Genomic DNA, 57,671 nt, shown 5'->3' on the forward strand with positions numbered 1-57,671 from the left:
GCAGGTACTCATTGCTCTCCTTAATCATCTTTTCCGATTTTTCCAGCATGCGTACCCAACCGCTGAATTCTTGGCCCAGCGTCAGCGGAGTCGCGTCCTGCAAATGCGTGCGACCGATTTTGATGATATCCATATAGGCTTCGCTTTTTTCTTTCAGCGTTGCTTGTAACAGCTTAATTGCAGGCAGTACTTGCTCCTCGATAGCGACCAGTCCAGCCATGTGCATTGCTGTCGGGAATGTATCATTGGAGCTCTGTGATTTGTTCACATCATCGTTGGCATGGATGCGAGCCGAGCTGCCCTTCTCTTGCAGCAATTGGTTAGCGCGATGAGCAATGACTTCGTTGACGTTCATATTGGATTGGGTGCCACTACCCGTTTGCCAGACAACCAGTGGGAAATGCTCATCCCATTTTCCCTGGATCACTTCATCTGCTGCCGCCACAATCGCTTCTGCCTTTTCATTATCGAGCTTGCCCAGCTTTTGATTCGCCAGTGCTGCACTTTTTTTCAGGATGGCAAACATGCGAATCAGTGGAAGTGGCATTTTTTCTTCGCCGATTTCAAAGTTTTGGAAGCTGCGTTGTGTTTGGGCGCCCCACAGCTTATCCGCCGGAACCTTGATTTCTCCAATCGTGTCCTTTTCAATTCTGAATTCCATCTCGCATCCTCCTCGTTATCAAGCGTTTACTTATGTAAAAAAGGATAAAGCAGTTCTTCTTAACTAAAATGATAATGATTTTCATTCTTGTTATCAAGGGATGAAGTGTTTTTTCGGGAACGATGAAAAAAATATTGTCCTCCAACGGTTGGGGTCGGGGGAAGACATGTGACAGTGCTTTCATACAGCTTATGTGTAGTAGGAGCTTTTACAACGTTTTGTAAGTAATTCAGGGAGAGTTCACTAAAAAGTTAACAAAAAGCCGCGTAGAAGAAGCGCATTTCCAGTCCAAGCGCCTCTGGAGCCCGACCCAGCGTAGGAAAAAATGGCGGGGAATTTCAGCTTCACTTATGGAATCCTTCTTCGAAATATCTACGTTTGAAGCGCTCCCGCCATTTTTTCCGAAGCGGACAGTCTTCACCCTCAGCAGGGCGGAGGCCGAAGCGTAGACTGGAAATGCGCTTCTTCCCTCACGACAGCAACTAAAAAAGACGAAAGCCAAATCCTGATGGCCTCCGTCTTCTATTATTCCTTTTTATCTGCTTTCTACTTCTACAGAAACAACATGATCTACCGCTTTCAGCAAACTGTAAATATCGGTCGTGTACGTATTTTCCGAAGCTGTAATCATCATTTCCAGCTTTTGCAGACTATTGTCCAAGTCTTTGACCTTCACCCGCTTCACTTGCAGTTCGAGGTGCTTAATCTGCTTGAACACCAAATCCAAATCGCCCCCGCCTTCGACTACGATCTTGATTGACAAATCTCTTTGTCTGAGTGATTCTGGACCAATCAAGCGAAGAATAATCGGGAACAAATTAATCGCCAAAATAATGAGGATCGTCGCGGTCACTGCCTCAAAATAAAATCCTGCTCCTACTGCAATCCCAAGTCCAGAAGCCGCCCAGACCATCGATGCTGTGGTCAAGCCCGAAATGACATCATTACTCCGGCGTAGAATAACACCAGCCCCAAGGAAACCTACACCGCTCACAATTTGAGCAGCCAAGCGCAGAGGGTCCATATTCGTGTGTCCAGGCAAGGAGAACCGATGCACGGATTCAATCGAGACAATCGTAATGAGACAGCTCGCAACCGAAATAACCATGCTGGTCTTTACACCCAGCGGCTTGTGCTTGAGCTGCCGATCCATACCAATCATCAAGCCTAGAAATAGTGCAACTCCTAGTTTTAGCAAAAAATCATATGTCGTGAATACCGAGAGTGACATGAGCCTCTCCCCCCATCTGCTTTGATGTCAGGTTATCTTCCATCGTCTATGATAAGAAGTATATCTGGTCTTTCAACTAGTGTAAACGGGGCTTTCATTCTTCATGCAAAAAGCGGAAAACCCCCGCATCAGGGATTTTCCGCTTATCTGTTTCCTTATGAATGGCTGCGAATCATGCGTTTCTGTAACGACAGCAGACGTCCAAAAAGGAAGATGGCGCCGGCAGCCAATCCCGTAATCAGACCAATCCAGTATCCGAATGCTGCAAGCGAAGTGAATTTCGCGAGAATGTATCCCAAAGGCAAGCCAATCACCCAATAAGATATCAGCGCAACGATAAAGGTAACGGTCACATCCTTGTACCCGCGCAGTACACCTTGAATAGGTGCTGCGACGGCATCAGAGATCAGGAAGAGGATCGAGTACATCAGGAAATGCTGGGCAAGCTCCAACACCTCAATGTCGGTCGTGTAAAAACCAGCCACCTGTTCACTAAACATCAGCAAGCTGATTCCGAACAAAAGGGCAATACCAAGAGCGATACCTATCCCCAAATAACTGTACTGCTTTGCGTCCCGGTACCTTTTGGCTCCAACCTCAAAACCAACGACAATCGTCAACGCCATGGATATGCTCAATGGCACCATGTACAGGAATGAGGCGAAGTTCATCGCTGCCTGATGCGCCGCAATCGTAATCGTACTGTATTCACTCATGAACAAAGTGACGGCCGCAAAAATGCTAACCTCGCAAAAGATCGAAAATCCGATGGGCAGCCCCAGCTTCAGTAGCTCTTTCCATGCTTTCATCGAGATCCGGTGAAATTGGGAGAACAAACCGAACTCAACGAATGGGTGTACGCGATTCACGACAAACAGAGTAATCAGCAAAATACACCAGTACGTGATGCCAGATGCAAGCCCGGCACCGATTCCGCCCAGTCGAGGCAAGCCAAAGTTACCAAAGATAAGAGCGTAGTTCAAAAAGACGTTGATCGGCAACGAAAGCAGGGTAATGAACATCGTTACCCGTGTCTGTCCTAATGCGTCGATAAAGCAACGAAGCACCGTATAAAGAAACATCGGAATAATTCCAATAGCGATTGCATGCAGGAAGCCGCGAGCAATCATGCGTACCTCAGGCTCCAATTGCATCCAGTTCAGGATCGGATCAAGTACCAAACCTCCGACGATGATGACACCGACCGCAATCCCCACACTCAAATACAAGGCCTGCATAACCGTGTAAGGCACCTGATCTCGTTTCCCTGCCCCAACCATCTGTGCAACCATCGGCATGACAGCCATCAGAATCCCCGTCAAGCCTGCTTGAACAGGTGTCCATAGACTAGCCCCAATCGCTACCCCCGCCAAATCTGTCGGACTGGCATGGCCAGACATAATGGTATCGGCGAACGTCATCGAAAACAGCGCCAGTTGTGATATCAAGATCGGAAGCAAAACAGCCAAAAACTGTCGCCATTTTTCATTTAGCGAATAGGTTTCATTCATTTTTCATATCCTTCTAACCTTATAAGATGGACTTATCGTTCAAATTATAAGTATATCAAAACAAGGAGAAATCGGCAAAATAGTGGCTGCACTTACACAAACAAAGCCCAGGCAGACCACCCGGGCTTTGCAACATTATTCAACCAGCTTCCATACATCGGCTTTCCCTGGCTCTTCGCCTTTGGTCCACCATTTCGCCTCATAAACCTTGTCTTCGAAGTTCACTTGCGCTCCGCCATCATACGCTTTGCCGGAATCCCACGACAGTACGACAACGCTCACCAGCTTCCACGCATCGGAACGGTCTGGCTGTTCTCCAGTTACCCACCATTTTGCTACGAATTCCAGTCCATCATACAAGACCCGATCGCCCTGTACATACACAGCAGTGGAATCCCAATCGGCGATTTCACCTGGTACTTCAGGTTTTTTCTCCGTTGTGCTTGCAGCAAAAGGTGCGCTCTCTTCGGAAATGTTTCCTGCGGCATCAACTGCTTTGATCGTATACGTATAAGATGTTCCTGCTGTTAATCCTTTATCGACAAAGGAAGGCTTTTCAACTGTTCCTACGTGGGAGCCATCACGGTAAATCTCGTATTTCACCACACCAACATTGTCACGGGAAGGACTCCACATGAGGTCGATTTCTGTCTCCGTTGGATGGTGAGTCATGATTCCCGCTGGTGCCGTCGGTGCTTCTGTATCCACGATATCTTCTGCTTTTGTGCGAACAGTTAGTGCTTTGCTAGCGTTAGACTCTTTCCCTGTGCCATCGACTGCCACAACGGTGTAGCTATAAGCTGTAGCAGGCGTCAAATCTTTGTCCGTGTATGCTGTTTCTTTGGTAGATGCGATTAATTTGCCATCGCGATACACGTCGTACTGTTTGATTCCGTCAGTTGCCACGGATTTGGTCCAGCCAAGCTCAATGCTCGTAGCTGTTTGCGATACGGAAGTCACATTGCCTGGAACAGTAGGCTGTTCTACAACGCCTGTTCCAGCGTTAGTCAAATTCACGTCAATCGCCTGGTAAAAGGCCATGCCCGTATCAGCAATTTCCCAAACACCCAAAATAATGTGGTAACCGCTGCGATCTGTCGGTACATTGCACGAATGCGTTACCGTGTATGGTGGTCTTTTCCCTCCATCCTGGAACGAGCAAAACAGTTCCAGATCCGCTCGGGCAAGCGGCTTGTTAGGATTCCAATCTTTTTTCGTGATGTAATATTTCCACTCCGCTGTACTATGCGGGGCTGTCAGATTCCAAGTAAACGCATTTTGTCCACCCTGCAAGGTAACCTTGGTCCAGCGATCTGCTGTTTGTGTGTAAAGCTCAGGATAGCGGCCTGCACCGGTAAATTCACCATCGGCAGGACCAGATTGCGGGAACGACCCAATGCCCTCCACGCTTTGCGGTTCCCACTGGATTTGACCGCAGCCTGTGTTTTGCCCCGTCTTACACAAGTAAGAGCGACTCGCTGGCGATTCGATGTACCCGTGAGCCGAGGCTTTCTCAGCGAACACGAGTGTAGCTGCGCCTGCCACCAGCATCATTGCCAGCATGAACAAAAGCGACAGCCCTTTACTGAACAGTTTGTTTCTCAACCCTACGTTATCCATTTATTTATCTCCTCTTTTCTGGATTAGGATCGAATACCATGTTACAGAAAATTTTTCCAGTATTACAGATTCTGAATACCTAAACCAAAACCTACCAAATACCTGAATTCCAGTCAGAAAATAGGGAGATGATCAGGAGTGTATACCTATGCATGAAAATTTATATGCTTCTTTCGGGACTTTTTGATCAAAAAAAGTTGCCTGCCGAAAATAATATTCTCAGCAAGCAACTTTTATCACATCAAGAGCAACGGAACTATTTTCCCGTCATTTACATCAATCAACCCCAGATCCGTCAGCTTCAAGGCTGGACTGACCGGTAAGGAATGGGTGCTGATCGACATGATCGGGTTGTAGTGGTTGTAACCGAGCGACTCCATGGCACGGCGAAGTTGTTCGACTTCCTTTGCCGTCTTTTCCAATGGTTCCTCTGTCAAAATGCCTCCAACTGGCAAATGAAGGCTCGCGATCACCTTGCCATCCTCGACCACGTAAAACCCGCCCTGGTTGCGGATGACTTCATTGGCTGCGACCATCATATCGTGCGGATTGTGTCCGACAACCAAGAGATTGTGGTTGTCATGCGAATAGCTGGTGGCTACTGCACCTCGCTTGATCGTATCCCCGCTGATCAAGCCATAACCGCGATTGCCGTTTTTGCCATAGCGTTCAAAGACGGCGATCAAGCCGTACGGGCTCTCCTCCCACAAGAGTTGTCCTTCCCGCACCTCAGCGATTCCACGGTGATCCTCTGTAAAAGTAGAACCGTTTTGCACGAGCATGACCCGGCATGGATAGCGATTGTCCGGCACATCTACTGTGACGTGGAAGTCTTGCTCTGTAAGCGGCGATAGCTTGATGCTCTCATAAAAATGCGCAGGAAACTGCTTTTCTTTGACTACTTGTCGGTACTCTTCCTTGACGTCGAAAGCTTTCTTCCCATTTTTATAGACGCGTTCGATCTTGAGTTCATGCAGATCAGACAACAACAGGAAATCTGCTATTTTGCCAGGAGCAATCGCCCCTCGATCCTTCATGTTCATACGTCTGGCTGGGGTAAATGTACTCGCGTAGATGGCGCGCTCTGGCTGCATGCCCATTTGAATGGCTTTTTTCACGATATGGTTCAAATGTCCACGATTGACCAAAGAATCGGTCATCACATCATCCGTCACGAAGCAAAAATGCTCAGAAACATCTTCCTTTACAAAAAAGTCCATGACTTCTTCCGTCATCGATTTTTCTTGAATCTCCAGAAACATGCCCGCTGCAATTCTCGCTTCCATGCCCTCACGCGTCTGGTGCGTATGATCGGAGTCCACTCCCGCATAAATGACACGATGCAGGTCCAAATCAAGCAATTTCGGAACATGTCCCTCGATGACGAGCTTTGGATACGTCTTGCGGATATGCTCCAGGATGCGATTCGTCTTGCAGTCAGGGTCCTTGATGATGTCTACGTAGTTCATAATTTCGCCGAGGCAAATGATCTCTTCAGAACGCAAGAGCTCATCCATGTCTGCAATCTCGACAGACCCACCAGTCGTTTCCATCGAAGTAGCTGGTACGGAGCTCGGGATCGCGTACAGCATATCAACGACACAATCACGGCTCGCGCGAATCATCTCTTTGATCCCTTCGATTCCGAACACATTGGCCATCTCATGCGGCTCCGGTACGATCGTCGTCACTCCGTTTTGAATCAAGCCAAAGGAAAAGGTCTCCGGCGTCACCATCGTGCTCTCAATATGCAAGTGAATATCGACCAGACCAGGAATCATGTAGCGGCCTTGTCCGTCCACGATCTCGGCAGCTTCAAATGTTTCCGTACTCCGCTCACCAATATAGAAGAATCGTTCATCCAAAACAGCGACGTTTCCTTTGATGAACTTTTTAAAATAACTGTTAAACACTTGGACGTCTTGAATCAACAAATCGACCTTCACGAAAATAACCTCCTGTCTTTAGTCCACGAGTACCACTTTGTCTTTTGGAAACAGCAGATTGACGTTTAGGCCAGTCTTGTACGGCGTCTCCATCTCTTGATTGACCGTGAAGTCGCCCAGCTCTGTTTCCACGACATATTGATAGCTGCGTCCCAAAAACGTGCTTACCTTTACTGTTCCGCGCAAACGGTTCATTCCCGGCTCGGCGCTCTCTTCTGTCGTCACGAGGAGGTCATCTGGTCGCATTGCACATTTTTTGCCGGACGGATTCGCCGTTCCCGGATTTTTGGACGCGGTAAAATGATGGTCACCGACGCGCAGGCCGATTTCTCCGTTCTGCTCGTTGCGCTCTGCGAAGTCGATAAAGTTGGTAAAACCAATAAAGCGAGCGATGAACTCCGTCTTCGGATATTTGAAAATCGTGGCTGGATCGTCGAGCTGCTCGATCACACCCTTGTTCATGATCGCCACCTGATCCGAGATGGAGAAGCACTCCTCCTGGTCATGCGATACGTACACAGTCGTAATTCCCAGCTCCTGCTGAATGCGACGGATTTCTACGCGCATGTTGATCCGCAGGTTGGCATCGAGGTTACTGAGCGGCTCATCGAACAGCAGCAGGTCAGGCTGAATCACCAGTGCACGAGCAATCGCCACGCGCTGTCTTTGACCACCAGACAGCTCCTTCGGGAAACGCTTTTCATAGCCGCCGAGACTCACGACTTCGAGGATTTGCTGCACCCGGTTCTTTACCTCTGTTTCATTGACCTTGCGCAGGCGCAAACCGAACGCCACGTTATCGAAAACTGAAAGGTGTGGAAACAGCGCATAGCTCTGGAACACAAACCCGAAGTTGCGCTTGTTGACCGGAACGCGCGTATAATCTTTTCCGTCAAACATGAACCGGCCATCTTTTGCTTCCAGAAAACCCGCAATCAGTCGGAGTGTCGTCGTCTTTCCGCAACCACTTGGACCGAGCAAAGAGATGAGCTGTCCTTTTTCGATATTGAGATTGAAGTTTTGCAAAATATATTGATTGTCATAGGCAACCGATACGTTTTCCAGCGTGAGCAATGCCATGAGTTGATGCCTCCGTTATCGTTTTGTAAAGTAGGAAAGCCCCATCAGACGTTCAATGATGAACATGAGAATAGCCGTAAGAATCATGAGCAGCACGGAAATCGCGGCGATCGTCGGATCGAAGTTGTTTTCTACGTACGTCAGCATCTGGATCGGCAGCGTGCTTACCCCTGGTCCTGTCATGAAAACAGAGATATCTACGTTGTTGAACGACTCCAGAAAAGCGATCAGAATCGCAGCAATAATCCCAGAGCGAATATTCGGCAAGACGACTTTAAAAAAGGTTTCGAGACGTCCTGCCCCAAGGCTTAAAGCCGCTTCTTCAATGGCGAAGTCAAAGTTAGACAAGGAAGATGCAATGACGCGAATAATAAACGGAAGCATCAGCACCGTATGACCGACGAGAAGTCCCGCATAAATCGGCAAATGATATACGACAATGACGTATTTCAGCATGGCAAAGCCCATCACGATACCCGGAATCAGGACAGGTGAGATGAAAATGCCATTCAAGATGCCCTTGCCGCGAAAATCAAAGCGACTGAGCGCATAAGCTGCCGGAATCCCTAACAAGAGCGCCAAGAGATTCCCGAGCAAGGAAACGAACATCGACGTCTTGAAGGTCGTCATGAACATTTCTACCTCGAAAATGTTTTCGTACCACCGCCAGGAAAAGCCCTCCGGCGGAAACTTCAAGACGCTTCCCGGCTCAAACGACGTAAAAGAAATGATAATGAGCGGCCCTAGCAAAAACAGAAAGACGAGAGAGGTAAACAGGGCCAACCCGCGATTTTTCTCCTGCATAGCTTCTACCCCTTCGGATTTAATTTGGTCGCCAGCTTGTTCATGAAATAGATGACGACAAATGTAATGACAATCATGATCGTGGCAATGACAGATGCCAAATGCCAATCATTGAGCGTAATCGCATTTTGATACAGGAACGTAGAGATGACCCGCTGTTTTCCACCTAGCAGGGCAGGCGTGGTGTAGGCGGTCAAGCTTCCGACAAACACCAGAATGCTACCAATGATAAGTCCCGGTACACTAAGTGGCACAATGACCTTCCAGAAGGCTGTCAACTTGGAAGCACCCAAGCTTTCCGCCGCCTTCAGCAAATCTGGGTCGATGTTTTCCATCACCCCTACCAGCGTAATAATGATCAGCGGCAGGAACAGATGAATCAAACCAATCATCATCGCAGTCGGCGTATACAATATTTCCAACGGCTTATCAATTAGCCCGATTGCAAGCAGCGAGCTGTTCAATAAGCCCTTTTTTCCGAGAATAATCATCCAAGAGAACGACCGCACGACAGAACTGGTCAGCAAAGGAAAAATCGCCAATGCCAGCAAGATACCCTTTTTACGTGGGCCCAGCTTGGAAATGTAGTACGCAGCAGGAAAACCAATCAGGACACACGCAATCGTCGTGACCAGACTGACTTGCAGCGTCGTCAGCATAATTTTCAGGAAGTACGCGTCGGTCAGAAATTGGAGATAGCCCTGGATCGTAAAGCTACCATCTTGATAAAAGGTGGACGCGATCGTCATCACGATTGGAATGACCATGAACAGCGTCAAAAACAGCACACCCGGCAACAGCAATAAATAAAGACCCGTTTTTCTCATCTGATTAACTCCTGTTCACGGTATCGTCAGGCTTTCAATGCGCCGAGAAAACGCGCAAAGAACGCATCTGCATCTACGTCCAGACAGACGTTTATGTTCGGTTCTTTTTTCAGGCGGTTTTGAAAGTCGCAAACCGTTTGCCCATCACACAACTCACTTCTCGTTTCGATATCTACATACAGCTTCTGCATCTTCACTAGCTTCGGATCGAGTGCGACTGCGACAGCCAATGGATCATGCATGGCGCACGCATAAATGCCATTTCGCTGAAAATAGCGATGAAGGTAATCAGACGTACTCTGTCTTACGTACTCGCCCATCGGTGTATCTCCTAGCTCGCGAATATGCTCCTCGTTCAGGAGCACTCTTCGCGTCACATCCAGTCCAACCAGCGTCAATTGCGGGAATCCGGCATGAAACACAACCTTGGCCGCCTCTGGATCGACGTACATGTTATACTCCGCAACTGGCGTCACATTGCCATGCTCGCGGACCACTCCACCCATGAAAATGACTTCCTTGACGTGTTGGACGAGCTCCGGGCATTTTTTCACCGCCAGCGCCAAATTGGTCAACGGCCCCGTCATGATGAGCGTAATCTCGCCGGAATGCGCGAGTACGTTTTCCACGATGAAATCAGGAGCAAAGCCAGCAGTCGGCTTCTTGTACATCGGAACGCCGGCCAGAGCACCTCCCAAGCCATCCTCACCATGTACGGCATGCTCGAAAAACAACGGCCGCAACAGTGGTTCAGATGCTCCACAGACAACAGGGATTTGCTCGCCGACTTGCAAGAAATCGAGAATTTTGCACGTGTTTTCTGTAGCTTTTCGCAACGACACGTTGCCATTCACCGTAGTGATGCCCACCAAATCGAATTGCCCGCTCTTCACAGCGAGAATAATGCCAAGCGCATCATCAATGCCCGTATCTACGTCAAGAATGATCTTTTGCACGAGTGGTCCTCCTCACGAAAACGAGGGTATATCCGAAATTGTCTATACCCTCGCCCTTGTTTTTCTAACGTTCGTTATTGCGTTATTGCGTGATTTCACGGTTCCAACGGTCAATCCATGCTTTGGAGTGCTCGTTAACGAATTTCATGTCCAGCATTTTCAGCTTGCTTACGGTTTCTTCCCCGTACGTTACGCCTTTTGCCTCTTCTTCTGTCAGTTGAACCGTTTTGTTTACAGGGGAATCGATTTTTGCTTTTGCTGTTTTTTCCTGAACTTCCTTGCTCAGTTGGTAGTTGATGAAGTCTTCAGCCAGTGCTTTGTTTTTCGAGCCTTTTACGATGTTAACCGTATTCATGACCGCATATCCACCGCTTGCAGGTTGTACGAAAACAGCTTCTGGAACAGCGGCCTTGATGTCTTTGAAGTACATTTCCATGATCGGTCCTACGCCGATTTCTTCTTGTCCAAACATATTCACGTATTCAGAGGTCTTATCGTAGAACTTCACTACACTTTGGTTGACTTCTTTCATTTTCGCGAAGGCTTGATCTTCGTTAAATTCCTTGTTGCCCGCTGTCTGGGAAGCACTGTCGAGAACCATCGGGCCAGTTGTGGACGTAATGCTTGGCAGTGTCAGCTTGCCCGCCAGCTCTGGGTTCCACAGGTCTTTCCAATCCTTGATCTCGGTTTTCACGAGCTTTGGATTGTAGGCAATCCCGAATTGACCAATCGTGTAAGCTGGACCGTACTCCTCGCCCAGTGGTGCTTTGGCAATGTCGTAGATTTGATCCAGGTTCGGGATGCGGCTGCGGTCGATTTTTTCAAATGCGCCACTCTCAATCCCTTGCTGTGCATAGTAGTCAGAGAGGTAGATCAAGTCTACATCGGAGCTTCCTTGGCGAATTTTGTTCAGGCGCTCTGCATTGTTCCCGATTTCCAGCACGATTTTCACGTTATGTTCTTTTTCAAATGGCTCATATACTTCTTTGCGGAAAAAGTCTTCGGAGAAGCCCCATGTGGAGATGACCAGCTTTTGTGGCTCACCCTTGGCTTCGCCTCCAGCCCCTCCCGCTTGTGGTTGATCATTGCTGCCACAGCCAGCGAGAGCCAGTGACATCATTGAAAAAGACAGGATTCCAGCAAGTAATTTTTTCATCGTAATTCTCCTCCAGTTGGGTTCATTTGATGACAAAATATGGTGATACAATAAAAAGAAAAGTACCCTTGATTAGAACGTATCATTCTAAACAAGAGCACTTTTCTTCGTAAACAAAGAGAAGTGACACCCGTTTTTACGCAAAGTCTACGGTCTCCCCTTAAGATAGATCAAAAGAGAAAATCCGAACGATTGCGTCAGGTATTCAGTTCTGATTCAGCTAAAATAACATTCGTGATCGCCCACTGCGTAGGCGCATCATAGTCCCGCAGCACGGCTTCCAACGGCAATCCCATCTCTTCCTCCAGTCGTTCTCGCAGTTTCTTCTTATAAAGAAGGGACATCCGAAAATCGACTTCGAGCTTGAGAGCCGGCGCTTCTCCTTCCAACGCTTGTGAGCGCGGAGAGCGGCGATGCTTGGCTTGGAACGTAATCATCTGATTTTCAATCGTGACTCGGAGCAAAGTCGTTCCAAATCCGAACAACTCTTTTGCTATCTCATTATAGATGGCAGACAGCTTTTTTCTGGTTTCATTGGAGTCCACTAGAGTCATGTCATCACCTGCGATAGCTGGTATCGGGTTCATTCGCTCTCATTATACAAATGATTTTCGGATTCTTCAATAGAATATTCGTATTTAGATCAATTTCACATTTTTCCACCAAGTCATTCGTTTGCAAAAACAGTTGACACGTAAAAAATCAGTCGTTATAATCCAACTATCCAAATAAGAATTAACAACAATGTTTGGAATGATAATTTCATAGCACATTCTCTTATGAAGAGAGGTTGAGGGACTGGCCCTATGACACCTCGGCAACCTATCGCAAACGATACGGTGCCAAATCCAGCGGAATTTATTCCGACAGATAAGAGAGGTATTGTTGCCGTGTATTTACATACGCGCAGTCCCAGCCTCTTCTGTCGGAAGAGGCTTTTTTTATTACATCTTACATCCAGAGAAAAGGGGTATTTTCATGAAAAAGACTGGTCTACTGCTCACTACACTACTGCTCGCTGCATCGCTCGTAACGGCTTGCGGCGGTAAACAGGAAGCTGCGCCTGCTAACGGCGGCACTGCTGCTGAACAAACCTCACTCAAAGTGGGTGTCACTGGCGGCCCGCACGAAGAGATTCTCAACAAAGTAAAGGAAGTCGCCAAAGACAAAGGACTCGATGTCGAAGTCGTCGTTTTCAACGATTACGTACAGCCGAATCAAGCTCTCGATAAAGGAAATCTCGATGTTAACAGCTTCCAAACCATTCCGTTCTTGGCGAAGTTTAATCAAGATCACAAAACAAAGATCGTCGAGGTCGGAAAAACCGTGACGTACCCGATGGGCCTGTACTCCACCAAGCATAAAAAAGTCGAGGACATCCCGGCTGGCGGTGTTGTCGGCATCCAAAACGATCCGACCAACCGAGCACGCGCCCTCTTGCTCTATCAGGCTGCTGGCTTGATTAAGCTAAAGGATGGCGTGGGCGACAACGCAACACCACTGGATATCGTAGAAAATCCAAAAAATTTGCAATTCAAAGAGCTGGAGGCTGCTTTCCTGGCACGCTCGCTGAAAAATGTGGAGGTCGCTTCGATTAATACGAACTTCGCGATGGAAGCTGGGTACACCCCGAAAAAAGATGCGATCTTCGCTGAGACGGCTGACTCTCCATACGTGAACATCTTGGCAGTCAATGAAACCAATAAGGACAACCCCGCTGTCAAAAAGCTGGTGGACATCTACCGTTCGGAAGAAGTGAAAAAATTCATCGACGAACGTTTTGAAGGAGCTGTACTGCCGTCCTGGTAAGATCGACGCCAGGAACATCAAGAACAACAAGGAGAACTCGTTATGATACAGCTAACCGATATTCATAAGTCGTATCAAGTAGGAAACAAGCAGGTAGAAGCATTGAAGGGCGTATCCTTGCAGGTGGAAAAAGGGCAGATTTACGGGGTTATCGGTTTTAGCGGAGCGGGAAAAAGTACCCTGCTCCGTACCATCAACCTGTTGGAGAAGCCGACTAGCGGTTCTGTGATCGTCAATGGCCAGAACATGCTGACCCTCAAGGAAAAAGAGCTGCGGCAAGCTCGCAAAAAGATCGGGATTATTTTTCAGCACTTCAATCTGCTCTCTTCCTATAATGTCTTTGACAATGTGGCGGAAATCTTGCGGATGAATCGCGTCCCCAAAGATGTCATTAAGCGCAAGGTAGAAGACCTTCTCGGCTTGGTTGGCTTGTCTGATAAAGCACATGCTTATCCTTCTCAGCTATCCGGTGGACAAAAGCAACGGGTGGGGATCGCTCGTGCGCTTGCGACTGATCCGGAAATCCTGCTCTGTGACGAAGCAACTTCCGCTCTCGACCCGCAGACGACTGAATCGATTCTGGAGCTGTTGCTCGACATCAATCGAAAGTTTAACCTAACCATCGTACTCATTACCCATGAAATGCAGGTCATCAAGAAAATCTGCGACCAGGTAGCCATCATGGAAAATGGCGTCGTCATCGAGCAAGGCTCTGTTCTGGATGTTTTCAGCAATCCGCAAGAGCAAACGACCCGTAATTTTATCAAAACGGTTTTTGACGATCAGGTACCACAGGAGATTTTGTCCAAGATAAAAGAAACCGGACCCGTTTCCAAAATTGTTCGCGTTGCCTTTCGCGGGGATGCTGCTCTCGATCCTGTTCTGGGAACACTGTCTGCACGTTTTCCGATTAGCACCAATTTATTGTACGGCTCGATTACAACCATAAAAGGTACGGCGCTCGGCATTTTGCTTTTGCACATTTCTGGTGAAGACCAGGCCATTCAGGATGGCATTCGCTTCTTGCGCGAATCCGTCTACCGCGTAGATATTGTGTCACCAGAGGAGGTGCGGAGCTAATGGAGCGTTTGATTGAAATGACTCCGGTATTCGGGCAATCGCTGCAAGAAACTGTCATCATGGTTGGGTTTTCGTTGTTCATTGCGACACTGATCGGGATTCCGCTCGGGATTTTGTTGGTCATCACACAGGCGAACCACCTTTTCCCGAACAAAATCATCTACCACACCCTGAATACGATCATCAACATTGTGCGTTCGCTGCCTTTTATTATCCTGATGGTTGCGATCATTCCTTTTACGGAGTTGATTGTGGGCACTTCGATTGGGATTGAAGGAGCAATTGTGCCGCTCATTGTCTATACTGCGCCTTACATCTCACGCCTGATGGAAACGGCCCTGCATGACGTAGATCGTGGCGTTATCGAAGCGTATCAGGCAATGGGTGCATCCCGGACGCAGATTATTTTTCGCATCATGCTGCGTGAAGCAAGGCCTGGCATCGTCCTCTGCCTGACGATCGCGACCATCGGTTTGATTGGTGCTACTGCAATGGCCGGAGCAGTCGGTGCCGGCGGACTGGGCGATCTCGCCTTGCGCTACGGCTACCAGCAATGGGACATCGAAGTCATGATCATTACTGTGGTTATCCTCGTCGTCCTGGTCCAGCTCATTCAATCATTAGGCAACTGGGCAGCCCGAAAACTGAAAAAGAGCGCGTAAATTGAAGAACCCCTGACGAGATCGCTTGTCAGGGGCTTTTTTGTAGGTATTTAGACGGATCGTCACTGAAAGTTCGTTGGAATTTCGCTCAATATTCATGTAGACTTATATATACAAGTCATTTAAATGAGAGGGGCTACTCAAATAACATGAAAAAACTCATCATGATGTTGGTTGCCGTAATGCTCGTACTCGCTCCAGCCGGAGGATTCATTGATCACGCCGACGCGAAAGGCTATAAGTCCGGGAAAAAATCCTTCAACTCTAATACGGCTCCTACGAACACGCAAACGCCTAACAAAGCCGATTCGAATGTAAATGCTTCAACAAATAAAGGTACAACCACAACTCCTGCTGCTACAGCAAGCAAAAGCGGCGGATTCATGAAAGGTCTCATGATTGGTGGTCTGGCTGGTTTGCTGTTCGGAACCCTGTTCGCTGACATGGGTATCCTGGGCTCCATCCTTGGCTTCATGATCAACCTGATGGCGATCCTCGCTGTGATTATCCTGATCCGCAAAGTGATCGTCTACTTCAAAACCAAGCGTGAGAAAGAGCAGGAACTGAACGCATGGAAAAGATAACATTTTCCGAACAAGATATCATTAATGCGATCTGTATTCACGCAGCTTACAAAAAGCAGTTGAAGCCGCAAGACATCTCCGTCGAGCTGATGTGGGACGAAGAATACGGCTTTTCTGCTGAAGTACACTGGATGGATCGCCAACAAGTCTTCATCGAGATGAATATGATTGAAGCGATTCGCTACTACCTGGAGACCCAGATGCAGCGCAACCCTTATTCCGCCGGTATCGAGCTGATATTGGACGACGAACAAGGGATCATCGCTCATATCACCTACTAACACTGGATCATCATTTGTTAACCCAAGGCCAATTTGTTCACGCATGTGAGCAGGTTGGCTTTTTACATATTGAATTTGACCTCGTTCCGTTATATACTTTACCTTAGTGAAAATGATTATCATTACTACGATTGATTATAATCCGTGTTCAAAAAGTCGTCTTTTCAGCACCGAGAAAGTGGCGGGAACCTGAAGAAGGAGGAGCGGAGTGTAGGGAACCTACATGAGCACCGGACTTCGAAGGTGAACGCCAATTTCGATGTCGAATACACTTCTCAGGACTACTTCGTGATCAAAAGACGACTTTTTGAACAACCTCTTTACAGGTACATACTTTGTTTAAAAAGGAGTTGGCCCATTGTGGAGCGCCTATACACGCAAAAGCTGGACATCGGATACGGTGAGCTTTCCATTGTCAAAGACTTGAACATCAGTATTCCTTCTGGAAAAATCACTGCCCTGGTCGGTGCAAATGGTTCTGGTAAATCGACGATCCTCAAAACTCTCGCCCGGATTATGAAACCAACCGGCGGACAAGTATTTTTGGACGGTAAATCGATCCATCAGCAATCGACCAAGGAAGTCGCCAAGCAACTGGCGATTTTGCCGCAAAACCCAACCGCACCCGATGGCTTGACCGTGTCTGAGCTCGTTACCTATGGCCGCTTCCCCCATCAAAAAGGCTTCGGCTCCTTGACTAAGGAAGACAAAGAGATCGTAAACTGGGCTATCTCCATGACCGGCATGGCAGATTTCCATGATCGTCCGGTTGACCAGCTATCCGGCGGTCAGCGCCAGCGCGCCTGGATTGCGATGGCTCTGGCGCAAGGAACAGACATCCTGTTCCTTGATGAGCCTACAACCTTCCTGGATATGGCTCACCAACTGGAGGTTCTCAAGCTGCTGCAAAAGCTGAATGACGAAGAGAATCGTACGATCGTCATGGTCGTCCACGATTTGAACCACGCAACCCGTTATGCACAGCACATGGTTGCAATCTCTCGCGGTACCGTTGTCGCTGAGGGAAGCCCTGCTGAGGTCATGACACCTGAGATGCTGCGCAAGGTATTCAACATCGAAGCAGACATCTTGATTGATCCTCGCACGGGTGTACCGCTCTGCCTCCCTTATGAGCTGTCTCATGCTTTGGATCAAAAGCAACCAAACGAAAACGCGACCCAACTTGTTTACTCGGAAGAGCGCAAGCTGGTTGGAGCCAGATAATTGTTAGATTCCGCTACAAAAAGCCGGTTTTCACCACGTTTTACGGTGTAACCGGCTTTTTGCTATCCCTACTGTCTATCTCTCTTTGTTACACGAGCTTAGAAAACCTTACAGTTAGTCACAACTCTGACATACATATACCCTGTATATGTATGTCAGAGTTTGTTTGCAAGAAAAATATCCCATTCCAAAGGAGAGATCATCATGAAGGTTGCAATCTTGCTTTTCGATGGCATCACTGCGTTAGATGCAATTGGTCCATACGATGTATTCGCTGCTACGCTGAAATGTGAAGTGAAGTTTGTCGCTAAGAAAAAAGGGTTAATCAAGCTTGACTCCCATATGGGTTATTTACATGCCGATTACAGTTTTGCTGAAGTTACTTCCGCTGATATTCTTGTTGTTCCCGGTTGCAGTCCGCCCAATTATAAAACCCCTATGAATGACGAAGAAACTCTACAGTGGATTCGCGAAATACATGAAACAACGAAATGGACTACGTCTGTTTGCAATGGCTCTCTGATCTTGAGTGCCGCAGGCTTGTTACATGGTGCCGTAGCCACCACTCATTGGGGGTCCTTCGAGCTGCTCCAATCTCTCGGAACCACTCCAGCAGAGGAAAGAGTCGTTCGTCAGGGCAAAATCGTTACAGCGGCCGGTGTTTCCTCTGGTATCGACATGGCCCTCCAATTAGTTGCATGGGAATTGGGAGAAGATATGAGTAAAGGAGTTCAGTTGATTTTGGAATACGATCCCCAGCCACCGTTCGACTCTGGTTCACCAAAGAAAGCACCCGCTTTATTGGTAGAACAAATAAGAGGGATGTTACAGGAGTTTGCAAAACGGGAGCCCCGGGTGTAAATCAGTACGTTATAAAAAATGAAAAGGCGACAGCCCAGGGATATCTTAATCCCCTCGGCTGTCGCCACTTCTTTTTCTAGCCTCTTACCACTTAACTTCTTTCAGAACTTCATCTGCCATGCTGCCAGTGGAAACCAATCCACCACCGGAGAGATACCAGTAGTTCGCATCGAGATAAATGATGTTGCCATTTTTAAATGCTTTGGTGTTTTTGATCAGGTCGTTTTCGATCGTTTGTTTTGCAGAAGCAGAAGCGTCTTGGTTCTTGTTCACAACACCGCGGTCTACAACAAACAGGTAGTCCGGATCTTTTTCAACGATGTATTCGGAGGATACGCTTTGACCATGTCCTTCGACTTTAATGTCTTTATCTACAGGAGTGATACCCAACTCCTTGTGAATAATGCCAAAACGAGATCCAGGACCATACGCGCTCAGCTTACCTTCGTTCACCAATACGATCAATGCATTTTTACCGCTAGCTGTTGCTTTTTCATTCACTTGCTTGATAGACGCATCAATTTTTGCCAGCTCTTCGTCTACTTGTGCTTCTTTCCCGAAGATGGTACCCAATGTTTTCATGTTCTCTTTGAAGGATTCCATGTAATTCTCGTTGTCTACACCCATGAAGATGGTTGGAGCGATTTTGTTCAGCTCTTCATATGCAGGCTGTTGACGACCGGAGATGAAGATCACATCTGGCTTCATTGCGTTGATTTTCTCAAAGTCTGGTTCTTTCAAACCACCAACGTTTGTGTACTTTGCATCTTTGAACTTTTCCAGGTACGGAGGAATGTTGGAAGACTGAGCAACACCTGCTACTTCGATACCCAATTTATCCAAGGAATCCAGGACACCGTAGTCAAAAGAAACAACGGTTTTTGGATTCTTTTTCAGTTTTGCTTCACCCAATTTATGCTTGATTGTAATTTCTTCGGATGTTTGTGCAGCTTCAGGTGCTTTTGTCGCATCTGTCGCTGGAGTTGAAGGTGCAGCATTATTGGAGCCGCATGCAGCTGTGAATACAGCCATCAGTACTGCCATAAACAGCATGAGTAGTTTTTTGTTCACTTCTCTCACCTCTATATAGAATTTAAAAGTATATAAAATTATTGATAGCTTGCTGATGAAACCCCCTTGCAGGCCATCAAAATTTTAACGATAGGAAAATAGTTCTTACGCGAAATAGACGCATATTTTGTTCTCGTCAATGTCTTCAATCTGGATATCCATGTCATAGACATCTTTTAGCGTAGATCGAGTAATGATCTCGTCTGTGGTCCCTTCTTTTACGACCTTGCCGTCTTTGAGAGCGACAATATAGTCCGAATAGACAGAGGCAAAGTTGATGTCATGAATAACGATGACAACCGTTTTACCCATTTCGTCTACCAGTCGTCGCAGTACCTTCATAATCTGAACGGAATGCTTCATATCCAAATTGTTAAGCGGCTCATCCAGAAGGACGTAGTCTGTATTTTGAGCGACGACCATAGCGATGTACGCACGCTGGCGTTGACCACCACTCAACTGGTCGAGATACTTGTGCTGAATGTCCGTAAGTTCCAAATAACGGATGGCATCATCCACATGCTTCCAATCCTCTTTTGTCAAATTCCCCTGTGAATACGGGAAGCGACCAAAGCTGACCAACTCGCGAATCGTCAACCGCACCGTAATGTGGTTTGATTGCTTGAGAATCGATATTTTTTTGGCCAGCTCACTGCTCTTTACCTGGCCAATCTCCTGACCCTCGATGTAAACCTCACCTTGGTCCTTTTTCAAAAGACGACTAATCATGGACAGCAGGGTGCTCTTTCCGGCCCCATTGGGTCCGATAAAGGACGTGATTTTTCCCTTGGCAATTTTCACAGAGACGTCTTCCACGACATATTTGCTACCATACTGTTTTGAGACATTCCGTACTTCTATCACGCTTTATTCTCCTTTAACAGAAGATAGATGAAGTAAACCCCACCAATAAAGTTGACAATGACACTGAGTGTTGTAGAAAACGTGAATACGTGCTTCACAATCAACAAACCGCCAACTAGAGCAATCACACTGATTAATGCCGAGCCTGCCAGCAAATATTTATGCTGATAGGTTTTCATAAACTGATGGGCGAGATTCGCAACCAACAGTCCGAGGAAGGTAATCGGTCCGACCAAAGCTGTCGCAATGGAGACGAGAATCGCAATCACGATGAGGAATCGCTTGATGACAAAATCATAGGGAATCCCCAGATTGATCGCCTGATCCCGGCCGAGCGATAATACATCCAGATACTTGATGTAACGCCAGAAGTAAATCGCAATCACGATGACCAACACATAGCTTGTGATCAACAAATCCGTTTTTACATTATTGAAGCTGGCGAACATCTTGTCTTGTACAATCAAAAACTCGTTCGGATCGATTAACACCTGCATAAACGTGGACAAGCTGCTGAACAACGTCCCCAGAATCAATCCGATTAATAACAGGAAGTAAATGTTTTGCCCTTCTCGTCTAAACAAAAATTTGTAGAGCAAGCCCGCAAAGAGCACCATGATTCCCGTCGAGATAAGAAAGTTAACATTGTTGTTCATCAAGGTGAAGTGTGCGGAACCAAAAACAAAGATCACAAACGTCTGGATGAACATATAGAGCGAATCGAGTCCGATGATGCTAGGCGTCAAGATTCGGTTGTTCGTAATTGTCTGGAAGACCATCGTGGAAAAGGCGATGATGCATCCGGTTAAAATAATGGCGAGAATTTCCTTCGCCCGCCGAGGAAGGATATAGTCCCAGTTGCCGCCGGCGTTAATCGTCATGAATATGGCTATTAAAGCAATGGCCACAATCGACAGGGCACCTATCTTAGCTTTCATTGTTCATATGCCTTTCTTCTCATGAGTAAGTACACGAAGATCGCGCTGCCTATGACCCCAACCATCAAGCCGATGGAAATCTCGTATGGATAGATGATAAGGCGTCCCAGGATATCACAAGCGAGTACAAAAACCGCACCAAGCAAAGCGGTATGACCCAAGCTTTTCTTCAGGTTATCCCCCAGGTACAACGTAACCAGATTGGGAATGATCAGTCCCAAAAACGGGATCGCCCCTACCGTGAGAATAACAACCGAAGTAACACTCGCGACGATGATCAGGCCGATATTGACGACCTGCTTGTAGTTCAGCCCGAGGTTAATGGCGAACTCTTCACCCATTCCTGCAATCGTGAACTTGTTCGCATACAAGTAGGCGATAATCACCAGCGGAATGCTTATGTACAACAGCTCGTAGTTGCCTTTCATAATCGTGGAGAAATCTCCATGCAGCCAGGCAGACATATTTTGCATCAGGTCGTGCTTATAAGCGAAAAACGTCGTAATCGAACCGACGATATTTCCAAACATCAAGCCCACTAGCGGAATGAAAATGGAGTCCTTGAACTTGATTTTGTCGAGAATCTTCATAAAGATAAATGTTCCAAGCAAGGCGAAAGCAAAAGCGACGAGCAGCTTGACCCAAGGACCAGCATCGACGAATACCAAAAGGGAAATCAAAATTCCGAATCGAACGGAATCCTCTGTCCCCGCTGTCGTTGGCGAAACGAACTTGTTCCGCGTCAACTGCTGCATGATCAGGCCAACGATACTCATGCTCATCCCCGCGATAATGATACTGATGAGTCGCGGAATCCGGCTGATCAACATGACTTGTACCTTGTCATCCGTGAGATTGAACAGGTCCCTTGGAGATATATTTATCACACCAATAAAAAGTGAAACGAACGATAGCAAAATAAGTGCTACAACCAAATATCTCTTTTTCATCGCGTCCCTACTCTTCTTACGTTTTCATGGAGTAATGTTCCATATTGACTCGAGTATTTACGAGAGAGAATAATTCTCATGATCATTAATAAAGAGATTCATTCTCAATTAGAACTACCTTTGTTATATTAGCACTTCTTTATCGGAAGGGAAAGCTTTTTTTCATTAGTCGGCTAATTTTTTCCTCAACCTGTCAAAATACCGACAAGAACAAGAAAACCGCCAGGGTAAAAACCCTGACGGTCCTGATTATTTGGATGTGTACGAGCCTGTTACGTTTTGAACGAATCGATCTCCGCCCCCGTCATTCTCAATCAGCACATTTCCTTCGACTGTATCAATGACAATATTGCCGCTTTGGTCCGATATCGTAATATCACCCTTATGCTTCTTGATATACATATCACCGGATTGATCGTGAATCGCTACGTTTCCACCGGTATTTTCCATGACGATATCACCTGAATCGTCTTCGATCAGTTTGAGGGCCGACGCGTCCTTGATCTTGATGTCTCCGGACTGATCACGAATCTCTACCTCTCCGTTTGTATTCGTTAATTGAATATCACCGGAATCATCCTCAATCGTGAGCTTTCCCGTTAGATTGGTCATGTCAATATCCCCTGATCCATCGGTAAGGGCTATCGGCATCTGGGCAGGAACGATTACCGTTAGCGTCATATCCACATAATTTAAACCGATATCTGTGTTCACTTCGGATCGTAGAGTTGCCGTATTTCCATCCTGCTCAAGTGTAATGATGATTTCTTCGGGTTTGACATTTTTCGTTTTGATATCAGCCTCTACATGAATCGCGGTTGCTTTTTCATCACCTTTGACGATCAAATCGCCTGAATCCGTTGCAATATTCAACGCCTCGATGGACTCCGCAGGTAATTCAAGCTGTCTCTTTTCTTCTTCGATCTTAATCACGTTATCGCTGATCGTGCATCCGGCCAAGCTGATTCCTACAGCGATTAAACCTACTCCTATCCACTGTTTCATTTGTTTCATCTGGTTCCCCTCGATACTGGTTATTTTTACAAAATAAGTTCTATATGTATCGTAGCAAAACAGCGTAGAAGAGAAATCAGGCTACAGGGTTGTTCTCTCGTCAGTCTGTAGACGGATATTCCATTGTAGAGATCGCTTCTTTTCCCTACACTACAAGTAAGAATATTTCCCCAATTGAGTTGCCTCGGAGGGTAAAACAATGGACTTGAATCGAATCCAATTTGTGACGGATGCTTTTCCGTGCTTTTCCCTTGTTCCAAAAGCCGCATGGCGCCATCCTGACATAACAGTGGAACGCTTTTCTCCCCAGCTTACGATGCAGCAGGGACATCTGTTTGCCCACGCCGCCTTTGTATTGTCAGGCAAGCTCCGCATCTATATCATCAGCGAATCTGGACGTGAGGTTACGTTATACCGGGTACAACGCGGGGGAGTCTGCGTCCTCATGATGGCAAGTATTTTAGGTGAGACGGGCTATGAAGCGTCCGCACAGCTAGAAGAGGAAACCGAGCTGCTGCTTTTGCCTGTAGATGTCTTCAAAGAATGGATGGATCGCTATAAGGACTTGCGTCAGTTTATTTACCGGAACATGATCAACCGAATGGTCTCCGTCACGTCTCTGGTCGAGGATATCGCGTTTAAACCGATCAACGCGCGCATCGCCGAATTATTGCTCCGACGTACTACAGATTCTCGCAATCACCTAACCATCACCCATGAAGCGATTGCTATTGAACTCGGGACGGTCAGAGAAGTAATCAGTCGGTCACTCAAGGAGTTTGAGAAAGCCGGATGGCTTCAGTTAGGACGAGGCCGAATCGCTGCTATTCACCGTGATGCCCTCCAGGAAAGACTTTTTCTTGGTGATTGGTGAGATTGGTGAGTAAGCTAGCCTCCCTATATCACTCAATTACGAGCTGGCATTCGTTTGTTTTTCCGTATGTTCGACTGTACTTTTTATGATCAAATGATTGCGACATTTTTCCTATCAGTGTTATGGTAAAAGTAGACTACTTTCTAAGAATAACGAACCGTTTCGAAACAGGAGGTTTTATGGCTCGTATACTGATAGCAGACGACTCCCTTGTAGTACGAGATTACATGAAAATCATTTTGGAACGGGCGGGCCATCAAGTCATTGCAGAAGCAACGAATGGATTGGACGCCTATCAAAAGTATGCGGCCCACCTCCCCGACGTGGTGACGATGGATATCAATATGCCTGGCATGAATGGCATAGATACCGTCAAAAAAATCATCGGCACCTTCCCCGACGCCAACATCATTATGGTCAGCACCAACGGATTAAAGCCGCTCGTTTTTGAAGCAATCAACGCTGGAGCGCGCCATTACATTCTAAAACCGATCGATGAAGAACGACTTTTGGCTTCCATTACGAATTCTCTTTAGTCGATCAAACAAAAAACTGAGGCACTGTCGCCTCAGTTTTTTCTATGGGTCTAGCGAATGTCTTCCAACGGGATTCGGAAGGTAAAGCAGGTGCCCTCTCCTTCTTCGGTATGGACCTGAAGGGTGCCGCCCAACTGTTCAACCTCTTGTTTGACAATGGACAGGCCAATTCCTCTGCCCGATACGAGACTTGCGTTTTCTTGTACCGTGACATGCTCCGCCAATGCCAGCTTTAGCTTTTCCATATCGCCGCCCCGCCCATCATCACGAATCGTGACGCACAGGGAAGTATCCTCTTGCCAAAGGCGGCATTGAATCTTGCCGCTGCGTTCTTTTCCGCATGCCAATCGTTCTTGCTCTTCTTCCATTCCATGATCGATCGCATTGTTGAATACGTGAACCAGGCTCCGCGCAAAATTCTCGAATCGCTCCGGATCGACCAGTACTTCTTCAGCATCCCACTCGACCGGATCGATCGTCTTATTCAGACGGATGGCGAGCTCACTTACATAGTCTTCATACCGGGACAACATGTCCTTCATCGGACGATAGCGGAGCTTGCGAATACGTTGGAGCAGCTCCTGCTGAGCTTCCCCCTGTATCAGACTGGTGATCTCATGCTCGAAGCTTTCCCACCGCTCTTTTGCAATGGTGTACACATGCTCGTTATGATCGAGGAACCCGACCCCGAGCTTGTGCTGCATGATCGACAAATCTTGTTGCATCGCAGCTTGAACCTCTGCAAATGACTGCTGGGCGCGCACATCCTCGGCGGACAGGTGTACTTCGGACTTTGCCCATTGAATTAACCACGACTCCAGATCATGCAGCTTTTGCGGTGTATGAATCAAGTGTAATTGACTGAAGTCACCTTTAAACTGATGAATCTGAGCGACCAATTTGAATAGTTTCTCGGAATCCGCCATCTCTTCTTTCAGGACCCGCTTCCACCCATCCTCAAAGAAAGCGTCAAAAGCCCGCAGTACCTTTTGGAAGAGCGGGAGACTAATCGCTACCGTTACGACCATATTCAACCTTTGCCATTCTCGCTCCATCTTTGATTTGAGCGCCCGCTGCTCACTCATATCAGTCAGAATCAGCATCAACCCCTCTGGCGAATCTCGCCGATCTTCATATATCGGCTTACACGCCAGCTTCAACGGCATTTGATTGATCTGGATTTCTGTAGGAAACAGACTGAGATACAGCTCTTTTTGCCCTTGGTCTTTTGCTCCAAAGTACTTTTCCAAAAGAGATTCAATAAACACGCGGTCCTCAGGGCGATCTGGATATAACAGCTCTGCGACCGATACCCCAGCCAGTTCTCTGCCAAAAATCCGGAGACATTCCCGACTGTATTCGGAATGGACCAGCAGGTTTTTGGAAAAAGAAAGGAAGCCTTGTCCCGCATTGTTTAACAGATTTTTATTCGCCTGTAAAAGTGCCTGAATCTCATTGGTACGCTCTGTCACAATCTTTTCCAAGGATTGATTCCATTGCTCCAATTGATGATACAGTCTCGCATTTTCAATAAAGATCGCAATTTGCGAGAAAATCAGTCTGAGCGGCTCTGAGCGTTTTTCGTTGAACACATGTGTCGTCTCGTTGTTCTCCAAATATATGACACCGATCATTTTGCCTTGCTGCCATAGCGGGGAGCATAGAATCGATTTCGGCTTGTGCTTCGCGATGTACGTATCGCGGAAAAAGACACCTTCAACCGAAGCATTGTGGAGCACCAGCATCTCTTCTGTGCGAATGGTGTAATTCACAACGGCGACAGAGAGCATCCCGCTATGCTCATACGGGACAGACTGCATGATCTCCACGTCCAAATCGACAGAGCCTGCCGCTTCGATGAGCCAGTCACCATCTTTTTTCAGCAGGAGGATTCCTTTCTCCGCACCTGCATTGCTCATCACCGTGCGCAGCATCGTCGCCAACAGCATTTCCAGGCGGAGCTCGCTGGCAATCGTTTGCGACGCCTTGATGACACTCATTAAATCGACAAGGTCTGCTGTCTGGTCAGTCGTGGCAATCTCGGCGGAAGCTCCCATGCTTCTTACCCGTTGCAAAAGATAAGGGTACCGTTCCCCAATCTCTCGTGCCTTGGCGACCGCTCCCCAAAGCATGTAAACCTCGTGCGCCTCTGTCATGTATACCTTCGCAATCGTTTCGAGTCCGAGTGCCAAGTAATGCTGGGCAGCCAATTCATTTGCCATAGCCTCGTTTTGCAAGAAAACATCCTTTTTGGCGAGTTGAACCGCCTGTTCATAATAAGGACCTGCTTCTTGTTTGTTCTCAGTGACACGCAGCCACTCAGCATACATCAGCAACCACTTGTGCTGAAAATTTTCCGGGCATTCGTTTGCCCACGTCTTCATCTTCTTGATATTTGCTTTGATTTTTTTCCCATACTTCGATTTTTCCTGTCGGCTGGCGTTCTCATAGAGCCCTGTTAATGCCAGTGTTTGCATAAATACTTGTTGGCTGACAAGAACTTGTCCACTGACTGAATCCATCCATTGCTCCGCTTCAGCCAGCAGCTCGGCAGCCTCCAGGTGGTTCCCGTACATGAGATGAACCATCGATTTATAGTAGTGGTACATGTACCGCTTGTAGCTGTTTCCTTCTTTTTTCAGGTGGCTTACATATGTCGTTTCGTCAAAACCATCATGGCAAAACGCCGTTCGTTCATCGTCGGACCACCGTGTAAAGGTATGCAGCGCCTGGCGCAATAACAGAAGCCGATCATCGTGATCAACGACCTTGATTTGTTGAATCATATCGCTGTATTCCTCGATTTGCTGCTCCAATTCTTCCACTGGCACACCGCAGTAGAGCATGGCTTCCAAAAGCCCATGGGCATTGTAAGCAGCATAAATGTTGCCGCCACCGTCCAAGCCGAGCTGAATCGCTTTTTTCAGGAGAGGGATATTCGTTCGTGCATGCTCGCACCAGTGATTGATCAGTAGGGCAAACGCGCCATACGCCTTCGTCATGGCGATCGGATCGGCGAAGCTGTCTGCTACACGGCAAGCCAATTGCCCAAATTCGTAAGCCTCTCGATAATTTCCGAATTGAGCAGCTTGTACGATCCCGTAACCGGTATAGCCGTTTGCCGAGGCGACCGCGTTTCCGTGCACGAGCGACAGATGAAGGGCACGCAATATCGTTAAAGCAAACCAATTGAGATTAACATAGTAAGCAGATGGCCCGGCGTAGCTGATGATGCTCATCGCCATCTGATAATTTTCATCCGGAACATCCGGCAAATACAGCAGCTCATCTATTTTCCGACCTTTGAGGCGGCGTTTGATGTGAAACATTTCCTTAATGATATCGAGCTTGCCAGGCTTTTTGGGAATCGGTACGCCCAATAACCCCAAGGCTTCGCTTGCGATCTCCATGACACGCGGAAATTCAGCCAGTCGTGTATACATGCGAATTTCCATTTCCAAAATGCGAACGCGTTCTCTGTCTGTTTTGGCATGCTGCATCCCGCGTTCAAACAATTGTTTTGCCTCATCCAATTGGTTACAGAGGTACGTCGTCTCCGCAGACAACGCACACAGCTCCATGGTCAGATCATGATTGTGCTGCCAGCCCTCTTCCCCGACCAGCTCGAGACCACGTTGGAAGTACTGCAACGCGGATTCAAATGCCGCAGAGGATTTCGCTTTTTGACCCGCGAGCAAATGACAATGCGCTACATGAATGCGCTCCGCCTGATCCTCCAGTATCTCTTTGCCCCGATACATATGATCGCAAATTTCGAACAAGAAGCCAGATTCGCTCCCTTGGGACATTTCCCACATCATCCTGCCCAGCTTGACGTGAATCTGTCCTCGTTCTTCCTCTGCTAACAACGAATAGGCGGCCTGTTGAATGCGATCATGCACAAAACGGAAACGAATCCGCATCTGAGACGCCACTTCTTCTTCCACGAGCGCAACGTAAGTCAGATATTCCGCTCCTTCAATCGGATAGATGAGACCTTCCTCAATCGCAGGCCGTATATGCTGGATGGCTTCTGACTCCGTTTGATTTCGTGACTTGGCTATCAAATGAAGCAAAAACGAGTTTCCCAGACAAGCCGCATAACCGAGCTGCTTCTGAGTGGAATCAGGCAGTCTTCTCATTTTTTCTACGAGAAAATCTGCCACATTTTCCGTAGTACCCAGCTTCTCGATTTCGGCCAAATCCCATTGCCAGTTCTGTTCTTCTCTCTCATACCACAGCAAGTTCCGATCATACAGCGTTTTAATGAATTCTCTTACATAAAACGGATTCCCGGCTGTTTTCTGCATGATAATCGTAACCAGCGGCTTCGTCATCTCCGGATCACTATGCAACGCATCCGCCAGCATCGCATTGAATTCGGGGTCTCGAAGCGGCAGTAACGTAAATTGGCGCAAGATGCGGCTCTTGATGCCTGTCTCTGTCAAAATGGCAATCAACGGATTCATCGTACCGCCATCATGCTCACGATAAGCGCAAATCAACAGAAAATGACTAATCTGCATATCCGCAACCAACTCTCGGATCAGGAAAAGCGAAGAAGAATCCGCCCACTGCAAATCATCCAGGAACAAGACGAGTGGATGGTCTGGTCGCGCCCAAATCCGAATAAAGCGTTGCATCACCCATTGAAAGCGATTTTTTGCTTCTGCTGCCGGCAGCTCAGGTACGGCAGGCTGTTTGCCGATAACTGTCTCAAGCTGTGGAATGACATCCACGATCACTTGACCAAGTCCTTGCATGGCGTCGAGTATCATCTCTCGCCAAGCGAGCAGCTCGCGTTCATGACCTGCCAAGAGCTGCTTGATCAAATCCTGAAAGATTTGAATGATGGCCGAATACGGAACGGCCTGATTATAATGGTCGAACTTTCCTGAAACAAAACGTCCCCGGCCTCTCAAAAACGCTTTTTGCGCTTCCAGCACGAGCGCAGATTTACCCACGCCCGCAGAGCCACTGAGGAGAACTATCCTCGTAGCGCCGTTCGTGACTTGCTCAAATGCATCGATGAGCATTTGGATTTCCTGCTCACGTCCATACAGCCTCTCTGGAATCCGCAAGTGATCGGCACGGTCTTCTAAAGCAAGCGGAAAAGGCGTAATCAAACCGTTTTGTTCAAGTTGATCAAAGCAGCGCTGTAGGTCTGCCAGCAAGCCAGACATGCTAAAGTAGCGATCCTCTGTATTTTTTGACAGACACTTCATCACAATGTCCGATAGAATCTCTGGAACGGATGGTTTTACACTGGAGGGAGCGAGCGGCTTTCTCGCCATATGAGCATGTATGAGTTCAAGCATGTCCGAAGTTAAAAAGGGCAGCTTTCCAGTCAATAACTCGTAGAGCGTGACACCAAAAGAATAAATATCGGAGCGGTAATCGACGGTGCGATTCATCCTCCCCGTCTGCTCCGGCGAGACGTAGCGAAGATTCCCCTTCCATTCTTTTGGATTCATCACACTTTGGTATTCTTGGTGGCATTTCGTCGCCAACCCAAAGCTAACAAGCTTTACCTCATAGGTTTCAGGATGAACCAGGATATGATCGGGATTTACATCCTTATGAATGATTCCGTGCTGATGGATTTCCTTCAAGCAGGAAGCCATGCGGACTGCAATGAAGAGCATCTCCTTCAGTGACAGTCCTTTCATTTTCATAAGCAAGGAGAGCGGCACTCCCCCGAAATCTTCCGTGATCATTATGGTCTCACGGTTGTGATTAACGAGTTCGATGATCGTTTCCACTGCATTGGATTCCAGTGATTGAAGAATGCGATATTCATGCTTCAGTTTCCACAGAGATTCCTTATGGGAAGGTCCTTCCATCGGTACTTTGAATAAGACAGGGAGATTGTCGTTATTTCTGTAACCCCGATAAATTCCCAATTTTGAATGAGTGGAAATCAACTCTGCCACCCTATACCCTGGAACCACGATCATGCCGCTCATACTATCCACTCCATCTTTAGGTAGAACATCCTATCTTTTTAATTGTTGCCCCGGAACAAATAATCTATATTTAATCTATATTCTGTCTTAATATAATCTCTTTTTACTATTTTTCAGGGAGGTATAGTTTTGTCAAATCTAAGTCGCAGTGTAAGTAACCCGCACAATAATGAAGTGGTCACCTTTTTAAAGACAACGGAAGAAACGAATGGCGAATATTTGTTATTCCGTACCGATCTTCCACCGGATAACGGGATTTTTCTACACTATCATACAAAACTTGTCGAAACCTTTGAAGGTGTAATTGGAAATTTAGAGGTAACTATTGATGGAAAAAAAGTAATCCTGAAGCCGGGAGAGAAGCTAACCATTCCGACAGACAAGGTTCATGGGTTTCACAACCCCTCTAACGAATTCGTGAGCTTCGATGTCGAAATCCGACCGGCAGGTACTTTTGAAGCGTTTGTCCGCTGTGGATACGGGCTCGATACAGACGGGCGCAGCTTTTATTTGCCGATTATCAAGCAAAATATCCCAAAAAATATTCTCCTCTTGGGAACGATCTTTCAGATGGGGCAGTTTTATCTCCCAATCATTCCGCGCTTCCTGCAAAAAGGCATGTTCGCTGTGTTCGCTGCACTGGCTCGTTGGACAGGCTCAGATAAATCGCTGGAAAAATACTACAAAGCCACTCCCACTGCACCAGTCTCTCATTCCGAAATCGAGCAAACAGCGCAAAAGACCTTGCAAGGATAAAATGGGAAAGACACCATTGGGATTACTCCAGCTTGGTGTCCTCCACGCTTCTTATATCCATATATTCCAACCTGGATTCGTTGTTTTAACGTGTAAGCTCAGGTAACTACTTCACCGTATCAGAGCATCAAGCTGCTCTTGCACGTTGTTTTGGCACATGCCTCCATGATAACAAATGATACTATTAATTTCCAAGTTCTCGAATTTTTTTAATGAGTTTACTGCTATTTCCATATCGAGAGTGTTTTGCGGAATCGGTCCTCGTAGCGCTTCGTTCATGTACACCATAGCATCGCCTGCTATCAAGGTCTTGCTATCCTGTACATAAAGGCTGATATGCCCCGGCGTATGTCCGGGAGTATGAATAATGCGAATTCCCCCACAATACGGCAGAATCTCTGCATCTGCCAGCGTCTTGTGCACCATTGCCTTTGGCGGATTTTCGCAAAGCCGTTGCAAGTACTCGCGTTCCTTTTCAGGCAACATCGCAAGTAAAGGGGCCATGCTTTGGGGGTTTGCTTTGAGGAGAGGGCGTGTGCCTTCAATATACGGCTGATCTAGCTCATGCGCGTATATTTCAACCTGTCCGCCAAGCTCACGAACGATTTCTGGAAGACCGCCGATATGATCAACGTCTTGATGTGTCAAAATGATAGCCTGCAAACGCTCAGGGGGGATGCCAGCACGGCTCATCTCCTGACGAATGGTCTCCCAGGAACCAGGCATTCCTGTATCTACTAATACCGCTCGATTATCATCCCAAAGTAAGGTGGGATTGATCACCATCGGCTTGCCAAATGCCTCTCCTTGCAACGGAATCATTTTCACACCTGTGTTTGCTTTCATACGCTATTCCTCCTCACACCATTTCATCGCACAACTACTTTTTATCACGGAGCGAGGAGTTTTTTCAACATAAAAATATTTAATTATAACACAAATAAAAATATTTGTCAACATGTTTTCGAGACATCTTCTTGTACAAAAAAGACCTCCGAAATACGCGGTCGCTCCTTCCCAAGCAGACCGCGTTGGCATTCTATTATCTTAGGGTGTCGTTGTCTGAACAGGCTGCCCACCCGTTGGTGCATCTTGGCTTTGCTCCCCAAGAACGCCACGGACAGGTTGGATGTCAGGCTCGTCCACCATCAACCGATAAACCGGTACGAACACAGCCGGTGGGCGGATCGGCTCAGGCTGCGTTTCAGGTGGCTGCACGTGCGTACTCGTACCTTCCCAAACCATATAGCCTCCCCATGCTCCGGCACCTAGCAAGACAACTGCGCTGGATATCACCGTAGCTTTGTGCCGAAACAGCTTCACGAGCGGATTGGCCGTCTCGCTGCGTACCTCGTCCAAAAGCTTGCGGAAATCTGCATTTCGGATCGCATACCACCGTTTTCGCCATTCTTTATCTCGCAATCTCTTGCCTTTCTCCTCAAGGAAGAAGGCCTTTAACGCTTGTCTGTATGCAGGCAGCAAATACTTTCCTTCGAAAAACATCCGCTGACTCATCGTCCATTGGATAAAGGACAGTGTAACGGCTTCCCCACCATTTTGCTGAACATACTCCAGCAATTCTGCAAACTGAAAGCCTTCCTGACCAAAATGATCTTCCCGGTAAAAGACCAGCGGCACCTGTGGGAACTCGTCAGCATGGAGCGGTTTGCTCAACATATTCTGGATCATTCTTTGCTGCACGGAAATCGCTTCCCGATCCCATTTTCGGAAAAACTCTGCCGGGTGTGGCGTGCTTCTCTCTTCGTGCAGCTTCGCCAGATTCATGAGCATTTCTTGCTTGTGGCGACTCTCCATATCCAGCGTTCCGAAAAAGCTCTGTGGCTTCTCCTCCAAGAGAGCGATGAGAACTTGGAAATCATCCTTGGATAGCGTGTCCAGCGCAACGAGCTTCATCAAGGACTTGTCCAGCTCGTCCAACAGCTCATCGGCATAGCTACGTGCCCCATCGATGTTTTCAAAGAACTGGTGGATGGTAATGGCGGCAGCGAGCTTTTTACGTTCACGCGTAAATAGACGCAGAACTTTCTCAGTCGTGGTAGAAACAAAAACAGCATTGCGCATAGCTTGTGGTTCTGTTTCCGTCCAAAACCGGATTTCCTTCAGCATCTGGTCCAAACTGGTCACGGCGGCTACCCGCTCGGTCATATAATCCTCAAAGAGCGGCTTCACCAACTGCGGATAGCCGAAAATCGTGCGCATCATGAAGCCAAACAGCTCCCGGTTGTTGGACAAATGCTTGTACACCTCTGCCACATAGCTGCTCTGTCTTGCGGTCTTGGCTTTCATCAACACGTCCATCAAGAAGCGGATCAAATCCATTTGCAGGCGTTCCTGCCTGATGACACGGTAGGATTCAATCATTTGCTTGATCGTCTCGCCGTCAGGCAACTGTTTGGACGAAAGCGCCTCTACTTCGATCCGCATCAGCATTTCCTGGAGCTCGATCAGCCGTTTCTTGCGGGTCAAGCTGCTGTGCCCCAGATAGCTGTTCAACGCCTGCCAAACGCCCGCCCGTTTGCTCTCATACACGGACGTTCGTCCCTTTTCAATCAAATACAGCGCGCACAGCTCGTAGTACGTGCGAAGGTTCATGGCCAGTGCATGATCTGCTCCAGCCAGCACTTCCTCACAAAACTCGTGAAACGCATCCAGAATCCGTGGCTCATTCACATACTCCCAGGCAAAGTCGAGGTATTCGTGTCCTCCGTCCTGCAAATCGACGTTCTGAACGCGACCAAGGGAGAAGTCGAACAAAAAGTCTTTGTCGCTGTGCCCGCCGCCTGGGCGTATGCTTCCTTTTTCCACGAACGTGACGTGGATATGCTTCTTGCTCTGCGGCTCGTTGCTAAAAGTGAGAAAACCAAAATGTCTGCGCATCTCATAAGGCAGACAACTGTACAAAATCTCCAATAATTGAGCAGCACTCTTGGATGAAGCACTAATATCCACATCCAGGCTGATGAACACCTTCTTTTTCGCTGCGAGCGAGGACATCACCGCAAAGAGAAGCTGTTTGAATAAACGCTGATCGACGCCCAATTGCCCAAGCAACTGTTTTCGGTCTTGCGACAAGCCTTTTTCAGAAGGGATGTCATCGACGGCAGGAAGCTCCTTACCCGTTGCATCGTCGTGGCGATCTGCAAAAGTGCTCACTCCGAAGATTTTGCCCGGGTTCTTGATAAACTCATCCCGACGCTCAACTGGAATGACATAGTTGTGGCTGAAAAACGTATTGCGCTGCCCAGTAAAGTCCGCTCCGACAAATACGCTTCTGCCGAGAACCAACTCTCCCGATTCGGCCTGGAAGCTGACGAGCGCCTCCGGAAAGAGCGCGAGGTTGCTTTCCGCCCGCTCTTGAAGCTGTCGCGGCGCGTCGTACACGCAAAACGGATGGAGCGCCTTTTTGATGAATTGGTTATCCAGCCCTGGCGTTTTGGCGACAGTATCGTATCCTTCGTTCGAACGGAAAACCCCTTGTCGCCCGCGGGTGTAGTACTGCTGCAAAATGGGCTGACGGTTGCTCACTACCGCTCCCTCCCCTCGATGTAATCAAGCTGGTGCATCAACCAAATAAACGGTTCATCGACGCGAATCGGCGTCACGACACCACTCACCCTTTGATTGACGGGATTGCTACCCAGCGCAGATACAGCGAAATAGGCCGTATTCGTAAAGTAAACATCCAACGCGTCTTTAAACGGTCTATCCACCTTTTCGATGAATCGGCGAATTTCCCCATCAATGTTCTCGAATTCAGTTGTATTTAAATATTGTTCATGGACGAAATTACGGAAAACGTTGCTGTTGGACTTGATATATTCGCCATCGTCTTCCTTGATCAGATGAAGCATGTCGCTCTTCGTCAACACGACAGCAGTCGGAATATGTGTCTTGCTCTGCTCCTGGTAGCCGATAAAGTTCTCAAACAGTGTAATGACGACCTCACGCGGCTCGTCGTACCTGGCAGTGAATTCCCCTGGCTCATCCCCTGCTTGCAGCATGACCCGATCGCGAATTGTCTTGATTTGCAGCGGATCGACCAGGAACAGGATGCCAGACGAGTTTTTCACATGCGCCGCATACAGCTCCAAATACTCGCGGTCGACCATTCCCTCGCCTGCTACGTCGAAAAACACCAGGATCAATGGCGCCTTGTCACTATCCTTGAAAATGAACTGGAAGATAAACGGCTCCTGTCGCTTTTCTTTTTGCGTGGAATCGAGCAACTGTCCGCGTTCAAACAGGGGTGCCTCATAGTTCTCCCGGAACTTGCGGCTAATCTGCGCATTGAGCGGCATACACGCTGCATCGAAGTGATTCGCTGTCGTGTTCTGCAAGGTATGGATCAATGAGGTCATGTAAACGGACTTTCCGACTTGAGACGCCCCGACAATCGAAATAATGTTGCTCGGCGCTTTACCCGCCGTAATCGGCAGCTCGTTGTGGCATTTCGGGCACAGTCTGCGCTTGGAAACCATGCCATATCGGTCGGTCACACCTGCGAGGACGTTATCAACGTACAAATGGTTTTCCGACGGGATGGATTCCGGATCGATCACTGCTTCCAGCTCATCGATGGCATCCAGTCCGAATTTATCCCGGTATGCATTAAGAATCTCATCCTCCTGCAACGCGTAGTCTTCGTCATCCTGACGATGATGTGTGGCACGGAAGACAACTTGGTCCGGTCCGTATTTGGCGAAGCAGTACGGGCAGACAATATCGTAAAAAGGAAGCCGTTCCTTGACCTGCGGCTTCTTTTCAAACATGTTTTTCAAAAACGACAGCATGGCTCTTCCCTCCTATTCAGGAATCAGTTCGTACATTTCTCCGTATTTTTTCCCGTCCGTAAAAAACAGGCGGACGACGTCTTTTTTCCTGACCTCAATCTCCGGCATCAGATTGACACCGGGCTCGAGATCGCGAATGAAATTGTATCGGGTACCATCATCCTTGTGGGCGGGAGGAGAGCCTTCTTTTTTGACGTAACAGAGTACGTCCCGCGCGATCGGAATCTCTGAAAAAATGCGTATCTGCAACGATTGATGCTTGCTAAACCAGCTTCCACCCCGTTTGAACGAATAGTAGATTTTGGCCTTTCCTGTGCTGACGTGGATGACATGGGCATCCCCGTCTGGCAGGAGCAGAATCGGCTTGCCATTTTCCAATCGGCAAGGAAAGATGCGGTATGTGTACCGGCCGATGCCGTCTGTTTTTTCCCGCAAGCCTTTGTGGACTTTGTATTCCTCTCGGGTATACAGCTTGAACTGACGATCATCCAGCTCGTTTACGTCAAAAGGGGCGCCAAACTGCGACTTGTGCACGTACACACACGGAATATCCTGCGCCCAATGCCAATTGAGTACGTATTCGCTCCCTTGATGCTGGCAGGTGACGTCCTTGATGAAGGTTTCTGTTGTTTCCTCCCGATTAATCATGATTCATCATGCTCCCTTTACAGATCAAACCGCTTGTTGCTCTGGTTCCCGGCGTCCAAGGCACGGGGGCTTTGTCTGGTGTTCAGTCTGCGCTTCGCAAAAGACGATCCGCCACTCGTGGAAGCTGGCACAAAGAGAGTGAACAATGTCAGGATGACGGCGAGCAAGGAGCACGCCAGCAAACGTACCACCATATCGAGCAAGTTGATCGACGACAGACCCATTTCCAAAACGAGTCCGGCTAACAGTCCTGATACCGCCCCGCCAATCGTAAAGCTTTTGGCCAGATGACGATTGTCAAAAATCAGACCCAGCGCCAAGCCGAGCAAAGCACCGATGATCAGAACACTGACCACACGGGTAATAGCGTAAAACATGCTTTCTTCTGTCGCTCCTGTCCGCTCAGAAACAATATTGCGGTCTGTTCGACTCATATCGTAAATCTGACCAAAGATTCCTGTCATTTGGTCCGCGTGTTCAACATTGAAATAGCTGCCGCCGGTCTCAGCAGCGATCTTTTGCAGCAGCGCCGTTCCATCTGCATCGATTTGGCTCATGCCTACCGTATGGACAATCACCTGGTTCTGCTTGTATGGCGCGAGTGCGGCTGGGATATCCAGATCGCTATAGCCGTCTGACATCAGCACGACCGTACTGTTTGTCATTTGGTTTGCCTGGAGCTGATCCAGTCCCGCTTGCAGTGCCAGGTCGATCCGGGTGCCTCCATCCGATCGTGGATATTGGAGCAGCTTCTTCACAACCTCATCCTTCGCAGACTGGCTACTCAGATCGGTGAGGGGTTGCAGCACATTCGTTTGATCGTGAAACGTAACCACCGCTATATTCATGTCACTGTCCATGCGCTGCACCATGTCGGCTGCTGCTTTGAACAATTGGTTATCCGGGTCAGACTGCTGCATGCTGCCTGACGTATCCAGAACCATGACAATATTGTTGGCCCCACTGGCCTGTTGAAACGATGACCCGTACAGCAACTGAAGCAAGAGCGCCACTACGCCCACCATCAAAAACGTGCTGGGCACGAGCATTTTCCAGGAAAACCCCAGATAGCGTTGCTTCCAGCCGTCTCCATTCAATCGTGGCGAGATCATTTCCGCAATGAGGCACATCAGTCCTACGAAAAAGGCATATTGACCAAAATAAAGTCCCATTAACAACCATTGCGGTATTTCTCCGGACAGCTTGCCGAGCATGACTTCCCCGACCAAAAATCCGATCACGCCACCTACCAAACTACAAACTAGCATGAGTAAGCTTACCCTTCTCTGACTCATGATGACTCATCTCCTCCCACGCGGCGAAAGACAAACCCGCTGTCCTCATAGGAAGCATGGTATTTCTTGTTATTGCGGTAAAACATCAACTCTTCCATGCCGAATCCACCCATCAGGTTCATTTTTTCTATCCCGCTTTTTTGTTCCTCGTGGATGCAGCCCAGCTTGTAGGTTCGTGTGCTCTCATCCTTGTGCAGCGCATACTGGACGAAGTCGTTGTGAATATCGGCAAACAAATACTTCTCCTCATAGCGATGCTTTTGCAAAAAATGGAACACTTCGATGTGAACCGCTGCACGCTCTTCCAGCACCAATGCCAGATCGAGGAACAAATCCTCCTTCGTCAGCACGGTTCGGTTATCATAAGCAGCCCCGACGTTGGCACGCGCAAGCAGCTCCGCCTCAAAAGATAAAGCAAATGGCGCACGGGTGAGAATCTCGTTCCGACAAAATTGACACAGCCTCTCCACGAGTCCAGCGAGTCGATTCCCGCTGAGCAGAGCGCCGCTGCCAATATACCGTTGTTCCATGTAAAAATCACTGCCGCGCGAAGCTTCCAATGACCGGATCGTTTCATGGACCACCGATTCGTAATATTCGTCCACGTTTTTACCCAAGTAGTCAGTCGCTTCTCGAACGCTCGTCTTGGCGATTTCCCGCAGTTGCTTATGCAAGGCTTCCAGTTGCTCGACTTGCTCACCTAACTGCCGATGAATCTGCTCTGCCTGTTTCTCATAGCTCACAAGGATCGAGAGCATCATCTCCCAATCCAGCAGCTCCAGCTTTTTACCATAAACAGCGTCCAGCAAATGACGAATGAAGGTCCGCACACGCTCCTTATCCCGTGTGAAAAACCCTCCTACGCGAATGTCCTGCCGATCCACTCTCTCTTGGTAGAGATCGACCAGCTCGGCTTTTATCTGTTCAACCTGTCGAGATGTCTCGCGAATGCCTGTGCGCAGCTCATCCAACAGGTTTGCTCCATTGGCGTGTTCGGCTGTGAGATAGTAAGCCGCATACAGCCCAAGCCGTTCATCCTCGATGACTGCTTTCTGAATCAAATCAGCCAATGACTCCTGAGACAGCATGTGCTCCAGACGTTTACGCGCCCCGGAAACGACATTCGCCTCAAAAAAGGCTTGGCTGCTGCCGTCAAACAAAGCCAGCTCCGCTTCACGCATATTCATACTGCAAAGCTCGCTGTAGCTCATGCCAGAGGTCATAAGCCCCGTCATTTCCTCCAGAATATGATCCTCAGGGAGAATGCCAGCCAATTTTCGCTGCAAATCATGTGCAGTCAATCCGAGCTCCTCTCTCGCTTTTGTTTTCGGTAACACCTCGCCATCCTGGAGTCGCTCCCAATAGCGGTCAAATACGGCAGAAAGCACTGTCAGCGCAATTGCATGAGTCGGTCGCTTTACTTTGGATAGACCTGCCGATGCAAACTTGGTCTGCCCGTGATCGACCGTGATGCTGCGCATAAATTGCAGCTTGTTATAGCCATCATTGCTTTCATGGAACTCCGACTCTACCTTTTTGTTGTTCAACAGCACCAGCTTGCTGATCAGCTCGTAATTTTCCTGCATGTCGCCTTCGATAAACAAGCCATGCTCTGTCTTGTCACTCAATAGATACGCCAGCGAAAATAACGGTGCGTTCACATGCTCCACAGGCAGTTTCACGAGATCCTCCGTTACCAACAGATTCGCTCGATAACTGTAGTCGCTTCGCTGATAGCGATTGACCTCTTCCAAAAAGCTGACCGAGAGCGCTGTCGTGAACCCGAATGCTTCTCCGTTGTTCTTTTCCTGTAGCAGGACGTACAGGTCGACTGATACGTTTTTAAACAGCTCGTTGAGGTAGCTCTTGAGAAGCAACGTGAGCTCTGGCAAAAGGATCGTGGCAGGGTCATCCGCCCTTGCCACGACGGCAATATTGACTTGCTGAAAAGCAGTGAACAACTTGCCCATTTCCGCTACCCGCACGCTTGCCAGCTTCATCACCTTGTTCAATTCCATGGTGACAGCTTCATCAAGTAAAAAACGCTCGTGAATCGAAGTACGCATTTTTTTCTTGTCGGCATCTGCCTGCGGCAAGCGGCAGCCGATTACTTGCGGATGCTCCCACGTTTTGTCCTGATACGCATGGACATAAAGAACACCGTGACCATTTTGCCAATTGCGCTCGTTGTGGGCACGAACAGCTTGCAGTGCCTCTACGCTCTTATCCCCGAGAAAAAGGAAGAGCACGGGGTTTTGAATGCTTCGCTGTCCGTTTCCGCTATCCAGTTGTCTTTCCAATTCCGTAACGTATTGGGTCGCGAACTCTCCTATCAAATCCCGCATGCGTCCTCCTCGATTATCAAACGATCGTGATTGTTTATTGCAGCGTCTTGCGCATATCGTTTACTTTTGACCAAACCTTTTTGTAGAACTGGAACAGCTCTTCACCGTTTACGTATTCGTCGCGGTCGTATTCCAGATCATTTTTCGTTTCTTGGAAAGCAGATGCGATTTCTTCGAGTTTTGCCAGCAACTGCTGCGTATCCTCTGCTGAAGTCATCGCGTCACTGCGTTTTGCAGCTTTGCGCTGGATGGTTGCCATGCTCTTGTGATCCAATGCGCGGTATTTTTCATAGATCGCAAATTCAACATGCTTGTTGACTTTCATCAGGTTGATGAACGGCTCCCACGCATCTTCTTCCTCATCCTTGTCGTAGACGTAGAGCGCACCGCGCTTGCAAATCGTCCCTGTGTAAAGGGCTTCGATGAATCGGGTCACCAGCTCTTCTTCGTCCTTGATGGCACCTACAATCTGCTCCAGCTCCTGGATTTTGGCCTCGATTTCTTCGTATTTGCGTACTTCTTGTTCGATCAGGCGAATCTGCTCTGGATAGCGAATCAGGTTTTCTTTTGCCATCTCTTCATTGATACTGCCGAACACATCACGCGTAAATTCTTGCTCCAGACCATCTTTCATGAAGCCTTTGAGCTCAACCAATGCACGCTTGATCTCTCCAGGACTCAGCTTGGTCGCGTCTCCTTGTGCTTGGTGCTTAGCCAAGAAAGTGGCCAGCGAGAACGGCTTCGTCACGATGGATTCATAGCGGTTGCTGGTCTGGCTGTCGCTGCCTTTTTCGCGGATGGCTCCGTAGCGCACCGCACGGTCAAACAATTCGCGTACTTTGGCGTTGTACGCTTTGATCCGTCCGTTTTGGTACGTATCTCCCCACGATTTTTCCGGAATAGGCGATGGGAGGTACGTCCAGTTGTTCTTTTCGGTTTGAACGAGGTGGCGTCCGATACCCTCTCTGTCCAGAATTGTACGTTCGTAGCTTTCCTCGTAGACCTTCAACGGTGTGTAAGCGAACAGTGGAACACCGTTTTTCGTATTCAGCCAGAAGATGCGGTTTTTGACTTCGCTTTCTTTGACGGTAAAGCGCGATCCGCTAATCGCTGTATTTTGATAGTTTTTAATCCCCTTCAAGATCGATGGTGCCTTCAGGGGCACGGATACAAAGCCCCAGGAAGGGAAGTGCATATTGCCGAGATTATTGCTCAGATGGAAGACCGGAATCGCCTCTTCATCCAGCTTGCTCGCAATCTTGCGCTCTACGATGCGATCGAGTGTCTCGTCCTGACCGTATTTGATCACGAGGAATTCTTCCATCGACTTGGTGATCAGCTCACCGAACTTCTCCGAGAGGAATTCGGAAATCGAGCTGACGATATCCAGCTCCTGCTCTTTGACCCACTGATCGGAATGCCGCAGCAGCTCGCTGGTGAAATCACGGATCAGGTCATCCGCCTCTTTTTGCTCCAGGATGTTGCTGACTACCTTGGAGATATCCGGCACGCTGACGATGTTCCAGTAGTATGTCTTGTTGCCAGTGCGGTCGCTCTCTTCTCCTCCGTTGATCAGGATGTCGCCGTTTTGCTCGAAAATTTGGTTGAGTGCGTTCAAAATCTCAGTAAATACGTTATAAATGCGGTTGTTTTCTGCATTCAACAAACGGTGCAGCTCTTCGTAGAATTCGATCATTTGCTCCAGCTTTTCCTGATCAGCCAGGAGCTGGTATTCGTTGATCTTCGCTTCGATGTAGCTGTTTTTCTTCTTCTCCTTGGAGATGAAAGCACTGCGGGCATCGCCCAGCTTTTCATTCGCATTCTCTCTTGCGCCCTCGATCTCAGGCGGGAAGCTCTCCAAATTCGCCTTGAGGCTCTCGATGTAGGAGAGGATCATTTTCATCAGGCAGTAGCCTTTGTCCGAATGAATCAGACGGGACGCATAGAAAGGTCCTTGCTGCGGGTGCAGGAATACACGCGTGATCATTTCGCCAAAAACAGAGATCATGTCGCCTGGCATCTGCTTTTTGGACTTGATGTACGCTTCGCGTGCTTTGGCGAGATAGCCTTGCTCCAGCTCGTGATCGATGCTCACGACTTGCTGAGTGATCACGTTGCCGTAGTTCAGACGTTCGCTGTTCTCATAGCCTGGCAACGGTTCAGGAACGCGCTCCTCGAACTTGCGAGAAATCGAGTCGATGTCGATTCCGAGCTTGCGGGCGAATTTCTCCGCATCTTCTTGCGTTGGTGCTACCGTGAACATTTTTTCCATCTTTTTAAACAAGCGATATGCCAAGTACGTTGTCATCTCTTCGATCGGCAAGACAGCAGAGGAAGCACCGATGACGTTGTATTGGTAGTTGGCTGCGTACGCTTTTGGCATCTGGTTGATGTTCGTACGGATGTTGCTGATATAGTCGTGGATCGCAAACTCTTCACCCGAGCGCTTTTCTTCGCTCGCCATGAAGTTCGTAATGTTCTCCGCGGTTACGTTCATGCAGTAATCGTAGGCGTTTTCCAGTGCTTTGCCTTCCAGATTGGTCGCAGAAATCAAATGGCACAGGTTGAATGGTGGCATTGGCGATTGCACGGTAAGTACATTGCCGTATTGCTGGCGGAAACGCTCATTGCGCTCATCCGCATTCATCCAGTAGTCCAGCTCTTTTAATGCCGCGTAACCGTTTTTCATGATGTAGTCGCGTGTGTGCGAGCTGAGGCTCTTGTTCGAAAGGTTGACGTCAGGTGTGAACAGGTAGCCCAACGTATTCACCTTGTCTACCCCTGCACTGCCAAAGTCGCGCTCCAAAATGCCTCGTACGATATAGGCGATGTCGAGGAAGCAACCGCTCCCCGTTCCCCCGGATAAACCACTCAGGAGAAATACAGTCAGCTTTTTGTTCGTGCCTTCGCACAGCATCTTGACCTTTTTCTCAATCGTTTGGACGACTTGCGTAATTTTTGTAAAGAGAAGAAGTCGACCTGCCTGGCGTACACCCGATGCTCCGCTGATTCCGTCCGTAATCGTCAGCTCTGGCGAGAGCCAATCGGTGATGTACGGCTCCAGAATGCTGCGATTCTGCAACACACCGCCGATCTCAGGATTGGACAGGAGTACGAACTCCGTCACTGGATCGAGCCCGATGCCCTTGTACTTTTTGTTGCGGTCATGCTCGTTCGTTTCAAACGCGATAAATTCAATATTGTCCGGCTTTTCCTTGCGCTTCTTGGAAAGCTGGTCAACCGGCAGCTTGAAGCGTCTGTTCACTTGGTATTTCAGGCGCAAAAGCGCGTCAATTCCTGTACCGCCAAGACCGATAACGAGCATCGGGTTATCGATTGTATCAACGCGAATCTTGTCACTGACGATTCCTCCGCCGAGGGATACGTCCAATTGTTGAATGTGTTCTCTCACGACTGCTTTCATAATCGACTCACTCCTAGACGATGTAATCTACATATAAGGACTTGTTCACATTCGTTAACGAAATTTTGATGCGATCGTTTTTCTTCAGCTCTTTGCCTTTGCTTGCATCGAGTACACGTCCGGCCTTTTCGATTCGACAGCTCGAACGGTTTTCGATGATCAGCGTATCGTTTTTTCCTGGTAAAAAGATGACTTTCTCTGTCTCCGCAAACTCAGGGGCGAGCTGCAAGAGTTGGTGCAGCTTCACTTTTCCTTTGAACGCGTTCAGTTTCTTGTACTGCGGATTGGACTTTTCCCCTGTATCCTCATCCACGATCTCGATGGCGATTTGGCCCGCGAAGCCCTTGTTCGCCTTGCGATAGATCGACAGTGCGTACAAGCCTGCACCGATCAACAGGATGAGAACCACGGTACCTCCTACTACGGTCATCCATGGAAATGGTTTCGATTCTGCCGCAGGATCAGTGGTTGTGTTCGGCTTGCTCGCTCCAGAACCTGCTGTTTTCGCAGCGTCTACAAGGAATGGCTTTGTCTCCCGGTAAAAACTGGTGTCTTCTGCCTTGATTTTTATCTCGTACGTATGGTCAGACGGGATTGTAAAGCTGCCTTCGAACCCGCTGCCCGTATTGTTCAGGGCGACCTCATTCGTCTTATTGTCCGTCTTGTCATTGACGATTAATGTTGCCTTCATTTGTTTGTACAGATCAGGACTCGCTACCTTCTGTCCGTTTGAAACAAGTGCAGCCTTGATCGGTACGACATCGCCAGCTTTGAAGCTCTTGGCTGTGACTGGCTCCATCTCCAATTGCAGATCGTAGTTGAAGATGAGGTTAATATCGATTTTTTCCTTCGGGGCACCTTTTACCTGTAGCTTCCAATCGCCCTGCTGTGGCTTGACCAGCTTGATCATCGTGTACGCATTGGATTTCGACAGTCTGACCTGGTTGGAAGGAATTTGTACCTCCTTGCCAGCCGGATCGAACAGCTTCACTTCCACTGCTTTTTGCGACATGATCGAGATGTTGGCTTCCATGACGCTGCCATTCGGGATGGGGATCGGAATTTCCTGAGCCTGACCGTTTGCAACGAAGCTTTTCACCGGGACAACCTTCAGCTTCAGGTGATTCGCAAAGATTTCGCTCAAGATTTGCGGGAGCTTGTCCGCTGTGCTCGTTTCAAAAAATTTACCATTTGTCTCCGCAGCAATCTGCTGTAGTGTCGAGCGGTTAAGCTGACCGTCTGCGTTCAAGCCAATCGTGTAAATCGGATAGCCTTTGTCTTTGGCCTCTTTCACTGCTTGCTGTAGCTCTTGATCTGACTGTGCTTGGGTACGGCTTGATGCTTTGTTCAAATAGTTGTTTCCGTCTGCCAACAGCACGATAATCGGTGCATTGTTTGGATTGCGTCCTGCATCAAGGATTTTTACTGCTTCCGTTACCCCGACAGCGATATCGGTGTAGGCTCCTTTTTGCAGACTGTCGATGAAGGCTTTGATATCATTCTTGTCTTCTTCGGAATTAATCTCGAGCAGTGCTTTTTCCCGCTCGATCTTGTCGGTATAGGCCACTACACCAACCTTGTTCGCTTGGATCGATGTCATGTCGACGAACATTTTCATCGCTTCGTTACTGACTTTGTTCTTATCGCTTTGGGTCATGGAGTTGCTGACGTCCACGACCAGGACAGCGTCCATATTGTTTCCGCTCGTTTGCGCAAAGGCTGGGTGAGTGACGGAGAGGACACTGACCAAGAGCAGGGCGAGACATGCTACGTATCGACATAACATTCGGAATCGTATTATTTGCATAAGAGCTCCTTTTCTTGTTCGTTACAAAGAATTTGTGAGGTGTTGCAAAGAAAGTAAGACTATGACACTATTACCACTAGATTCAAGAAGTAGAAGACGGATGATAAAAAAGTACTAGAATGATTGCCCCTTACTCGTAATACGATACGACATGATTCTTTGTTACAGATTTCGACAACTTCGTTAGGAGAAATTTTATGTTAACTTACTTTCTGTTGTTTGCGGCTTTTTTGCTGCTAGCGGTCCGATTCCTCAAGCTGCTGCGACTGAAACGGCGCAATCTCTCCAACGCCGAAATCGATCAGCATCTTCATGCCTTACTGAATGAGAAGAGGGATTCGCCATGAGAAAACGAATCGGCGTACAATTTCGCAAAACCCGTAAAACCACTCATACGTATGAAAGAATTCAAGCGTGCACGCGATGCCATACATACCACGTCCTGTGGGAGACGCATTGTGAGACTTGCGGGAGCGCCTATATACCGATCCGCCAGGTTTCCCACGCTGTGACGCGCCGCTATGTGCAAACGCGCTTCTTGCTCTTGGGCTTGTTCGTCTGTCTTGCTGTCCTCTCTGCGGAGACCGTTTTGCAATTAGCTCTCGCAGGAGGTATTGGCTGTGTGTTGTTCGTCCTGTTTTTCGTGATGCAGAAAAAATATGGCACTTATGAAAGAGACGTACAATTCCAACACTTTTTGACGAGGGAAATGGAGACGATCAAGAAGTCACTCCTCCGTCATTTGGAGGAAGTGGGCAACGACGTCAAAGAAGGACATCTTAAGGAAGCTTATGAAAAAACGAGAGAGATCGGACATTTCATCGATTCCGATACGATCAAGATACGCAAGATCATGTTCCTCAATCATTACGTCCTGCGCAAAGACATGGAGCTGGAGCTCGAAACGCTCATCCCGTCTATGTACGACAAGGACTTCATGGAATATGTCCGCGAAGTCATCAAGGTCCAGCCTTCGCTCGTCAAAAATTCCGTGCTTACTTATGTTAGACGTTATAAAAATCAAATATTGTTGCTGGAAAACGGGGATCAGCTCATCGGTCAAGTGGCAGGTGCAGCGCTCCGCATGAAGTCTTATGTGGACGAGTATCAGGATCTGATTATCGAATTTATCGATTTTTTGCCTCGCGAGCGCCTTTTACGATTGGCAAAAATGGTACAAACCCATAAGGATGAAGGTTGGGAACAACTATATCATTCTACCAAAAACAGGGTAGATACGCATTACGCGTTTGACCCGGATTTCAAAGGCTTACTGTGAAGGAGGAGCCTTTTATGTTGCCTATCTCTCCCTATCATAGGTCCCTCTGGGTCCGTAATATTTTTCTCGGGCTCTTTGCCTTGGGCTTGATCGCCGTTCTGTTGAAGCTCGGATTCGGGTACAAGCAGATTGCGCTGTATAAACAGGCAAAGACGTTTTATGAGCAAAAGAACCTGCTGCAAGCCGAGAAAACCTTTTCTCGTGCACATGATATGGCTGTCCTGTCCTACGGCGATGACGAATGGAATTCCATCATGTTCCAACTTTCTTCTATCCGTACTGAGCTGGAGGGGCTTCAACAGCACTCGCACGCGGCCATTTCAGAAAAGAAGGTCGCAGAAATCGGTGCGGTCTATGAACACTATCAAGCTGTCAAAAAGAATTACCAGAATCAAAAAGACGTACCGGCGATGTTTTTCCAGCAATTGTCCGCTCATTTGGGTATGGATAAGAGCTTTTCCGATTATTACTTGAATGCCTTGCAAACAGCGAAGGCGCAGGCACAATCGAATCTCGAAAAGGAAAACTATCAGGACGAATCTTTCATTGAAACACTCCTTGCAGTTCCAGATGAGTACTATGGCGGCAAAAAGAAGAAGCAGGCTGAGCTCTCGGCCCTTTTCCAGAACTATGAAAAGACGAAGCTGCGGGCGCTGATCGCTTCGGCTTCTTTTGAAGAAGTCATCACCAAAACGGCTACAAGCATTCGCCATTACGAAAAACTGGGTATCGAGACAAATTGGTTAGTGGATCAGTTGGAAAAGTATGCGCTAGCTAAAATCAAGGAAGTCATCCGATCGAAGGATTTGAGTGCCTTTGTTGACATGGCAGCCGCCTATCGCAAAATCGAGGATGTGCTGTCCAGTGATTCACCTGTCCTTGATTCGATCACCCGCTATCTGGAAGGCAAGCTCAAGCAGGCAGAACAATACATCAAATCGTTCGAGTTCACCAAAGCGCGTGAATTGTACGAGCAGTTGAATCCGCTACAGGATACGGCTACGCTCCTGTCTGATCTGGAAAAGCTCTGGTTGGAATACGATCCAGCACGCTTATTGCAATTGAGATATCCAGACAGAACGTTCACTGACATGCTCTCCGGCACAGATCGCTGGGGAGCAAAGCTTTACGCATTTGGACTCTCTAACGCAGATCAACGTCTTTATTTTGCAGCGAAAATGCCAAATGACTCACTCCTCTATCTCGATCAACCGCTGGATGTGGACATGAAATCGGCTAAGGCTAAGATCGACGATACTCTCGGGAGTAAAGAAAAGCCTGTAATTATCGTGAGTGCTTCCGGCAAGGAACGTGCTAACGCCTACGCAGCATTGTCTCCGAATTTGACAAAAGAGTCACTCGATAAGCGCTTTTCGGTCGAGGCGGATGAACTCAGTGTAGAAGACTCCGAGCATGTGATCATGAAAAATACGGTAGGGAAAGGTGAAAACGAAATCGCTTTGTTCAAGCTCGAGGACAATGGCTTGGCTTACATCGAAAAGCTGGCTGATTTGGAGGAGAGTTCCGAAGAAACGACCGAGGTAACTGGGTCAGAAGACGCGACTTCCCCTGCCGACGGGTCGACAGAAGCGACAGATCAAACTCCCCCTGCCACTCAAAAAATCGATGTTTTCGCGGGTCCAGGTGAAGAATATGAGAAGATCGGTCAGGTAGTAGCAGATGGTTCCTTCCAAGTCATCGCAGATCTGAATGGCTGGTACCAGATTGTGTTTGATGGAAAAGAAGGCTGGATACGCGCTACCGAATCAACGCCATAATCAGTTTGCTGAATCAGGAGCTCCCCCTCGCGATCATGACACACCTTTTTTGATCGGCGTCAGGAGCTTTTTCTCATTTTTTCACATTGCGTTAGGTGTCAGATTCTTCTATAATCTATTCTTATTTTATAGTAGGCAAGGAGTGAGAAGAGATGTTTGGAATCGTTCATTATGAAGCATTTCTGATGACCGCCATCATGTTGAACCTGATACCCGGCTCAGACACGATGTACATCATCACCCGCAGCATTTCGCAAGGTAAACAGGCAGGTATTCTTTCGGTTCTCGGCATTTTGACAGGCTCACTCATTCACACACTCTTGGCTGCTTTCGGCTTGTCGCTCCTTTTGGCGCAATCCATCGTACTTTTTAACATCGTCAAAATATTGGGGGTCGCCTATCTCGTCTATTTGGGCATTCGCATGCTCATGACGAAGGAATCACCAGCTTTTGACGCAGCCGATTCCAAGAAACTGAAGGGTGAAAAGGTCTATCTGCAAGCGATCCTGACAAGTGTCACGAATCCAAAGGTCGCTCTGTTTTTCATCGCCTTCCTCCCGCAATTTGTGAGCGCGACGGAAGCCGGACCACTCCCTTTTCTTATTCTTGGCCTTACTTTTACCGTTACAGGTGGCATCTGGTGTAGTCTTCTCGCCCTGTTTGCTTCCTTCGCTACACAAAAATTGCGCAGTAATCAGAAGTTCTCTGTCATTCTCAACAAGCTGACGGGGATTGTTTTTATCGGGATGGGGCTGAATCTGTTGCGGGCGAAAGCGAATCCTTAGGAGGTTATCTATAAAAAAAATTATTTCAGTACTCGCACTCATTCTTTGCTTTGCTTTTTTACCTGTTCAAATGATTGAAGCGCATCCAGGCAGAACAGATGCAAATGGTGGACACACCTGTAGAACAAACTGCGAAAAATGGGGATTACAGTATGGAGAATATCACTATCACAACGGTGGCGGTGGTTCTTCTAACAGCCAAGTGAAAAAATTGGCTCCTCCAAAACCATCGGCCCCCCGTACACAACCTAAAATACTACCTTCGAAAACAATTGTAGCCGTAGACAATGCTAACGTTTATTCTGCTCCATCCCTTGACTCTGTCGTTACTGCAACCCTATGGTATGGTTTTGAAATCAAAGCATCAGGTACACAGCCGGAATTCATCTCTATGGATCAAGGATACGTTTCTAAAACAGTGGTCACCTCCTATACACCGATCACTCCTAAGACTGTCAAAATTCAAGGAGAGAAAGGCTACTTCTTCTCGACCCCTTCGCTAGAAAGTCCAGGCAGAGGCTACGCTGTCAAAGATGCACTTGTTCAAGTAGTCGGTGAACGTGGAGATTGGTATTACGGCTCCACCATTGATGCAAACGGGAACGTCTTAGTTGGATTTGTTTCAAAAAGCGTCGCCTATTAACCATAGAATGAAGACCGAAAAAGCCAGTCAGGAGATTCTTTCTCCTCTGGCTTTTTTCATGTTCAGAAATTGTTTAGGTCGAAAGATTATGATACTTCTAGGCATTTTTTCACAATTGGAACAGTGGTGAATCTGTTGTTCCCGACTAGCAAGATTTATACAACGAAGAATGACTCGCTGAAAAATTTTAGTGTAACTAAAAATTAAGACAAGGGAGGAAAGATGAATTGAGTTAACGGTGCGAAAAGGGAGTTGAAGAATGTGCGAGTGCTGTTAAGTGCTGGGTTTATCCTGGCAGGCTTATTCCTCCTTTTCTATCCTCAATGGGAAACGGCGGTATCTGCACAAAAGCAAGAACAGCTCATCGAAGCGTTCGAACAACTGAGCAACGTCAGCCAGCAAATAGAAACGGCTGCATCCGAGGAACGACCAACCCCTCAGATACAAGAGCCGCTCGCTATGTTGGAAGGTGCCAGAGGCGTGATTCGGATTCCCAAAATTGATCTGGAAATGATGATTTTTGAAGGCGCGGACAAGCATGCCTTGAGTAAAGGGGTTGGCCTGATCGAGCCAGACAAGGAATTCGGTGTGAACAATGTTGGACTGGCAGGTCATCGCGGGATTACTCACGGTAAGCAATTCAATCGCTTGGACGAACTAGCACCTGACGATGAGATTGAGATCAAGACCAAAGCGGCAACCTACCAATTCGTTGTCGTGAAAGCCTTTGTCGTAGATCGTACACAAGTAGAAGTTCTAGAGGATCAAAAGAAGCCATTGATCACCTTGGTCACATGCACCCCTGTTGGAGCAAAAGATCCGAAGGACAGACTGATCGTTCAAGCTGAATGGAAACAAGCGACTTCATCTCAGCCCTAACACTTCCTAACTGAAAGACGGAATGAGCTAGTTTTTATTTAGTACAGGAGGAGCATATGCAAAGGAAATCTTGGATCGTTGTGGTGGCACTTTTGCTCATCATCCAAAACTTTTTCGGTTTCACGACAACCTCGTATGCCCAAACACAAGGTGAGGTTGTCATTGAGACTAGTGGGGAGCCGGGCACAGGCGACCCTACTGATCCGGGCACAGGAAATCCTACCGATCCGGGCACAGGAAATCCTACCGATCCAGGCACAGGAAATCCTACCGATCCAGGCACAGGAAATCCTACCGATCCAGGCACAGGAAATCCTACCGATCCAGGTACAGGAAATCCTACCGATCCAGGTACAGGAACTCCTACCGATCCAGGTACAGGAAATCCTACCGATCCGGGCACAGGAAATCCTACCGATCCAGGCACAGGAAATCCTACCGATCCAGGCACAGGAAATCCTACCGATCCAGGCACAGGAAATCCTACCGATCCAGGCACAGGAAATCCTACCGATCCAGGCACAGGAAATCCTACCGATCCGGGCACAGGAAATCCTACCGATCCGGGCACAGGAAATCCTACCGATCCGGGCACAGGAACTCCGACTACTCCGCCGGGCACGGGAAATCCGACTACGCCACCTGTTGAACCACCAGTTCCTCTACCAGAGGTACCGGTACCAGTTCCAGACCCTGAAGACAACATCATCAAAGACAACATCATCACCAGCGTAGTCATGAAGGACAAAGACGGAAACAACATCGAAGACATCCGCCCCGATCAGGGCTCGCGTGTTCAAGTTGATTTCACTTGGCAAATCCCTGCTGGACATCCTTATTCAGAAGGTGCCACCTTTACCTTCCCTCTCCCAGACAAGTTTCGGACCGATCGTGATTTGACCGGAGATCTGAACGGAGGCTACGGCACTTATGAAGTGACAACAGACGGCACTGTCACCTTCACTTTCAGTGATGCCATCAATGACGGCGCAGAGATCAATGACGGAACGTTCTTTGTGTGGCGGGAATTCGATGAGAAAAAGTTTGAGGGCGGCACAAGACAGGAAATCGATTTCAAATTCGATGGCATCGCCCCGATCTCTGTCCATTTCAAAGGCAAAAACAACAATGAAATCGACAAGAACGGAAAAGCAAACAAGGGCATGAATCCTAGCTATCTCGACTGGACCGTCGATTTTAACTTGAGTGAAAATCCGATTAAAGGCGCTGTCTTTACGGATGAGCTTCCAAGCGGTCTGGATATCGACATGAGCTCAATTAAGGTCTTCCCATTAGAAGTTCAATTGAATGGCTCTGTTCATCCAAAGGCAGAGGTAACCACCTTCACTCCTGAGAAATTAACAGAAGGAAACGGGTTCAAAATGAACTTTGGCGACATCGACGGTGCTTATCGCATCGCGTACAAGACCAACGTCACCGGTACGACAGATACAACCTACACGAATAAAGCCACTGTCACAGGAACGAACCTTCCAAAGGATTTAATCGATTCCGCGAATGTCTCTGTCCGGTTCAGCCAGCCTTTGAACAAAAAAGCAATTGGCTATGATTACAACAAACAAACGATCACCTGGGCTATTCAGTACAACTACAATGAAAAACTGATCAAGCAAAGCGATGCATGGCTCGAGGATCGATTCGATACGAGTCATCAAGAGCTCGTGAATGGTTCCTTTACCGTTCATAAAATGACCATCGGTGACAACGGAAACGGAACAAAAGACGGGGCTGCCATCACAGAGTACAACGTAACCCCATCGCCTACCGGCTTCCGCTTGGAGTTTGGCCATGACGTGTCGGCTGCTTACGAAATCACCTACCAAACCAAAGCCAAAAATCGGGTCCACCAAGACAGCTACCTCGTAAAAAATGAAGTAGAAATCTATGATGGAACCAAAAAAGATGCATCCAAAGAGATCAATCAAGCAATCTTCTGGAAAAACGCAAAAAAAGAAAAAGTGAACTACCTGGATAAAACGATCGAATGGACGCTTAGTCTAAACGAAGACAATCAGGTGATGGATGAAGTCGTCATTACCGACAGTTATGCGGGTCAAGGACTCACTCTTCTTCCTGACAAAGTAAAAATCAACGATTGGACAAAGGATTTGGAAGAAGGTCCTGACAAAGACTACAGCATCTCTCCGAATCCAAAATACGAAGACGGATTCAAGATCACCTTCCATAAACCAGTCACAAAAGGTCTAGTCATTACGTACCTGACGAAGTTCGATCCTACTTCCAAGGACCGTCCATCCGTGTACCAAAACAAGGCCGAACTGAACTGGAAGGAAAACGGGAAACCACAAGACCCTATCACGAAATCCGCTACTGTTAAACCAGACAACTACACTAACAATAACGGCAACAAAACAGGTACATACGACGCCCGCACAAAAGAAATCACGTGGACAATCGATGTGAACTACAACCTTCACAAGATTAACAACGCGATCATCCGGGATTTTTATACCGGAGAACAGACTTTTGTGAAAGACTCGTTACGAGTGCATAAGCTGCTGCTTACAGGTGGAGCAGACGGCGTGAAAGTGGTCGAAGGACCAGTTGTTCCTATCAAATTCGACCCACTAACCAACGGTTTTGAGCTCCATCTTGGAGAGATCGACTCTGCCTATCGCATCACGTACACAACCAGTTTGGCTAATCTGCCTGTCGGAGAAGTGTACGAAAACAATGCCACTATGCATGATAGTGACATAACAGGCACTCCACTCTATAAAGGCAAGACGTCCGTCAGACCGAAATACGGTGGGGAGTACGTCCTCAAAACAGGCGTACAAGGTACAGGAGCAGATTCAGAGTATGCAACATGGACTGTAAAAATCAATCCGAGCCAGTCTCATATTTCGGCAGGTGCTGTTTTAACCGATACCCTGTCAAGCAATCAAATCCTGATGAAAGACTCCTTCAAACTCTTTACGACAACCGTCTCTGAATCCGGTGCTTTGGCTATCGGAAAAGAAATGGCCTCCGAGGACTACACGCTAGAAGTGGTCGGCAACACCTTTAAACTGACTTTCAAAAACGATCTGCACACTGCCTACATCCTGGAATACCGTTCCTTTATCAATGCTGATCATGGTGAGGTCATCAAAAACGAAGCCTCCTTTGCAGGGAAAACAGTGGTAGGGAAAGGCAAAGACGGACAAGAGGGTATCAAAGTCAGCTTGTCCGGTGCTGGTGGCGGAGCCAGCACACCTGGTAAAGGCGACTTAAAAATCGTCAAAACAGATGCAGATACGAAAAAAGCATTGGCAGGCGCCACGTTTGGTCTGTACGACAAAGCAGGGAAAACCTTGCTGGAAACAGTCGTGACTGATGAAAATGGCATTGCCACCTTAAAAGGCTACAAATTTAAAGCCTACAAGCTAAAAGAACTATCCGCTCCTGTTGGCTACGTCATCGCAGACGAGTACAGAAACGGAAAAGACATTACCTTAAAAGCTCCTACAGGTGCTGACCCTGCTGTTCCAGTTACAATCGAAATAACCGTCGACAACAAGCTGCTCCGTCAAGGATTTGAGTTAACCAAAGTTGACGCGGAGAATGCTGGAAAAACGCTGGAAGGCGCTGTCTTCAATCTACAGGTTGAAAAGAGCGGAGCATACGAAACGATCACTGAGCTGACAACCGGCTCTGACGGAAAAGTCTCTAAAGGCGATCTGGCAGAAGGAAACTATCAGCTAGTCGAAACGAAAGCTCCGAAGGGATACAAGCTGGATGCGACTCCTATTTCATTCAAAATCGCCTCCAACCAGACAGAAATTGTGACCCTTACGAAAAAGAACGCCAAAAATATCGGGTCCGTTCAATTGCTGAAAGTGGACCACTACACCAAAGAACCACTACCTGGCGTAACCTTTGAGCTTCAAGATGCTGACGGGAAAGTACTGCAAAGTGGACTCACAACGGATAAGGACGGTATCCTTCTCCTCGAGAACCTGAAAGCAGGATTCTACCAGCTCGTGGAAACTAAAGCTATTGCTGATTATGAGCTTGCTGAACCACTGAAATTCGAAGTGACAGAGGAAGGCACGACCTCTCTCACGTTGACCAACAGATTGAACCCAGGATCTGTGAAACTGACCAAAATAAGAAAGGGATACCCAAATCATAAGCTCACAGGAGCTGAATTTACGCTCCGCGATGAAAATGGTCAGGTAACCAAAGACAAGAACGGTCAAGAGCTGACAAAGCTGACAACTGATGCAAACGGTGAACTTCTAGTCGAAGGCCTAAACCCTGGCAAGTATGAGTTTATCGAGACAAAGGCTCCTACTGGTTATGTAATAAACAGCAAGCCAATTGCTTTCGAGATTAAACGAAACCAAGTAGTTGGCGAGCATGTGCTTGTTACTGCCGAAAATGACGTAACCTCTAGTGGAGGCGGCGGTGGTGGTGGCGGCGGAAATCCTGAGCCAAAACCTGAACCGGAGCCCGAAAAGCCAGAGCCGAAGCCAGAGCCTGAACCAGAACCAAAACCAGAGCCCGAACCGGAAAAGCCAGACAAACCAGATAAACCGGATAAACCAGACAAACCGGATAAACCAGACAAACCGGATAAACCAGACAAATCTAGCAAACCGGATCAGCCTGGCAAACCGGATCAGCCTGACAACTCAGACCAACCTGGCAACCCGGACCAACCTGGCAACCCGGTCCAACCTGGCAACCCAGACCAACCAAGCACTCCTGATGCAAACAACAACAACACTACGAACCCCAACACATCAGGAGAGTTGAATCAAACAGGAAATACAACCAAACCGAACGATTCAGGAGCTGCTAATAACTCCAACGTCTTGGAAACCAGCAACGAATCTCCATCTACAGGCAAAGTATTGCCGCAGACTGGCGAACAGGCTAACCCAATCCCGATCGTTGCAGGTATCGTTTCGATCTTGATCGGTATGTCGATCATGTATCGCAGAAACAAAAAAGCATAGCTCATCTAAAGGACCAAGTCCAGGGGATTTCCCGGCTTGGTCCTCTTTTTTCCCTACTCTAGCAACTGCCGGAGTAGCGGTTCACTTTTATACAAAATCTCCAGATGTGTCGCCTCTACGTAATACCGCTCACCTTCCAGCGCAAATACACTGTTTGCCATGACACTCCCATCCCCAGCGTCACTATTGATCGAACCCACTACTCTGCCATCGACCCATTTATCGGGAGACAGCGAAGGGACTGTTCGCAGGTAATGAATCGTTTCGTGTCCGATGCCAGCTACTAGCGTGACGCGAATATTGCGGGCTGCGATAATTCCCATCGTTGCGTTCAAGTAGTCCATGTATTGATTTTTCACGACAATCTGTTCATAAGGTACGAAGGCTTCGACCCCCTGTGTTTTCTCCAGCAAATAATCGCCATATGCTGCTGACGGGGTGAGATCAAGGAGACTGGGAAAATGTCTGTGAATAGCTTGTATACGATGAAAAGGGATGCTTTGCTCCAAATAAGCCAGATATACATTCATGTATAGCTCTACGACATTTCTTTTGGCAGAAACGGAGCGCGGCAGCTTCCCTCCTGCCCAATAGCTGTAGGCGACAGGCGATCCGGCGTTGGGAGTCGCAAAAATGAGCAGCTGATCCACATCGTTTTGGTAAAATTCGCTCTGGACATAGGCTCTAGCAACAAGGCCCCCCATGCTATGGCAAATGAGATTGACATAAGGGGAACCGGTCGTTTGCCTCGCTCGCTCGATGACAGGCAGCAAAAAGCGCTCGGCTGAAATATCGATCTGCCTTCGCCAATCATAAAAAGCTACAAATAATTGTTCATTGAGGGGGTACCCCATTTTTCCAAGCAAACGGATAAATGGCTCGTAAGCGGTTCGGGCAAACCCGAAGCCCCAGTCACCAGTACCCGGAATAATTTGATCACTCATCGACCCAAACAGCCCCGGAACAAAAACAATCGGTGCCTTTTGCGCAAGAAAAGAACTCATGCTTGCACTCCTCTCCCTCCCTTTTGTCCCATGTCCAGAAGGAAAACAACATATGCTTTTGCCTATGCCAGAGCAGCTTGGGTGGTTCCCTTGCTTCGATGAGCCTCGTCATTTTTTGCCGAAATGGAGCGAATCGTTACAATTATCTTCCCACTTGAGCGAAACAAAGCGATATAATAAAGCGTCTAACGAATTGGCTAATGTAGTAAGCAAATCTATACTTGTCGGAGGATTGGCAAAAATGAAGGTACGCAAGTGGTTTATGCTTTTGCTAATGTTCGTACTATGTATTCCAACGATGGGGATATCCGTGCAGGCCGCGCAGACATCCTCTGGCATCAGCATCTATTTGGACGGGCAACAAATCAAAAGTGACGTCGCTCCGTACATTGTTCCAAAAGCAAATGTAACGATGGTTCCTATGCGAGTGATCGGTGAAAATCTGGGAGCGGAAGTAAATTGGGAGCCAAAGTCTCAAACCGCAACGATCAGTAAGCAAGATACCTTGTTGTCCCTGAAGGTTAATCAAAAGAACGCTCTCGTGAACAACAGCAGCGTCCCACTCGATGCTTCTGTTCAGAACAAGCAAGGAAGAATCATGGTTCCGCTGCGTTTTGTCTCCGAGCAATTGGGTCTTGCGGTAAACTGGGAAGACAAAACAAGAACCATTCGCCTGCAAAGCGGCAACGTCGCTACCATGACTCCGCCACCCCAGGATGTATT

General features: G+C 47.9%; 44 protein-coding genes and 1 riboswitch (2 of these 45 only partly in view). Of the genes, 18 read left to right on the forward strand and 26 right to left on the reverse strand.

Annotated elements, in window-relative coordinates; genetic code table 11:
* From fumC to AB432_RS29200, 11 genes are all read right to left on the reverse strand, one after another.
* Positions 1 to 661: the 5' end (the start) of a class II fumarate hydratase gene (fumC, locus tag AB432_RS29145; protein ID WP_048035275.1), read on the reverse strand. It extends 728 nt beyond the left edge of the window; the window shows 661 of its 1,389 coding nt (coding positions 1-661); it begins with the start codon at positions 659 to 661; the stop codon falls past the left edge of the window.
* Between the two features lie 535 nt (positions 662 to 1,196).
* Complete coding sequence (locus tag AB432_RS29155) at positions 1,197 to 1,892, reverse strand: MgtC/SapB family protein (RefSeq protein ID WP_048035276.1); 696 nt, start codon at positions 1,890 to 1,892, stop codon at positions 1,197 to 1,199.
* A 155-nt stretch (positions 1,893 to 2,047) separates the two neighbouring features.
* Positions 2,048 to 3,403 (reverse strand): MATE family efflux transporter, encoded by a 1,356-nt coding sequence (locus tag AB432_RS29160; RefSeq protein WP_048035277.1) that lies wholly within the window; start codon positions 3,401 to 3,403, stop codon positions 2,048 to 2,050.
* A gap of 135 nt (positions 3,404 to 3,538) precedes the next feature.
* Entirely contained in the window at positions 3,539 to 5,023 is a 1,485-nt protein-coding gene (locus tag AB432_RS29165) for a lytic polysaccharide monooxygenase (RefSeq protein ID WP_048035278.1), read from the reverse strand.
* A gap of 236 nt (positions 5,024 to 5,259) precedes the next feature.
* On the reverse strand, positions 5,260 to 6,969 hold the full coding sequence (locus AB432_RS29170; protein WP_048035279.1) for an adenine deaminase: 1,710 nt from the start codon (positions 6,967 to 6,969) through the stop codon (positions 5,260 to 5,262).
* Positions 6,970 to 6,987: 18 nt separating this feature from the next.
* Positions 6,988 to 8,049, reverse strand: coding sequence for an ABC transporter ATP-binding protein (locus AB432_RS29175; RefSeq protein WP_048035280.1), 1,062 nt, complete (start codon positions 8,047 to 8,049; stop codon positions 6,988 to 6,990).
* A gap of 15 nt (positions 8,050 to 8,064) precedes the next feature.
* Complete coding sequence (locus AB432_RS29180; RefSeq protein ID WP_048035281.1) at positions 8,065 to 8,853, reverse strand: ABC transporter permease; 789 nt, start codon at positions 8,851 to 8,853, stop codon at positions 8,065 to 8,067.
* 5 nt (positions 8,854 to 8,858) lie between these two features.
* Positions 8,859 to 9,680 (reverse strand): ABC transporter permease, encoded by an 822-nt coding sequence (locus tag AB432_RS29185; protein WP_007724617.1) that lies wholly within the window; start codon positions 9,678 to 9,680, stop codon positions 8,859 to 8,861.
* A 26-nt stretch (positions 9,681 to 9,706) separates the two neighbouring features.
* The gene (locus AB432_RS29190; protein WP_048035282.1) at positions 9,707 to 10,636 is read right to left on the reverse strand and encodes a nucleoside hydrolase; all 930 of its coding nucleotides are present in this window, start codon (positions 10,634 to 10,636) and stop codon (positions 9,707 to 9,709) included.
* An 82-nt stretch (positions 10,637 to 10,718) separates the two neighbouring features.
* Positions 10,719 to 11,792 (reverse strand): ABC transporter substrate-binding protein, encoded by a 1,074-nt coding sequence (locus tag AB432_RS29195; protein ID WP_048035283.1) that lies wholly within the window; start codon positions 11,790 to 11,792, stop codon positions 10,719 to 10,721.
* Positions 11,793 to 11,989: 197 nt separating this feature from the next.
* A complete protein-coding gene (locus AB432_RS29200) occupies positions 11,990 to 12,346 on the reverse strand; it encodes a Na-translocating system protein MpsC family protein (protein WP_173610495.1) in 357 nt (118 codons plus the stop codon).
* 220 nt (positions 12,347 to 12,566) lie between these two features.
* Positions 12,567 to 12,669: riboswitch (SAM riboswitch) on the forward strand.
* Between the two features lie 101 nt (positions 12,670 to 12,770).
* On the opposite strand from AB432_RS29200, the gene AB432_RS29205 reads away from it, so the two are divergent.
* The 7 genes from AB432_RS29205 to AB432_RS29235 all read left to right on the forward strand — a co-directional run bounded on the left by AB432_RS29205 (position 12,771) and on the right by AB432_RS29235 (position 18,293).
* Positions 12,771 to 13,601: a MetQ/NlpA family ABC transporter substrate-binding protein gene (locus AB432_RS29205; RefSeq protein ID WP_048035284.1), complete on the forward strand. Its 831-nt coding sequence runs from the start codon at positions 12,771 to 12,773 to the stop codon at positions 13,599 to 13,601.
* 42 nt (positions 13,602 to 13,643) lie between these two features.
* Entirely contained in the window at positions 13,644 to 14,681 is a 1,038-nt protein-coding gene (locus tag AB432_RS29210; RefSeq protein WP_048035285.1) for a methionine ABC transporter ATP-binding protein, read from the forward strand.
* Entirely contained in the window at positions 14,681 to 15,343 is a 663-nt protein-coding gene (locus AB432_RS29215; RefSeq protein ID WP_048035286.1) for a methionine ABC transporter permease, read from the forward strand. The genes AB432_RS29210 and AB432_RS29215 overlap by 1 nt, the downstream gene beginning before the upstream one ends.
* Before the next feature lie 149 nt (positions 15,344 to 15,492).
* Positions 15,493 to 15,927, forward strand: a complete 435-nt coding sequence (locus AB432_RS29220; RefSeq protein ID WP_048035287.1) for a hypothetical protein — start codon at positions 15,493 to 15,495, stop codon at positions 15,925 to 15,927.
* Positions 15,915 to 16,208: a YxcD family protein gene (locus AB432_RS29225; RefSeq protein ID WP_048035288.1), complete on the forward strand. Its 294-nt coding sequence runs from the start codon at positions 15,915 to 15,917 to the stop codon at positions 16,206 to 16,208. The genes AB432_RS29220 and AB432_RS29225 overlap by 13 nt, the downstream gene beginning before the upstream one ends.
* Positions 16,209 to 16,568: 360 nt before the next feature.
* Positions 16,569 to 17,432, forward strand: coding sequence for an ABC transporter ATP-binding protein (locus AB432_RS29230; protein ID WP_048035289.1), 864 nt, complete (start codon positions 16,569 to 16,571; stop codon positions 17,430 to 17,432).
* 204 nt (positions 17,433 to 17,636) lie between these two features.
* Entirely contained in the window at positions 17,637 to 18,293 is a 657-nt protein-coding gene (locus tag AB432_RS29235) for a DJ-1/PfpI family protein (RefSeq protein ID WP_048035290.1), read from the forward strand.
* A gap of 84 nt (positions 18,294 to 18,377) precedes the next feature.
* On the opposite strand, the gene AB432_RS29240 is transcribed toward AB432_RS29235, so the two are convergent.
* The 5 genes from AB432_RS29240 to AB432_RS29260 form a co-directional block, all read right to left on the reverse strand.
* Entirely contained in the window at positions 18,378 to 19,364 is a 987-nt protein-coding gene (locus AB432_RS29240) for a siderophore ABC transporter substrate-binding protein (protein WP_048035291.1), read from the reverse strand.
* A gap of 105 nt (positions 19,365 to 19,469) precedes the next feature.
* Complete coding sequence (locus tag AB432_RS29245) at positions 19,470 to 20,228, reverse strand: iron ABC transporter ATP-binding protein (RefSeq protein ID WP_048035292.1); 759 nt, start codon at positions 20,226 to 20,228, stop codon at positions 19,470 to 19,472.
* Entirely contained in the window at positions 20,225 to 21,166 is a 942-nt protein-coding gene (locus tag AB432_RS29250; RefSeq protein WP_048035293.1) for an iron chelate uptake ABC transporter family permease subunit, read from the reverse strand. The genes AB432_RS29245 and AB432_RS29250 overlap by 4 nt, the downstream gene beginning before the upstream one ends.
* The gene (locus AB432_RS29255; protein ID WP_048035294.1) at positions 21,163 to 22,116 is read right to left on the reverse strand and encodes an ABC transporter permease; all 954 of its coding nucleotides are present in this window, start codon (positions 22,114 to 22,116) and stop codon (positions 21,163 to 21,165) included. Before AB432_RS29255 ends, AB432_RS29250 begins: the two co-directional genes overlap by 4 nt.
* Before the next feature lie 249 nt (positions 22,117 to 22,365).
* On the reverse strand, positions 22,366 to 23,130 hold the full coding sequence (locus AB432_RS29260) for a DUF4097 family beta strand repeat-containing protein (protein WP_048035295.1): 765 nt from the start codon (positions 23,128 to 23,130) through the stop codon (positions 22,366 to 22,368).
* Positions 23,131 to 23,329: 199 nt separating this feature from the next.
* Between AB432_RS29260 and AB432_RS29265 the strand changes: the two genes are divergently transcribed.
* Positions 23,330 to 24,004, forward strand: a complete 675-nt coding sequence (locus AB432_RS29265; protein WP_048035296.1) for a Crp/Fnr family transcriptional regulator — start codon at positions 23,330 to 23,332, stop codon at positions 24,002 to 24,004.
* A 179-nt stretch (positions 24,005 to 24,183) separates the two neighbouring features.
* Positions 24,184 to 24,540, forward strand: a complete 357-nt coding sequence (locus AB432_RS29270; protein ID WP_007724662.1) for a response regulator — start codon at positions 24,184 to 24,186, stop codon at positions 24,538 to 24,540.
* Positions 24,541 to 24,590: 50 nt separating this feature from the next.
* Here the strand turns inward: AB432_RS29270 and AB432_RS29275 are convergent, their stop codons facing one another.
* The gene (locus tag AB432_RS29275; protein WP_048035297.1) at positions 24,591 to 30,506 is read right to left on the reverse strand and encodes an AAA family ATPase; all 5,916 of its coding nucleotides are present in this window, start codon (positions 30,504 to 30,506) and stop codon (positions 24,591 to 24,593) included.
* A gap of 129 nt (positions 30,507 to 30,635) precedes the next feature.
* Between AB432_RS29275 and AB432_RS29280 the strand changes: the two genes are divergently transcribed.
* Positions 30,636 to 31,262, forward strand: coding sequence for a cupin domain-containing protein (locus AB432_RS29280; RefSeq protein WP_048035298.1), 627 nt, complete (start codon positions 30,636 to 30,638; stop codon positions 31,260 to 31,262).
* Positions 31,263 to 31,373: 111 nt separating this feature from the next.
* Here AB432_RS29280 and AB432_RS29285 read toward each other — a convergent pair whose 3' ends face one another.
* The 8 genes from AB432_RS29285 to AB432_RS29320 form a co-directional block, all read right to left on the reverse strand.
* Positions 31,374 to 32,108, reverse strand: a complete 735-nt coding sequence (locus AB432_RS29285) for an MBL fold metallo-hydrolase (RefSeq protein ID WP_048035299.1) — start codon at positions 32,106 to 32,108, stop codon at positions 31,374 to 31,376.
* Between the two features lie 201 nt (positions 32,109 to 32,309).
* Positions 32,310 to 34,808: a GAP1-N2 domain-containing protein gene (locus AB432_RS29290; protein ID WP_048035300.1), complete on the reverse strand. Its 2,499-nt coding sequence runs from the start codon at positions 34,806 to 34,808 to the stop codon at positions 32,310 to 32,312.
* Positions 34,808 to 36,073 (reverse strand): TRAFAC clade GTPase domain-containing protein, encoded by a 1,266-nt coding sequence (locus AB432_RS29295; RefSeq protein ID WP_048035301.1) that lies wholly within the window; start codon positions 36,071 to 36,073, stop codon positions 34,808 to 34,810. Before AB432_RS29295 ends, AB432_RS29290 begins: the two co-directional genes overlap by 1 nt.
* Before the next feature lie 12 nt (positions 36,074 to 36,085).
* Entirely contained in the window at positions 36,086 to 36,721 is a 636-nt protein-coding gene (locus tag AB432_RS29300; RefSeq protein WP_048035302.1) for a hypothetical protein, read from the reverse strand.
* A 17-nt stretch (positions 36,722 to 36,738) separates the two neighbouring features.
* Entirely contained in the window at positions 36,739 to 38,016 is a 1,278-nt protein-coding gene (locus tag AB432_RS29305) for a vWA domain-containing protein (RefSeq protein ID WP_048035303.1), read from the reverse strand.
* On the reverse strand, positions 38,013 to 40,361 hold the full coding sequence (locus tag AB432_RS29310) for a hypothetical protein (RefSeq protein ID WP_048035304.1): 2,349 nt from the start codon (positions 40,359 to 40,361) through the stop codon (positions 38,013 to 38,015). The genes AB432_RS29305 and AB432_RS29310 overlap by 4 nt, the downstream gene beginning before the upstream one ends.
* Before the next feature lie 34 nt (positions 40,362 to 40,395).
* Entirely contained in the window at positions 40,396 to 43,785 is a 3,390-nt protein-coding gene (locus AB432_RS29315) for a tubulin-like doman-containing protein (RefSeq protein ID WP_048035305.1), read from the reverse strand.
* Between the two features lie 13 nt (positions 43,786 to 43,798).
* Positions 43,799 to 45,592: a vWA domain-containing protein gene (locus AB432_RS29320; RefSeq protein WP_048035306.1), complete on the reverse strand. Its 1,794-nt coding sequence runs from the start codon at positions 45,590 to 45,592 to the stop codon at positions 43,799 to 43,801.
* 197 nt (positions 45,593 to 45,789) lie between these two features.
* Here AB432_RS29320 and AB432_RS30920 point away from each other — a divergent pair, with 197 nt between their 5' ends.
* From AB432_RS30920 to AB432_RS29350, 7 genes are all read left to right on the forward strand, one after another.
* Positions 45,790 to 45,939 carry a hypothetical protein gene (locus AB432_RS30920; RefSeq protein WP_007724683.1) on the forward strand — a complete coding sequence of 50 codons (150 nt, stop codon included), beginning with the start codon at positions 45,790 to 45,792 and terminating at the stop codon, positions 45,937 to 45,939.
* Positions 45,936 to 46,871: a hypothetical protein gene (locus AB432_RS29325; RefSeq protein WP_048035307.1), complete on the forward strand. Its 936-nt coding sequence runs from the start codon at positions 45,936 to 45,938 to the stop codon at positions 46,869 to 46,871. Before AB432_RS30920 ends, AB432_RS29325 begins: the two co-directional genes overlap by 4 nt.
* 14 nt (positions 46,872 to 46,885) lie before the next feature.
* On the forward strand, positions 46,886 to 48,649 hold the full coding sequence (locus AB432_RS29330; protein ID WP_048035308.1) for an SH3 domain-containing protein: 1,764 nt from the start codon (positions 46,886 to 46,888) through the stop codon (positions 48,647 to 48,649).
* A 152-nt stretch (positions 48,650 to 48,801) separates the two neighbouring features.
* Positions 48,802 to 49,434: a LysE family translocator gene (locus tag AB432_RS29335; protein WP_048035309.1), complete on the forward strand. Its 633-nt coding sequence runs from the start codon at positions 48,802 to 48,804 to the stop codon at positions 49,432 to 49,434.
* Positions 49,435 to 49,444: 10 nt separating this feature from the next.
* Entirely contained in the window at positions 49,445 to 50,077 is a 633-nt protein-coding gene (locus AB432_RS29340) for a YHYH domain-containing protein (RefSeq protein ID WP_048035310.1), read from the forward strand.
* Positions 50,078 to 50,338: 261 nt separating this feature from the next.
* A complete protein-coding gene (locus AB432_RS29345; RefSeq protein ID WP_048035311.1) occupies positions 50,339 to 50,956 on the forward strand; it encodes a class D sortase in 618 nt (205 codons plus the stop codon).
* A gap of 56 nt (positions 50,957 to 51,012) precedes the next feature.
* On the forward strand, positions 51,013 to 55,944 hold the full coding sequence (locus AB432_RS29350; RefSeq protein ID WP_113732298.1) for a collagen binding domain-containing protein: 4,932 nt from the start codon (positions 51,013 to 51,015) through the stop codon (positions 55,942 to 55,944).
* 53 nt (positions 55,945 to 55,997) lie between these two features.
* Here AB432_RS29350 and AB432_RS29355 read toward each other — a convergent pair whose 3' ends face one another.
* Positions 55,998 to 56,948, reverse strand: coding sequence for a lipase/acyltransferase domain-containing protein (locus AB432_RS29355; RefSeq protein WP_048035313.1), 951 nt, complete (start codon positions 56,946 to 56,948; stop codon positions 55,998 to 56,000).
* Between the two features lie 241 nt (positions 56,949 to 57,189).
* Between AB432_RS29355 and AB432_RS29360 the strand changes: the two genes are divergently transcribed.
* Positions 57,190 to 57,671, forward strand: the 5' end (the start) of a protein-coding gene (locus tag AB432_RS29360; protein WP_048035998.1) for a family 10 glycosylhydrolase. Its footprint extends 1,141 nt past the window's final position; 482 of the gene's 1,623 nt are visible here — the first part of the coding sequence; the start codon lies at positions 57,190 to 57,192; the stop codon falls past the right edge of the window.

Origin of the sequence: Brevibacillus brevis (assembly GCF_001039275.2) — a bacterium.
GTDB classification, from domain to species: Bacteria; Bacillota; Bacilli; order Brevibacillales; family Brevibacillaceae; genus Brevibacillus; species Brevibacillus brevis_C.

What these genes read in the sequence shown, in the direction of transcription:
- AB432_RS29155 (WP_048035276.1), bottom strand. Translation starts at nt 1,892, where the DNA reads ATGTCACTCTCGGTATTCACGACATATGATTTTTTGCTAAAACTAGGA.
- AB432_RS29160 (WP_048035277.1), bottom strand. Translation starts at nt 3,403, where the DNA reads ATGAATGAAACCTATTCGCTAAATGAAAAATGGCGACAGTTTTTGGCT.
- AB432_RS29165 (WP_048035278.1), bottom strand. Translation starts at nt 5,023, where the DNA reads ATGGATAACGTAGGGTTGAGAAACAAACTGTTCAGTAAAGGGCTGTCG.
- AB432_RS29175 (WP_048035280.1), bottom strand. Translation starts at nt 8,049, where the DNA reads ATGGCATTGCTCACGCTGGAAAACGTATCGGTTGCCTATGACAATCAA.
- AB432_RS29180 (WP_048035281.1), bottom strand. Translation starts at nt 8,853, where the DNA reads ATGCAGGAGAAAAATCGCGGGTTGGCCCTGTTTACCTCTCTCGTCTTT.
- AB432_RS29185 (WP_007724617.1), bottom strand. Translation starts at nt 9,680, where the DNA reads ATGAGAAAAACGGGTCTTTATTTATTGCTGTTGCCGGGTGTGCTGTTT.
- AB432_RS29195 (WP_048035283.1), bottom strand. Translation starts at nt 11,792, where the DNA reads ATGAAAAAATTACTTGCTGGAATCCTGTCTTTTTCAATGATGTCACTG.
- AB432_RS29200 (WP_173610495.1), bottom strand. Translation starts at nt 12,346, where the DNA reads ATGACTCTAGTGGACTCCAATGAAACCAGAAAAAAGCTGTCTGCCATC.
- AB432_RS29205 (WP_048035284.1), top strand. Translation starts at nt 12,771, where the DNA reads ATGAAAAAGACTGGTCTACTGCTCACTACACTACTGCTCGCTGCATCG.
- AB432_RS29210 (WP_048035285.1), top strand. Translation starts at nt 13,644, where the DNA reads ATGATACAGCTAACCGATATTCATAAGTCGTATCAAGTAGGAAACAAG.
- AB432_RS29215 (WP_048035286.1), top strand. Translation starts at nt 14,681, where the DNA reads ATGGAGCGTTTGATTGAAATGACTCCGGTATTCGGGCAATCGCTGCAA.
- AB432_RS29220 (WP_048035287.1), top strand. Translation starts at nt 15,493, where the DNA reads ATGAAAAAACTCATCATGATGTTGGTTGCCGTAATGCTCGTACTCGCT.
- AB432_RS29225 (WP_048035288.1), top strand. Translation starts at nt 15,915, where the DNA reads ATGGAAAAGATAACATTTTCCGAACAAGATATCATTAATGCGATCTGT.
- AB432_RS29235 (WP_048035290.1), top strand. Translation starts at nt 17,637, where the DNA reads ATGAAGGTTGCAATCTTGCTTTTCGATGGCATCACTGCGTTAGATGCA.
- AB432_RS29250 (WP_048035293.1), bottom strand. Translation starts at nt 21,166, where the DNA reads ATGAAAGCTAAGATAGGTGCCCTGTCGATTGTGGCCATTGCTTTAATA.
- AB432_RS29255 (WP_048035294.1), bottom strand. Translation starts at nt 22,116, where the DNA reads ATGAAAAAGAGATATTTGGTTGTAGCACTTATTTTGCTATCGTTCGTT.
- AB432_RS29260 (WP_048035295.1), bottom strand. Translation starts at nt 23,130, where the DNA reads ATGAAACAAATGAAACAGTGGATAGGAGTAGGTTTAATCGCTGTAGGA.
- AB432_RS29265 (WP_048035296.1), top strand. Translation starts at nt 23,330, where the DNA reads ATGGACTTGAATCGAATCCAATTTGTGACGGATGCTTTTCCGTGCTTT.
- AB432_RS29270 (WP_007724662.1), top strand. Translation starts at nt 24,184, where the DNA reads ATGGCTCGTATACTGATAGCAGACGACTCCCTTGTAGTACGAGATTAC.
- AB432_RS29275 (WP_048035297.1), bottom strand. Translation starts at nt 30,506, where the DNA reads ATGAGCGGCATGATCGTGGTTCCAGGGTATAGGGTGGCAGAGTTGATT.
- AB432_RS29285 (WP_048035299.1), bottom strand. Translation starts at nt 32,108, where the DNA reads ATGAAAGCAAACACAGGTGTGAAAATGATTCCGTTGCAAGGAGAGGCA.
- AB432_RS29295 (WP_048035301.1), bottom strand. Translation starts at nt 36,073, where the DNA reads ATGCTGTCGTTTTTGAAAAACATGTTTGAAAAGAAGCCGCAGGTCAAG.
- AB432_RS29300 (WP_048035302.1), bottom strand. Translation starts at nt 36,721, where the DNA reads ATGATTAATCGGGAGGAAACAACAGAAACCTTCATCAAGGACGTCACC.
- AB432_RS29305 (WP_048035303.1), bottom strand. Translation starts at nt 38,016, where the DNA reads ATGAGTCAGAGAAGGGTAAGCTTACTCATGCTAGTTTGTAGTTTGGTA.
- AB432_RS29310 (WP_048035304.1), bottom strand. Translation starts at nt 40,361, where the DNA reads ATGCGGGATTTGATAGGAGAGTTCGCGACCCAATACGTTACGGAATTG.
- AB432_RS29315 (WP_048035305.1), bottom strand. Translation starts at nt 43,785, where the DNA reads ATGAAAGCAGTCGTGAGAGAACACATTCAACAATTGGACGTATCCCTC.
- AB432_RS29320 (WP_048035306.1), bottom strand. Translation starts at nt 45,592, where the DNA reads ATGCAAATAATACGATTCCGAATGTTATGTCGATACGTAGCATGTCTC.
- AB432_RS30920 (WP_007724683.1), top strand. Translation starts at nt 45,790, where the DNA reads ATGTTAACTTACTTTCTGTTGTTTGCGGCTTTTTTGCTGCTAGCGGTC.
- AB432_RS29325 (WP_048035307.1), top strand. Translation starts at nt 45,936, where the DNA reads ATGAGAAAACGAATCGGCGTACAATTTCGCAAAACCCGTAAAACCACT.
- AB432_RS29330 (WP_048035308.1), top strand. Translation starts at nt 46,886, where the DNA reads ATGTTGCCTATCTCTCCCTATCATAGGTCCCTCTGGGTCCGTAATATT.
- AB432_RS29335 (WP_048035309.1), top strand. Translation starts at nt 48,802, where the DNA reads ATGTTTGGAATCGTTCATTATGAAGCATTTCTGATGACCGCCATCATG.
- AB432_RS29350 (WP_113732298.1), top strand. Translation starts at nt 51,013, where the DNA reads ATGCAAAGGAAATCTTGGATCGTTGTGGTGGCACTTTTGCTCATCATC.
- AB432_RS29355 (WP_048035313.1), bottom strand. Translation starts at nt 56,948, where the DNA reads ATGAGTTCTTTTCTTGCGCAAAAGGCACCGATTGTTTTTGTTCCGGGG.